Here is a 57,671-nt window from a genome sequence, read left to right on the forward strand (position 1 = left end):
CCTCAACGCTTTCGCCATCACCTTCGAAGGCCGGATCCACCCGACCGGGAACTAACCCACACCGAGGTCGGATCCGCCGTTAAACCGACAGTCCCTCCGATTGCGCGATAGGCGGCATGAGAGTGCGTTCATGGATGCTGAGCCGCGACGGCTGGCCACGATTGCCTGTGCGCCGCAACGAATTTTGGCATGCTGATGGATCATGGTCAGTGTTCTTGTCGCAGTCGTAGGAGTGTTGGGAACTGCGCTCGGAGCTTCGCTCACGGCCATCATTGCGGCCCGCACCGAGAACCGCCGGCAAGCCGCTTTGGAGCGGCAGCAGGCGCAGCAAGTTCTGACCCAACGGAACACTCAGGCACTCGAAGTACGGGTTGAACATCTCCGATGGCGACGTGAACGCCGTCAGTCCGCCTACCTCGACTTCCTTGATGCCGTCGACGCCGCAGACCGAGCCAATCAGCTGTACTTCCGCGACCGGGCCGCCGCGCCCGAACCTGTACCTCTTGAGCAAGCGCGGGTAGCGGAGGTCCGGCAACTGTTCAAAGACGCGGAACAGCGCGGAAACAGGGTCTTGCTCGAAGGTCCATCGAGTGTGGCCGAGGCAGCGCGCAAACTGATCGAAGTGCAGGCCGATTTGGTCCGAGAGGTTCGAGAATTTGGTCAGTCACACGCGGCTGCGGCAGAAGATGCTCATGAACGGGCCCGGGCGGCCGAAGCGACTGGACTGAGCTACATGGCCGCGCATCACGAGTTCATTGATGTGGCACGTGCGGCGCTGGACGAGGTAATCGACGGGAACTGACCAGGTCGACTCCGACTTGTAAACGGCGCCCTCTCTTCTCGATGCCAAGCAACTGACGATGGGGTGCGCTCACCGGCATGAGGGGGCGTCCCAGCGAGACGCCGAACCCGGTAGCGCGGCCGAGCGCTCAGCGGCATGAGAGTGTGTTGTGTCGGGGAGATCAGATACATTCCCGCGCATGGCATCCGTGTTGTCCCGAGCCGGGTTGTTCGTACCGGTCGTGTCGGTACGGGGCGCGACTAGTCCAGCTCTGAAGGAAGCATTCATTGCACGTCGACATCGAAGGCGCGGCTCGAACCGCGCGCATGGCCGCCGAGTTCGGCTGGACTTGGTACCTCGACAAGGATCTTCCCGGATTCTGTGATGTTGCGGGGTGGAGCCTTGGCGAATCCACCGAGTACCGCACGAACCTGCATACGGATCTGCGGCTGCAACGGCCTCATGCGTCGGTCACTCGACGGAAACGAATGTTCGACAAGATGTCAGTGCTCGTCAGCGACAAGATCGACTCTTCTGCTTCATGGGCACAAAGGCAGCGATCTCTGGTCGATGGCTTCGCAGCCCTTGGTAACGGACTGTTTCCGGTCATGGGCAGTCCCACCCGATTGGCGCCGGGCGAAGACGCGATGATGAGTTGGGAACATCCGCGCGTGTGGATCGAGCTGAAAGTTGTGTACGACACCGTCAACTTGAACCTCATCAGTCAGGAATGGCAAGCGACTGCGGATGCCGAAGCAAGATACGAGGCCGGTGACTGGTGAGCATTGGGAGTGCCGACATGAACGCGATGAGCCTCGATACCGCGTGGCGGGAGTTCTCCGCGGGGTTGGCGTTGGCCTTGTCGTGTATGCCCGCCGAGGCGTACTTGGTGCTCAACGCCTCTGATGGCCGGTATGCCCGCTTCTATGTGAGTACGCCCGTGTTGTGGTGCGAGATCGTTCACAATGAGCAACTCGCCGAAGAACGGCGGATGCCGGAGCGAGTCGAAGCACTTCTGCAGGAACAAGGTTGGGCCGGGCCGGTTGACGGGGAGTCGGTCAACTGGCATCGCTTGGTCGCCTGGCCCGTACCTTTCCGTGCCTACGAGATGGTCGCGGACCATGTATCGGTAGCGCTGTGTCAGGGTCTACGGGTGGCCGATTCGACCGAGTTCGACATCGATGCCTGGATCCAGGGCTCGAACGAGACCTTCAACATCGCGGCCTTGACGGCTGTCGTCGAGGACTGACCACGACAGCTGCAAGCAGACCGCGATTGCTGCGAAGGTTCAGCCGAAGCAACGAAAACGCACGCAACTCGGCAAGATGGTGCGTTCTGCCGACCCAGAGGAGTAGGTCGAGTTGATTTTCGATAGCTCAGCGCTGGCCGCTTCGGGCCGCGCGGAACGCGGCATTGCGGTGCGTTCGTGACGTCGCTCTGCGTCCGCTCACAACGCCTTGGCTCATCGAGACCACTCAGGTTGCTGCGCATGCCCATTGGCCTTCCACGTATTGTGCGCCAGTCTCTAGTGTCGATATTGCCGCCAAGGCGTTCTGCCGAGGAACGCTTGCTCCGGAAGTCAGAGACGTGGAATCAGGTGTGGGCCACAGCTCCTCGCACGGCCGACAGGTGCGCGCTTGTTGTTACTCAGTTCCCTTCGGCGGCGCGCCGATTCCATGTCTCGGTTTCATCAGCCCGTCCCACTCGATCAAGGTAATACCGAGGGCGCGCACCGCTTGTGGAAGTCCCGCATCGGCAGCGCGCTGTATTCAAGCTTCCACTTCGTCAGGTTAACTTCGCAGAATGGCAACTTCCGCGAGACTGAGCATTGCATTCGGTTCGCCCGCGTCAGCGGCGTGACGATACCAAGTTCAGCCTCGTCGGTTTCTCCGCGGGCGTGAAGAGAGCGGCCAAAGTTGCACGCCGCGGCGAGGTGGCCGGCTTCGGCCGCACGGCGGTACCAGGTTTCCGCCTCATCAACTTCACCTCGATCGGTAAGCATTTAATGAGTGGCGCTGGCTCCGTACTCCTTGCGACTGGCAGAATGCAGCCGATTGACAGTTGTGGGAGCACCCTGTCAAGCAATCGCTCCGCTATACAGCCTCGTGTAGGTTGCGTCAGTCGATCAGGTGGGCGTAGGACGCGCGGTCGAAACGCAGCTGAAGTACATCCGACTGATCTCGGCGGCGATGGTTGGCACCGTACCGTTGTGGGGCCAGCCGAGCCGCGCCTAGGACGCAGCCTCGGCGGACAGGCGATCCAGGAGTTGCTGCACCGCGACGTGTTGGATTTGAAGTCGAGCTGACCGAGGTTGCCATTCAGGTCGTGTCTGCCGCAACGCCCTGTCGATCGCTTTGCTTGCCAGTTTTAGTGACGTATGGAGGTACGACCATCCTCCGACAAGTTGCAGGATTCGGTCGATTGCCTGTTCGGCGTCCGAGAATCGGCCGAGATGAAGGTACGCAATGGCGTCGAAGTGGTCGTACATGACCTGCTCGTCGGCAGAAGGCTCCGAACCCCGCATCTGATGTACGAGTTCGAGAACCGCGGCGAACTCACCCCGGACGACAAGCTCTTGCAGTCTCGCAATCTGCGCGGCCTCCGGAACCGCCGAAACACGCTGACGGCGAGCGATTTCTCCGAACTTGTCAATGAGGTCCTGCTTGCGCTCGATATGTGACCGGCCGATGGACTGCGCGGCTTGGATCGCTAGCCGGACCACCAGATCACCGCGTTCCGGTCCGCCTACCGCATCGAATTTGATCAACTCCGCCAGCGCCCGATCGGCCCACATCGCGCAGCGCTGTTGGCTCAGGCTGCCCAGCACGGTGTCTGCGAGTGCCGCGCACGCCGCCGTAGCGGCAAGGTGCTGAGCACCACGGCTCAAGGTCAGATCGCTGACCTCGTCGAGCGCGAGCTCGATCTCGCTCACACTCTCGTCGTAGTGACCATGGGATGCGTGCGTGGTTGCGATCTCGTGTCGGAGAAACAACCTCGCACATCGAAATACATAGACCCTCCCGGGGTCAGCAGTGCTGGGAAGCGGAACTGTCGAAACAAGCTCCAAAATCCACCGTGCGTGCACCATAAGCTGTTCCAAGGCGAAGAACTGACGCTTGAGACGGAGTGCCCCGATCCATCCCATCGTGCAGGTCATCAGGAGCCCAAGCAGATCCACCACGTACTCGTTCGGCGCGCTTCGCCGGTGGATCTCCCGGAGGATCTCGTGAACGAGTGGGTGGATATTAATGGTGTCGCTGGCCGGATTGACGACCACAGATGAGTCCGCATAGTGGCGTCGCTTCGCGATCGATTGAGTCCGGAGATTGGTGAGCACCCCGTTGCGGCGTGCTTGATCGGCGATTTCCGGTATAGGGGGATCCAGCAGGTTGATCGTCGTCGTCTCGGACACGGTCTGCAGGAGTAGGTTCACCGGGATGAGCTCAGGTGCCATGAAAGCCGCGTGGTAGATCAACGCTCGTGTCTCACTCCTGCGCTCGGGGCTGGAGTCGACCCCCAACTGCGCGACAGCGAACCGGATCGCCGCGAACGCGGACTTGTCGTACCCCTCGGGCACCGCCGTCGCTTCGGACAGCGCGTCGAGTCGTGCGAAATATTGTCCCGACAGCTGGGAGACGTCCTCCTCCGCATTACGGAAGTACGACGCCGCCATCGCGATCGCCAAAGGCACCCGGCCGAGCCGCTCGACGATCTCGATAATCGCGGGCCTGTGGGTATCCGACTCGAGCTGAGCGAAGGCCTCGAAGCAGGCGACTGCTTCCTCTTGCGTAAATGCCTCGATCTGCAGTTGCGTTGCTGCGCTCCACCATCCGATGCTGTTGGTAGACGTGACGATGACGAACCCGCATCCACTCGACGGGATATACGGCTCTATTTCCTGCCGTGCGAGAGCACCGTCGAAGACCAGAACGAACGGACCACCGAGGCGGGCCATCTCGGATCGAAAGGTTGCCGCGACATCTTCGATCCCTTCCACGTCGACTCCCAGAGTGACAAGGATACTCTTAGCCTTGGCTTCCACCAGTCCCTGTGTGCGGCAGTCGATCCAGCAGACGTGCTCGTAGAAATGCCGATTCAGGTGACAGAAATCGGCGGCGATCGTGCTCTTACCGAACCCTGTCACACCGGTCAGCACAGCAGCGCGCGGACGCCGTGACGCGACGCTGTCGGTGAACAGGGCAGTGAGCTCCATTAACTCAGATGCCCGAGCCACAGGGGATACCAGGCGTGGAACCTCGAGCAACGGCACACCCCAGTCGAAGCGGCGCAGCGCGTGCGCAACCTGTGCGTCCGGGATGCATAGCAGATCGACGATGTCAGCGCCGCTGATCCGCCGTGCGGCTAGGTCCGCGGCTGAATCAAACACAGCGTCCATAAGCAGCGCGGCGAGCAACCCGGCACTACTCTCGCCTTGGCCAAGGGCGCTGTCGCGTCGAATCCCACGGATCAAAGCCAGAATCGATTCCTTGATTGCCGCAGTGCCGCGACCATCCCGCATGACCATCCTGCGCGGCGACGGCGCGCCCTGTGTGAGTTCTGAGGCTGTGACAGGGTAGATCAGTCTGCCCTCCGCCGAGATCGACGCTGCGCCGCAGGCGCCGACGAGTTTCGGCGCCAACGGCCTGTTCGTCAGGACGGCTGCCTCCTCCCCCTCGCTGCCCATTCTGGTGAAGATCTTTTCGACGTCGGCATATCCGAGTGTGTTCGACTCGGACGGCACCACGGACGATTTGACCTGCACATGGCGTTCGACTCGTCCATCGCGCTCGATCGCAAAGTCGATGACGTCGTCGTCGTTGCCAACACCGATGTCGTGTCGTGTCGGCTCTACGATCAGAACGAGAGCACCCGGGTCACCCGAGTTGTCGGTCACGGTGCGAAGGAACTCTTCGACCGTGACAAGATATTGGAATCGGAATCCAAACGCCGCGACAGCGCCACCGTCACTCGTCACTTTGCCTCCGTCTCCCCGGATATGTCCGCACCTTCGATTACGCCCCAACTCACCTATATGGTGCGACCGTGCGTTTGCCCCTCCGTCGCTGACAGGCACCAGGACGTTACGCGCCCACCACGCCTCGGTCGCAGCACACACCCACCGCAGATGGCCAAAAGTCTGCAAGTGGCCGTTCGCGAATTGCGAAGTGGCGCTTGTCCGAACCGCATGGTGTCCACTGCCGGTACCGAAGCGGTGCAGCCGTTAAGGACCGCGGGTACCTGACCGGTTTTCGGGGCCCCAGACCCGCACAGTCCCGTCGTGACCACCCGTGATCTCGACTGGTCAGCCGTCGACGCCAGACGCCACGCATGCGGACACATCAAGGAGTGCGTAACCAAGATGTCACCCCGAGGAGTGGTACCACCTCCACACTCCTATGGCCGTAGCTGGGACAATCCCTAAGGGGTGCCGGACATCACCCGTGATCGCAACACCCCGCTACCCACATCAGGCGAGCCGCTGTTTTCGGGCGGGCGGTTGTCGGCATAAGAGCTCACCGAGATGAGGTCATCGCGCGCAGACAGGTCATCCCAGGACAAGCCAAGGCAGTCTGCTGGCTGCGCCATCACCGCGGCTCGGTGGACGCCTTCCGGACGAAGAACTCCTCCGGCCAGAAGGTGTCTGCCAACGTCAGCTGATCGAACAGAACGCAGACGGTTCCAGGTTTGTCTTCGGAATCCCAGACAGCCGACACGTTCCGGCCCCGTTCGTTCCCATAGCGGCTCAGCCAGTAGATTCTGTCGCCCGGCCTGAGCTCGAATGCGCTGACCAACTGTCGGCTCGACGTCATGCGAGTACTCGGTTGTCCGACCCGCGCATCGAAACCGTATTCCCCGGTCGGCCGGGGGCATCGCCAGACGATCCGGAACTGCTCGTCGATCGGCAGGGCAGGTAAACCCACGTGCACTTCTTTGACCAGGTAGAACGTGACGAGACGGCGCGCCTTGTCCGACATCTCGTTCCACGGTTTCGAGAGCGCCTCGGCATTTGCGTCAGCATCCGACTCCAACTTCGTGGCGGTGGCAGCCAGATCGTGGTCGGTCGCGGTTTCGGTGCGGAGTGCCTGGATCGACCGATGCAACGCATCGGGTTCGACCCGAAGACGGTGTTCAATTCGCCTGGCCACGTAGTTGTCACGTGCGTCGATGTTGGTGTGAAGCGACGGTTTGTCGACGGCAGGTTTGCGAGCCCACTGAGCGGCGTCGAAACAGGCCGCCAGCCACTGCGCCTCGGCCTTGCTCAGCATCTTGTCCGCCACTACGGACATGCCGGGAAGAAGACCTGGTCGGCCGTTGGGATGGAAGTGCTCAGGGCCGATGTGCTGCGGATACCAGTCGAGGTCGCTGTGGAGCAAAGTCGCGAATCCCTCAACTCGGCGCTGCCAAAAGATCAAATCCTCGCCAAACACGTTCACGTGGTGCTGCACGATGTCCGATGGACCGAACTCGACGCCCGCCATCTCACCCAACTGGGCCTGGATGATCCGGTTGCCCCGATAGCGGCTCAGGTAGGCTCTGACCTCGGAAACGAAGTCAGCTATGGATTCGTCATCCAACACCTGGTCCGAGTTGATAGTGATCGTCTTGAGCATTTCACCTTCGCGCCTTGCCAATAGCAGTTGCTTGGTGGCATTGGCCCAGTAGAGACCGTCGGTGTCCGGATCATGCACAACGCAGAGCACTGGGATGTTGCCATCGGCCCAGGTGCCGCCGTGGTCGCCGATCGGCACGGCGTACCCGTCGGACCTGCGCCACGAACGGCCGCCCTTGACCTGAATCTTGACCAGGTCGCCGGTGACCTCACCATCCTCGGTGAGCGTGACGTGTTGGTCCTCGCCGAAGTCGTTCTGGCCATCGACCTCCTGAACGATGTGATTGTGTCGCTCCAGCAGCGTCCGCAGCGCGTTGACCGCCGCACGACTATGTTTGCGAGCATCAGGCACCTTCGGCAACGAACCCTCCGGATCATGGTGCGCGGTGACCACATGGTCCGCGACTGGTTGGGCGCGTTCGGAGGATAACGGCTAGGGGACCTATCGAGGAGTGTGCAGCGGACATCTCCCCCGTATTAGTACGCATGCCTCTGCACCCCCACGGGCGAAGTGGGCGTGCGATCCGATAGCGCCTGTGGACCGTTAGGACCATGGGCCACTGTCTTCGAACTTTACGTGTTCAGGTAGGCGTGGATACGTTCGCGGTCGTCGGCAGTCGCCGGAAGCTGAACGACAAGCAGCAGTTCCGGTTCTCGATCAGCCGCAGCTGGAATAGTTCCAAGTCGAGCGACCCTACCTCGGGGTGGTCGATGCCGATGGTGGTGGGCTGGAAGTCCTGTACCGGATATTCCGACCACCAGGTGCGGAATTCCGTGCTGGCGTCGCTCAATTCGGTCACTACCCGGGTCAGGCGTGGGTCGCCGGGACTGTTACCCAGCAGCACCCGGAACTGGCTGATGATCGCGCGTGCGGCGGCTTCCCAGCGTTGCATCATGGCACGGTTACGTTCGTCGGTGTACATCCACCACAACAGATTCCGGCGCTCGGGCGCCAGCGCGGCCGGGTCGGTCCTGATCCGGCTGAACGCACCGTTCCACACGACGTAATCCAACCGAGCATCGTGCACCACGGCCAGGGTCGGAAACATCGAGTCGACCAACCGTTGCAAACGCGCGATCTCATCCCCCCACCTGATATTCCACCACCGGATCGGCAAGACCCGCCAGCCTGCGCAACTGCCTGTGCTGGACCGGTTCCAGAAGCAACGCCCGCGCCAGCGCGTCCACCACCTGCGGGCTGGCCGCGATCTTGCGGCCTTGCTCCAGCCACGTATACCAAGTGAGACTTACCCCGGCCAACTCAGCAACTTCTTCACGACGCAGGCCCGGGGTTCGTCTGCGCCCCGGAATCAAATCCCCAGGCAGACCAACATCAAAAGGCTGCAAGCGACAGCGGTGTGCCCTGAGAAAGTCGCCGAGCTCGGCCGGATGCTCGTCGGTCATCGAGCCCCCTCGAAGGGTTCACTCAGTCGGACAGTAGGAGTGTGTAACCGATACCTCACCCCGGCCAGCTGGGCGACTTCCTCGCGACGCAGACCCTGCACCCGGCGTACCCCGGCTGTTCTGCCGATCTGCCCGCTCCCGTCGAGGAGCTGCCGGTCGATCAGTAGCAGCGGCAGATCGACCTGAACGTGACCGGCCTGATGAATGCCATCGGCGCGTTCCTACCGCAGTTGATCGCCGCGGCCGCGGACAAGGGCGTGGCCGACCTGGTCAACACGTCCTCGATCGCCGCGCAGAACCTGTTCCCGACTTTCGCGGTGTATTCGGGCACCAAGGCCTACGTGACGCACCTGTCGCGGACCCTGCACGCACGATCATGCCGACCCCCAGCCAGCGTAAGCGAATCATCCGCGAGGGCGGGTTCGCCCACCTCGCGCAACCGGGCCGCGGTGACGGGCGTCCCTCTGGTTTCACGCGACGCCTCGTCGTCGGCTAAAACGCTTGCTGGGAGTCAATTCCAGGTGTTCCTGGGCGGCTCGGCCGAGTTGCTGCGCGTCGAGGCGGTTTGGTGGACCGGGCCGTTCAGGAGCTGGCGTGCTTGCGGCGCTGCCGAAGAGCGCGCATAGACACCTGCGATCCGCATCCCGGACTGCAGTAGCGCGCCGCCCGGTTGCGGGTGCGATCGATGAAGCCGAAGTGGCACGGCGGATTGCAGCATGCCTTGAGCCGCATCCAGTCCCCGCGCTGCGCCATCTCGGTCACCGCGGCCAGAACGGCACCCAAAACGCCAGGGACACCGGTCGATCCGGCGACGAGCTGTGCCGTTTCCGCGGTGACGACCGTTGTGAGCGGATAGCGCACACCGGCCTGCAGCAGATACCGTTCCGCCTCGGCGACCTGGGCGTCACCGACATCTGGATCACCCGAGTGTGTCAGCAGCACCGTGACCAATGCGTCGCGAAGCTCCCGCGCAGCCGCCGCGTCGGAGTCGGTCACCACGATGGCGGCGTCGAGCAGGCCGTGCACGATCGCCCAGTCCGCGAATCCCGAAGCAGTGCCGAAGTTCTCGACACGCCCCGCGCCGTCGGCTCTGGTGTTGACGAACTGCAACACCAGAGCAGCGACATCCTCGTTCCACTTCGGTGCCTCACGCGTCGCCTCCACTCCCCCACGATACCAACGCGACAAGCGGCTAACCCAGTTGATCACAACAGTTGCACTGAAACTACTTGAAACGTTGCGGGCTAAGCCGTTACGCTCGCAACATGACAAATGCTGGAAAACACTCCCCGATCTGGTTCATCACCGGCGCCTCCTCGGGCATCGGACGCGAGCTCGCAGTTCAGGCGCTAACGGCCGGAGAAACTGTGGTCGCGGTGGCTCGACACACCGAAACCCTCGGTGACTTGGGAGAACCCGACAGACTGCTCACGATCGAGGCAGACGTGCGCGACGAAACAGCCGTGGCAAAGGCGGTCGAGCAGAGCGTGGCTCGCTTCGGCCGCATCGACATCGTCGCCAACCTTGCCGGCTACGGACTCTTCGGGGCGGTCGAGGAAGCAGCCGACACGCAGGCACGGGCGATCTTCGACACCAACGTCTTCGGCGTACTCAACGTGCTGCGCGCGACGCTGCCGGTGCTGCGGCGCCAGCGGTCCGGGCACATCCTGCAGGGCTCGTCCTACTACGGTCAGACCGCAGATCCAGGCGTCGGGCTGCTCGCAGCCACCAAGTACGCCGTCGAAGGGCTCTCCGACGCGCTCGCAATCGAAGTGGCGCCCCTCGGAATCCGCGTGACTCTCGTTCAGCCCGGCCTCACCGCAACACCTTTCCTGTCCAACCTCGACACCGCTACAGCAACCCACGCCGACTACGACCAGACAGTGCGCGCCCTACTGCAGGCGATCCAAGCGCTGCCTGCCTCGGCGTTCTCCGGCGTCGATCGCGTGGCCGCCGCCATCCGCACAGCCGTGGCCGGCGACAACCCGCCCCGCCGCCTCGCCCTGGGCATCGCCGGCGCCGACAGTATGCGCGCCGCGCTCACCGCACGCCTCGCCGAACTCGACGAATGGGCCACCCTCACTAACCTGGTCGACGCCGGGCCCGGCGTTCACGTCCACACCGGGTAGACAACCCCCGCGGGCTGTCGCAGGATGCCGATGTGGTCGGCGAAGTAGCCGGTCAGCCCCAGTCCCATAGGGCCGGCGGCATGAGCCGCTGCGCATAGAGCCCGGAGCGGCCTCCGCGTGGGGCGGGGTTGCGAACCCCGCCCCACTCGCGGCACCCCGCAGGGCGCGGGCAGTGAGCCTGCGCGGGCTCGGCACTGACATCACCATCTGGCACAGCCAGAGGCCAATGTCTCTCGACCACACACTGCGAAGGTATGTCGCACAACACCCACCACGCCCGGAATCCACTGACCGACTTCCTACATCGCCGCGAGGGCGATGATGACCAGGCGGTCTGGTCTCTCAACCTCAGCGCCGCGGGCGAGGTCCGTGCTCCTGCGCCAGGCCGAGAGTATCGGGGAATATCGCCCTGCAAGCCTCGGATCGGGACCGGAGCCGGTAGGCCTATTGCAGCGCAACGTATTTGGTCTCGAGGTATTCGTCGATGCCTTCGCTGCCGGCTTCCCGGCCGAGGCCGGATTGTTTGATTCCGCCGAACGGGGCAGCGACGTCGGAGATGATCCCGCGGTTCACGCCGACCATACCGGCTTCGATTGCCTCCGACACTCGCAGCGCCCGGTGCAGGTCACGGGTGTAAATGTAGGCAGCCAAGCCGTATTCGGTGTTGTTGGCGGCGGCGATGCCCTGGTCCTCGTCGTCGAAGCCGGTGATAGCGGCGACCGGTCCGAATACCTCTTCACGCAGAACGCGCGCATCGGCGCTGACGTCGGTCAGCACGGTCGGGAGGTAGAAGTAGCCGTCGCCGTCGGCGTAGGCGCCGCCGGTGGTGATCACCGCGCCCTTGGTGACGGCGTCGATCACCAGTTCGTCGACCGCGTGTCGCTGCTTTTCGGTGATCAACGGGCCGACTTGCACGCCGTCGAGGTGGCCAGGGCCGACGGTGAGCCCACGCATGCGTTCGGTGAGGCGGGCAGTGAATTCGTCGCGGACCGCGTTGTCGACATGGAAGCGGTTCGCGGCGGTACATGCCTGCCCGGTGTTTCGCATCTTGGCGGCCATCGCGCCCTCGACTGCGGCGTCGATATCGGCGTCGGCGAACACAACGAACGGCGCATTGCCGCCGAGTTCCATCGAGGTGCGCAGTACCGAGGTGGCCGCGCCGGCGAGCAGGTGTTTGCCCACTGCGGTGGATCCGGTGAAGGTGAGCTTGCGCAGCCGCGAGTCGGCCAGCATCGGGTCGGTCAGTTGCGCTGGTCGCGAGGTCGGCAGGATCGACAGGACACCGGGCGGCAGACCGGCCTCGGCGAGAATCTGGCCGAGCAGCAGCATGGTCAACGGCGTTTCGGAGGCGGGTTTGACCACCATCGCGCAGCCGGCAGCGAGCGCGGGGCCGATCTTGCGGGTGCCCATAGCCAAGGGGAAGTTCCACGGTGTGATCGCCAAGGTCGGGCCGACGGGCTGTTTGGTCACCAGGATTCGCCCGTTCCCCGATGGGGAGGGCGTGTAGCGGCCGTTGATCCGAACGGCTTCCTCTGCGAACCAGCGCAGGAAGTCACCGCCGTAGCCGACCTCGGCGTAGCTATCGGGTAGTGGCTTGCCCATTTCCAGGGTCATCAGCAGTGCGAAGTCGTGTCGGCGTGCTGTCACCAGTTCCCATGCTCGGTACAGGATTCCCGCGCGGCGGCGTGGCGGGGTCGCGGCCCACGCCGGTTGGGTGGTGGCCGCGATGGTCAGGGCCTGCGCGCCGTCGGCTGGGTCGGCGTCAGCTACCTCGACGAGAACCTTTCCGGTGGCCGGGTTGTGGACCGGGAACCTCGACCCGCTGGAGGCCGGAACTTGGTGCCCGCCGATCCACAGGTCGGTCGGCAGCGCGGCCAGGAGGGCGTCGATGTCGGTCATCGGCAGCCTGCCGCTGCGCGCAGGATATCGTCGAGCACGGTGATGGCCTCGTCGAGCAGGTCGTCGCTGATCACCAGGGGCGGCAGCAACCGGATCACGTTGGAGTGGGTGCCGCAGGTCAGCAGAACCACGCCCTGGGCGAGGGATTCGGCCGCGATCCATTTGGTGAGGTCGGGGTCTGGATCGGTGGTTCCGGGGTGGACGATCTCGATGGCCAGCATCGCGCCGCGGCCGCGAACGTCGCCGATAACTCCGGTCCGAACGGCCGATTCCTGCAAACGTGGCTTGATCGCGTGCTCGATCGCCCGCGCCCGGGCCGGCAGGTCGAGATCGTGCATCGTGTGCAAGGTGGCCAGCGCGGCCGCGCAGGACACCGGGTTGCCGCCGTAGGTGCCGCCGAGCCCGCCCGGGTGTACCGCATCCAGGAGTTCGGCGCGGCCGGTGATCGCGGCCAGGGGCATACCGCCTGCTATGCCCTTGGCCATCGTGATGATGTCGGGCTCGATCTGCTCATGCTCACTGGCGAACCAGGCGCCGGTGCGTGCGAAACCGGTTTGCACCTCGTCGGCGATGAACACCACACCGTGCTGCTTGGCCCAATCCGCCAGCGCGGGAAGAAAACCCGGGGCCGGTGTGATGAAGCCGCCTTCGCCCTGGATCGGTTCGATGATGATCGCTGCCAGCGATTCGGCGCCGATCTGCTTGTCGATCTGCTCGATGGCGCGGCGTGCGGCGAGGTCCCCGGTCAGCCCATCGCGGTAGGGATACGAGGCCGGCATCCGGTAGACCTCGGGCGCGAACGGCCCGAACTGGGCCTTGTAGGGCATCGACTTCGCGGTCAGTGCCATGGTCAGGTTGGTGCGGCCGTGGTAGGCGTGGTCAAAGGCGACGACCGCGGTCTTGCCGGTGGCCAGCCGCGCCACCTTGACGGCATTTTCCACGGCCTCGGCGCCGGAGTTGAACAGGACCGTGCGCTTGTCGTATGCGCCAGGGGTCAGGGCCGCGAGCTGTTCGGCGACCTCGATGTAACCCTCGTACGGGGTGACCATGAAGCAGGTGTGGGTGAAGCGGCGGGCCTGCTCGGCCACCGCGGCGGCTACCTCCGGGTTGGCGGCGCCGACGGTTGTCACCGCGATCCCCGAGCCGAGGTCGATGAAGGAGTTGCCGTCGACGTCGACGATCACCCCGCCATCGGCGTCGGCGGCATACACCGGCGCCGCGGAACCGACCCCGGCCGCGACGGCTTGGCCGCGCCGCCGTGCCAGTGCGGCAGAACGCGGCCCAGGCAACGCAGTGACAATAGAGCGCTGTTGCGCGAGACGATAGGCGATATCGGTCATCAGATAACTCCAGGTGAATGGATCGGAGGGCGCCGCGGCGCTGCGCGGCACTGGTCTGTCCTCGCCTCGGAACCTGCACATGGTTCGCGCGGGGACGGTCCGGCGCCGGATACCGGGGTGTCTCAGGTGCCGGGGTTCGAAAATTGCTCCACACCAATGTGATTCGAGTGGTTCGTGGAGTAAGCCCTGCCCTGGAGTTGCCTGCGCAGCGGACGCCACGGGGGCCGGGCTGTCCAGGTGTCAGTGGAGGGTGCTCATCACATGCTTGATCCGGGTGTACTCCTCGACGCTGTAGGCGGAGAGGTCTTTGCCGTATCCGGAGTATTTGAATCCCCCGTGGGGCATTTCGGCGACCAGCGGGATGTGGCAGTTCACCCATACCGCGCCGAAGTCCAGTGCCCGGGTGAGTCGTTCGACGGTGCCGTGGTCGCGAGTCCACACGCTCGACGCCAGGCCGTAGTGCACGTCGTTGGCGTAGTCGATGGCCTGGGACTCGGTGGCGAAGGACTGCACGGTCAGCACCGGCCCGAAGGTCTCCTGCTGCACGATCTCGTCGTGCTGATCGACACCGGTGATGATGGTGGGTTCGAGGAAGTAGCCCTGGTCTCCCACACGTTTGCCGCCGGTGACGATCCGGGCGTGCGACGGCAGCGCATCGAGTTTGTCGGTGACCGTGGTGAAGTGGTCAATGTTGTTCAACGGGCCGTAGAAGGCATTCGGGTCCTCGGGCAGTCCCGGCCGCAGGGTCTCCGCCTTCTTCACCAGCGTCTCGACGAGCTGATCGTGGACGCTGTGGTGGACCAGGACCCGGGCTGCGGCGGTGCAGTCCTGTCCGGCGTTGAAGAAGGCCGCTTCGGCGATGCCGGCTGCCGCCTTGTCGATGTCGGCGTCGGCGAACACCACCGCTGGTGCGTTGCCGCCGAGTTCGAGGTGTACGCGTTTGACCTGCTCTGCCGCCGCGGCCGCGACAGCGACCCCGGCCCGCACCGATCCGGTGATCGAGACCAGGCCGAGAGCGGGACACGACACCAGTGCCGCGCCTGTGCTGCGGTCACCGAGTACCACATTGAATACCCCGTCGGGCAGGATGTCTTTGCTCAGCCGGGCGAGGACCAGGGTGCTTTCGGGTGTGGTGTCGCTGGGTTTGAGGACGACGGTGTTGCCGGCGGCCAGGGCCGGTCCGATCTTCCAGATCGCCATCATGAACGGGTAGTTCCAGGGCGTCACCTGCCCGACCACCCCGATCGGTTCCCGCCGCACGTAGGAGGTGAATCCCTCCATGTACTCCCCGGCGGCTTTTCCCTCGAGCAATCTGGCAGCTCCGGCGAAGAAGCGCAGCTGGTCGGCGGCCACTGCCACCTCCTCGGTCGCGATGACCGCCCGCGGCTGACCGGTGTTGCGGCACTGCGCTTCGACGATGTCGTCGCTGTGCGCCTCGATCGCGTCGGCCAGTTTCAACAGCACCGCCTGCCGGAAGGCCGGGGTGGTTTTACCCCAGGTGAGAAACGCTCGTGACGCGGCGGCGACCGCTGCCTCGACATCCTCACGAGTCGAGATCGGTGCTCGGCCCACCACCCGCTCGTCCACCGGATCGACAAGGTCCATCGCCTCGGTGGACACCGAGGCCACGAACGAGCCATCGATGTAGTTGCGCAACAGCGCGATCGACATGATTCCCTCTCAGTGTTGTGCAGTGGTAGCCGGGATCGCGGGCGAGGTCGGCGTGTTCTGCGACAGTGCGCGGCCGACGTCTTCGGCCGCTCGCTGTCCCGCACTCACCGCGCCGTCGATGTAGCCCTGGTTCACGACGGCGGTCTCGGTGCCGGCCCAGTGGATGCGCCCGACCGGTCGGCGGTCGGCGTCTGTGTACTGGGTGATCACACCGGGCGGGCGGGAGCTGACACACCCACTGATCCACGGTTCGTGCGTCCAGTCCTTCTCCAGATAGGCCCTCGGGTGGGCCGCCTCGGGCCCGAACAGGGTCTGCAGGTCGGCCAGGAACATCGCGCGGCGCACCTCCGAGTTATCGAGGATCTCATCGCTCCAGTGCAGGCCGTATCCGGATCCGGCGGTGCCGATGAAAGTGAGCAGGATCCCGACGCTGCCGTCGGGCGGGGAGTTGTCGACGACGTAGTTGGCGACCCGCAGGTCGGTGATGGCCTGGCCGTTGAATCCTTGGTCCCGCCAGAACGGCCGATCGTAGATGGCGAACAGTTTGCTCTCGGTGCCGTTGCACCAGCGACGCTGCAGCATGGCCCGGCGCGTGGGCAGGTCCGGCGCGAACCGGATGCGGTTGGCGTCCGAGGGGGCCATCGCGACAATCACCTGGTCGGCTCGAACGTCGACACGTGCGGAGGACACCAGAACCCCGGTGCTGTCCTGGGTGATCTGCGAGACCGGCGAATCGAGTACGACCTTTCCGGGCAGGGCTTCGGCCATGCGCAGCGAGATCAGCTGGGTGCCGCCCACCACCCGGGATTCCTGAGCGCCGCCGGTGATGTTGACCAGGTGTTCGATCCCGCCACAGCCGGCGATGCGGGCCAGCTGCACCAGCAGGGAGGTGCTGTGCAGGTCTTCGCCGTCGGTGACGGTGAAGGCCAGCTTGAACAGCAGCCGGACTTCCTTGGTGAAGGAGTTCGCGTCGATCCACTGGCCGAAGGTGATGCTGTCCCAGTGGCGGGCCTCGGGGGCGTTCCATGGCGCTTCGAGTGGGACGGTTTTCGCCATCCGCTCGAGACGCAGCTGCATCTGGGCGTAGTCGGCCAGCACCATCGGGTTCAACGGCGGGATCGTGCCCTCGTACAGCTTCTTCTTGCCTTTACGCAGATAGATCGACTTGCCCTCGACGTAGGTCTTGAACGTGTCGAGGCCGAGTTCGTCCAGCAGCGCCAGCACGTGGTCCTGGCCGGGTCCGACCCACTGCCCGCCGCCCTCGGTGATCACCCCGGGGGCGACATCGAGGTTGAGGGTGCGGCCGCCGACCCGGTCACTGGCTTCGAGCACGACGACGGAATGTCCGGCTTGGTGGAGTCGGCGGGCTGCGGTGAGACCCGATACCCCGGCACCGACGATGACGACGTCGGCTGTCAGTTGCTCGCTCATGGTGTGACTCCTTTGTCTATCGGAAGCGTGGAGTGCGCCGGAGCCTGTGCGGCCGGCGGAATACTGTCAGCGCACGCGGCGGTCGAGGAGGTCGGAGAATCGATCGAGCCTCCACGCCGCACGAACTGCCGTTGGGCTGGAAGCAGGCGAGGGAGCGAACCGTGGCCGGGCGCGCCACACTGCCTGGAGGTCGTCGGAAACCTCGTCGCCGCAGAGCCGGTCGGCGAGCAGGCTTCCCAGGTAGGGGCCCTGTGCCAGCCCGTGACCGTTGCATGCGACGGCGTAGTAGATGTTCTTGTCGGCTTCGCCGGCGACCGGGAACCACGATGCCGTCATCGCGATCCACCCGCCCCAGGCACGCTGTGGCGCCACATCGTGCAACGTTGGGAAACGAGCACGGAATCCGCGTACCAGATCGGCAACCACGCCGGGGTCCGGAGTGCGGGCGCCGAGAACGCCACGGGCGGTTTCGGGTTGGCGGACACCAAAGATGATCGTGTTGCGCGGGGTGATACGAAAGCTCTCGAGGACGAGGTGGTGGGTTGAGATTCCGACCCTGCTCGTCCACCCGGTCTCGCGCAGCCGTTCGGGGTCGATCGGTTCGGTCTCGACGAGGGTGACCCACAGCGGCGCGGTCATGTTCCGGGGCGAGATGGCCAGGTCCCGGGAATGAGCGTTGTTGGCTATCACCAGGCGCTCGGCGTGGACACGCCCCCTCGCGGTGGTGACCGTAACGCCTGTGCTCGTGGGCTGGATCGATCCGACCGGGCTGTGTTCGAAGACTTTGGCCTGTGAGTTCAGGAGTGCGCTTCGGAGGCCTCGCGCGTATTTGCCGGGGTTGAGGAGTCCGCCCGGGCGCTCGTAGATGCCGCCGAGAAAGGCTGTTGGTAGACCGAACTCTTTGCCGTCGACGAATTCGGCGTCGGCTCCAGCGTTGGCGAGGATCTGGGCGTTCCATCGTGATCGCTTGAGCTGTCCCCGGGTGACGGCGGCGATCACGTTCCCGGTTCGTTCGTAGTCACAGTCGATGCCGAGCCGATCGATCAGCCCGTCGGAATAGTTGACGGAGCCGTCGGCGAACTGGATGACCCGGCGCAGGCGCCAGGGATGCATGGCAGCAAGCATCTGTGCGTCACCGGCCAGGGTATTGGTCAGGTATCCGGCATTGCGTGAGGCCGCTCCCCACCCGCAGAATTCCGATTCCAGCAGTGCGACGTCGACGCCGCGCTCGGCGAGGCGCAAGGCGGTAGCCATACCTAGATACCCGCCGCCGACGACCACGACGTCCGCGGTGATCCCGCCTTCCAACGGTGGGGCGAAGTCGGTAGGCCGTTCGATCCAGCCGCTGAACGAGGAGTACTCGATCCCGTTGTCGGCGCGGGTATCGGTGGTCTTGTTCATCGGTTTCCTCCAGATCGCCTTGTGGCAGTGGTGCGTCGACGACGCTGTGGTGGCTTCCGTGTGGCGCAGTGCTTGTCGATGTGCGCGGCGATGCGCTCGACGATCAAGTCGGCCAGCGAGTCCGGGATGTGGTGGCCCATTCCCGCGATGACGAGATGGCGGGAGTCGGGAATGGCGGCCGCGGTCGCCTCGCCCCCGGAGGGGTCGACGAGGGGGTCACGTTCGCCGTTGATGACGAGCGTGGGCACCTGGATCGTGCGCAGCTCGGCGGTGCGGTCGCCGGACGCCAGGATGGCCTGTAGCTGGCGTTGCATCCCGGCAGCGCCGTCACCGGCTGTTCTGTCCCATTGGGTAGCTGCATGCTCGGCCTCGGCGAACTCATCAATGGGATACCCCGCGCCCGCCAAGTTGGCGGTCAGGCGAAGGTGCGCCTTGATCGCCTGCGGTTTCGTCTTCGGCGACTGAGTGGCAAGGATGAAGGTCGTCTTCAGCGATGCTCGCCCGACCGCCGGGTTGCCCGTTGTCGAGTAGATCGAGGTCAATGACGCTGCGTGCGTGGGAAATGCGGCGGCGACCGTCTGCGCGATCATGCCTCCCATCGATCGCCCGACCAGATGAGCCGGACCGACACCGAGGTGCTCGATCAGGTATGCGCAGTCGGTGGCGCAATCGGTAAGGGTGTAGGCATCCGAGCGGGGGCGCGACGAGGCCAGCCGCAGGACCCCCGGGGCGGGATCGGAGACGAAGGTCGACCGACCGCTGTCCCGGTTGTCCGTCCGGATGACGAGGAAGCCGCGGGACACGAGCGCTGTCACGAACTGCTGGGACCACATGGTCAGGTCTTCACCGAGACCACCGAGGAGCAGGACCGCGGGTTGGCCTGGCTGACCGTCGACGCGATAGCAGACACGGATGCCGCTGGGCAGACGTGTGAACTGATCCGTGCTCACCTCGGACTGGTCAGACATTGCCGGATTCCTGTGCCGCGCCGGTCAGTTGCCCGAGAGTGGATGTGTCGCCAGCGAAGGGCTGGTCGGTGCTGGCGCTGAGGTGCAAGCTTTCGTCGAACAGCGCACCCCGCAGCAGTTTGGCGTCTTCGGGGTAGGACAGTCCCATCCGCCAGGGCAGCTCGGTTCCTTGACGGGGCACGGTGTGCTGGGACCGCAGTACGTAGCCGGCACTGATGTCGAGCACAGGCCGGGTCTGCATGCCGGGCTCGGCCACCGCGACCGCGGTGTCGTAACCGTGGCTGTCCATGTGCGCGAGCAGGTCGCAGAAGTAGCGGCACATGAGGCTGATCTTCAGCGTCCACGACGAGGTCGTGTACCCGACCGCGATCGCCCAGTTGGGGACGCCGGAGAGCAGCATGCCGCGGTAGGCGATCGATTCGGCGAGGTTGACCGGAGTGCCGTCGACCTGCAAGTCCATGCCCCCGAGTAGCTGCAGGTTCAGCCCCGTCGCGGTGACGATGACGTCGGCGGGCAGCTCACGACCGGATTCGAGCAGGATGCCGGTCTGGGTGAATCGCACGACCTTGTCGGTGACCACCGAGGCATCACCCTTGCGGATCGCGGCGAAGAAGTCGCCGTCAGGTGCCAGACACAGCCGCTGGTCCCACGGATCGTAGGGCGGGTTGAAATGGGTGTCGACGTCGAAACCCTTCGGCAGCAGGCGCATGTTGACGCGGCGGATCAGCGCACGCCCGGCCCGGGGGAACATGCGCAGGCCCTTCACAACCCCACGGTCGAGCCAGATGTTCTTGAACCGGGTCAGCGCGTAGCCGCGCTGCTCCCCGAACAGCTTGGTCAGTGTCAGCGCCAGCGAGTCCACCCGGGGCAGCGACATCACGTAGGTCGGGGTGCGCTGGAGCATGGTCACGTGCTCGGCCGCGCCCGGGCCCGCGGCCATCGACGGGACGAGCGTGATCGCGGTGGCGCCGCTACCGATCACTACCACTTTCTTGCCGGCGTAGTCGTAGCCCTCCGGCCAGTGCTGGGGATGGAGGATGTCGCCGCCGAAGTCGTCACGGCCCTCGAAATGCGGGGTGAAGCCTTCGTCGTAGCGGTAGTAGCCGGTCGCGGCAAAGACCCAGTTCGCCTTGATCTGCTGGTGGGTGATCGAGTGGTCGCCATTGTCGATCCGGACCCGCAGTGTCCAGGCCGCCTCGGTCGTGGACCAGTCGGCCGAGGTCACTCGGTGTCGGAAGCGGATCAGCTTCTGGAGATCGTTCTCCTGCACGGTTTCGCGCAGGTAGTCGCGGATGAGTGGGGCGTCCGCGATCGCGGCCCTGTCCTTCCACGGCTTGAATTCGTAGCCGAAGGTGTGCAGATCCGAATCAGATCGAATACCGGGGTAGCGGAACAGATCCCACGTGCCACCGATATTGTCGCGGCTTTCCAGCACGACGACGCGTTTGTTCGGGAATGCTTTCGTGACGTAGCGGGCGGCGCCGATTCCCGAGATTCCGGCACCGATGATCACGATGTCGAACTCTTCGTTGACGATCGTCGACGTGTTCATCACATTCACCCCATTTTCCGTTGGTTAGGCGTTAACCCACCTTCCCCGCGGCTCTGCGTCGCCAACTACAGCGCCGTGCCCCCACCTGAGACCTGGACAGGTGCACAGTGCACACCGTTGGTGGGTGCGTGGTGGGTCTCACCGGACGGAACTGGGAGCCGGGACCGTCATGACCGAGTCGTCGGCCGCCGCTCAGCGGAGTAGGCCGCGCGAGGGTGGTGCGGTGTCGCATCGGCGATGGATGAAGGTGCACCGCACCGCCGTTCCGCACCGCGAATGCACGTTCACCGGGAAAGGATTTGCAGGTGTCGGCGAAATCCGGCCGTTCGTGCGAATGGAGCCGGCAACCGACTCCTCGGGCACCGACCTCACCTACGTCACCTACGGGGTCATCGATCGAGCTTTCCTACGGCCGGTTCACCCCGATCGTCGCGAGGCTGCTGCGGCGCGTGCTCGCCACCGAATTCACGACCTCACTGGCTAACCTCGAAAGGCTTGCCGGCCGCCACGCGGCTCACAACGCTGGTCGTTTCTAGCTCCGGCAGCAACATGGTCAACGGTCGTCGCGCAGCTGCAGATACATCAGTGCGGCGACCACACTGGTGGCGTTGTCGACCAGTGGTTTCGGCAACAGCCGGTCGACGCGGGCCAGTCGGCGCTCGATGGTATTGCGGTGGGTGAACAGGCGCTCGGCCGTGCTGGTGGCGTTGAAGCGCTCTTGCACATAGGTCAGGGCTGTCTCCCGCAGCACGGTGTCGGCGGTCGCGAATTCGCCGAGGGTGTCGGTGACGAACTGTTCGCCTTGGGCCATGTCGGCAGACAGGGCCGCAATGAGCTGGATGTCTTCGTAGCGTACGACCTGGCGCGCCGAACCCAGCCGTGCCAGGACTCGCTGTGCGGTGGCCGCATCCAGGTGGGTGCGGCGAAAGCCCTCGATGTCACGTCCGGGTCGGCCCAACGCCACCCGTACACCGGACAGTGCTTTCAGCTTCGGTTGCAGCATCGACGTCGGTGGGACCTGATCGGTGGGAATCCACAACCAGAGCGCATTCGTGCTCGCCACCAACGTCAAACGCCGACTGGCGCCGCAGGCCCGCATCACGTGCTCGGCCGCCGCCTCGAGCACCTCGGAGCGTTCGGTGGAGTCCACCCAGACGATGGCGGCCACATGGGTGCCGGTGAGGGCATAGCCCAGGCGCGCCTCAGCGCGCGCACGACTGATCGGGGCGCCTTCGATCAACAGCTGCGCGGTGGCGTGCCGTTCGGCGTGGGCGCTGCGGGCGAGGTCGGTGCGTTCGGCTTCGACATATTCGGCCAGAGCGGCCATCGAGTCATCGACGAAGGTGATGATCGAATACCCCGATACCTTCAAGGTCTCACGCAGCAGTTCGTGATCACTGGTCGCGGCGAAACACTCGTCGGTCCACCGTTTCCACGAGATCCGCTGGCCGGCACGCCACGATCCCAGATCGCTGGTGTCCAGCCCTCGCCGCACGAGGTCACGGGCGAAATTCAGAGTCTCTGGATCCTCGCACGGCGGAACGCGCCGGCCAGGGTTCTGGATGGTCGCCGTGAGCCAGTGGATGAGATACGTCTTGTGCATGCGCCGGTCCCCTGCGGCGAGCACCGGGTCCTCGACGACGAACTGGTATTGGGTTCTGAGCTGGGAGGCGGAGAAGACTTCGTCGACGAGCTCCTCGGTGGTGGGCAGGATTCGTTCGGCAACGCCGCGCATCAGCGCACACACCCGCTCGCTCGGCGTGGGCCATAGTTCCTCCATGGGTGCACTGTTCACCATTGGTGGCTCGATTGCACCCGACTCTCCGAGAACCGCCACGACGGCCTCAACTCCCCCGCTGTGGCGATTGTCGGCAACGGCGGGCCTGTGCAATGCCCACGTTTCGGTCTCGGGTGGACGGGTCCCGGCTGGGAAGCTGTCTGCACGCCCGCCTGCCATGCTTCGCGCCATCGACGGCATCTACCGCTCGCCCCCAGAATTCAGGCGCGCCGTGACGCGTGCCGGGAGGCGTCTGTCGATGATCAGCGTGCGGATCTCGGCGAGGCTCAGGCACGGGCCGTCTGGACCGGGTTTGCCCATGACAGCGAGAAGGACCGGCAATTCGCTGTCCATCAACGTGGGTCGATGCGGCGGCAGCGACCGGCGGCTCGGCGAAGTTGGCGTCCATCATGATGCGGATCTGATCAGCACCCAGTCCTCGCTCGCTGGTATCGGTGTCGGGTCGACACAGTCGACGGCGAATTCCTCGAACCGCTCGAGTTCAGATCCGAGCCGCGGAATCGGCATATCCGGGATGTCACCTTGCCCACTCCGAAACAGGTTGTCGAACATGATGGCGCTCCTTCGCATTCCCCCGGTGGTTCGTGGTGGCGCAGCGTCTGCCAGTTTTCGGGCAGGTCGATACCACCGGCTACGAGGAGGTGCACCGTCTTCCTAGGCGAGGCGGTGCACGCTGCACACTCCACTCCCATAGGTGGGTGCTGTTGTAGTCCCTCAGCCTTCGACGGCGTCCTGGCCAGGGAGCAGGAGTTGGCGCAGGGCGTGGCCGGCGGACAGGTCGGCGAGGGCGTCGGCGGCTTCCGACAACGGCCGACGGGCGGAGATCATCGAGGCTAGATCGAGGCGGCCTGCCATCATCTCGTCCACCAGTTCCGGGATGTCTCGGTGCGGGATGGACGAGCCGTAATTGCAGCCGAGGATGCGCTGGTCGGCTTCGGCGAGCGCGAGTGGATCGAAGGTCGCGTATTCGCCTTGGGCGGGAAGGCCGACGATCACGGCCGCGCCGCCGAGCCCGAGTGCGGCGATGGCCTGCTCGGTGGTGCGGATCTTGCCGATCGCGTCGAACACGTAGTCGTAGCCGTCGGGTACGGCCGAACGGAGCGCGGCGACCACGTCGGGCACCGCGGCGGCATCGACGGTGTCGGTCGCTCCGAGCGTGACGGCCAGTTCGAGCTTGTCGGCCACGACGTCGACCGCGACGATGCGGGTTGCTCCCGCGAGTCGCGCACCCTGGATGCACGCCAGACCGACTCCGCCGCAGCCGATCACGGCGACGGTGGACTCCGGACGGACCGCCGCGGTGTTGCGGACCGCACCGACACCGGTAGCGATGGCGCAGCCGATGATCGCGACGTCATCGAGTGGGGCGTCGTCGCGAATCTTGATCGCGCCGGACGCCGGGACCACTACTTCCTCGGCGAACGAGGACACTCCGAGATAGTGGTGGATGGGGCCGGTCGCGTCCGACAAGCGGGTCGTGCCGTCGTAGAGCACCCCGCCGGGCGCGACGATAGTCGCCACCAGCGCGCACTGCGCGGGTCGTCCGGCGCGGCAGGTGCGGCAGTGCCCGCAGCCGGGCACCCACGACAGCACGACGTGGTCGCCGATCTCGAGGTCATCGACCCCATCACCGACCGCGGTCACGATCCCTGATCCTTCGTGCCCCAGGACAACCGGCTGTGGCACCTGCCATGCGCCAGCAGTGACGTGCAGGTCGGAGTGACAGACCCCGGCCGCGACGATCCGGACCTGCACTTCGCCGGGACCCGGGGGCGCCAGATCGACGTCCCTGAGCGTGATCTTGCCGTCGTCGTCGAGGACGACGGCGCGGATGAGAGTCGGCTGAAAGTTGGTGGTGTCGTGAGTAGGCATGTGGTGGTTCCTGATTCGTTGAGCTGTGGTGGGCCGCGCTGGCACTTTTGGCACTGCCATGGCGGCCCGTCGAGCGTGGTGTGTCAGAGGCCCAGGCGATCAGCGATCTCGTGGGCATCGGCTGTCCACAGGCCCGGTGATCCCACGGGGTACTGCGAGCGGAACCCGAGTAGTTTCTGCACCCGCACGGAGAGTCCGCGGACTGTGTCTCGGTCGATCAGCAGCGCGTGTGCCTCCTCTGGAGTCAGAAACGATGCCTGAACGGCGATGCTCACTGCCCGTCGGCACTGGTCGTGGGTCTGGTTCGCGCCGCCCCCGTGCAAGACCTTTCCGGAGAAGTACAACGCGTCACCGGCGCTCATCTCGGCCGCGACGGTTTCCTCAGGATCTCCGCGCATACCGAAGTCGTCGGCGAGATGAGTTCCCGGTAGCACTCGGGTCGCGCCATTGGCGTCGGTGAAATCGGTCAGCGCGACAAGGAGATTGGCGCTTACCTCGGGTGCGTACTTGCCCATGGCGGCGAAGGCGGGATAGTTCTCGTTGTCGCGATGCAGGAACTGGGCCCGGTTGCCGGGGCCGATCTGAATGACCTGCCCGGTCGAGAGCCACCAGTCCCCCAGATGATCGCGGAATGTTCCCTCGCCCAGGGCATGCAGGAGATCATCGTCGAGGATCTCGCTGCGAAATGTCGGGCTCTGCGCCACCAGGCCTGTCATGCGTTTGGTGTTGGCGCCGTGGAACTCCTGCATGATCGGATTCCAATGCTGCGATCCCGCCGAAACCTCTCCCAGTGCAGGGTCGAGTTCGGCGTTGAACCGGCGGACCTGATCGGTCGACAAGAATTCGCCGATGATCACCGCCCCGTCCTCGGCCACGATCTGCAGGATTTCCCGCACATCCGTCGACCGCGATACCTTACGCAAGAGCCGTGACTGACTGTCTGCCGTCGATGCCATGGTTTCACCTTCGTCTTGACTGAATGGACTCACCCAGAGCTATGAGGTCGGATGTTGTTGTTCACCACGGAGTTCCGTCTCCGACGCGGATTGCTGGGGTACCCGCGGTTCGCGGCCGCCGGCGTATTGCCACTCTGCTTGCAGCGGCGTGTGTCCACCACGGCGTAGTGCCCACGGATGCACCTGAGACTGGTGCACGTTGCACACCTCGGTCGCCGAGTGTCCGATCGCGCCCCGATGCCGGCCTGGCTGCTGCAGCGCGGCCGTCCTTCGGCTCGGATTCGGCGCAGCTGGTTCGAGGAGGGTTTCGCCTTCGATATCGACGTGGGGCATCAGGCGTTCGAGTGGAGCAGGTAGCCACCATGCGTGGCGGCCGAGCAGGGCCATGACTGCCGGGGTGAGTGTCATGCGGACGACGAGTGCGTCGAACAGCACGCCGATGCCCATGGCGAAGCCGATCGGCCCGATCATCGTGTCGTGGCTGAACAGGAATCCGGCGAAGACCGCGATCATGATCACCGCCGCGGCGGTGATGACGCGGGCGCTGCCCGCGTATCCGATGCGCACTGCTTCCAGCGCCGTGTTCTTGCCGCTGACGTAGGTCTCCCGCATGCGGGACAGGAGGAATATCTGGTAGTCCATCGCCAGGCCGAACAGCACGAGCAATAAGGGCACCAACGCATCGGAGAGCTTGCGGGCCACGTCGATACCGATCACGGTCTCACCTGTCAGGTGCAGGGCGGCTCCCTGCTCGGTGTGTAGGGCCCCCGCGGTTTCCCGGATGGCGCGCACCAGCTCAGCGGTGTGTTCGGAAGCGGGTGCGGTCGTGGGGAGTGTTGGGCTTAAAAGTTGTCGGGTCGCAGATGAAGGCTCCGCCGTTCGGTCCGCAAGTGTGTCGATCAGCACTTATCAGCATCGCTGCTGCCGACCTGCTCGTCGCCGCTCATAGGCCAATTCGATGCCACATGGATTCGTGGTGCAATGTGTTGCAGCCGCCGCGACATGTGGTTGCACGTCGCCGTTGTGGGCGTCCCTGCAAGCCCGCCACTGTGGAAGCCGCACGAGATCACGGTCACATTCAAGGAGGCGCGACGAATGCGCGAGGTACTCTTCGCGGCGGCAGACATCTGGATGCTCGCCATCGGACTCATCTGCGGCGTGAAATTCATTCGAGGACATCACAACTATTTGATCGGCCTTGAATGGATCATCATGGGCATGTCGGGAATCAATTTCCTGATCTATGGGTTGACGATGGCCGGTCCCGATTCCCCGATGTTCCACATCGCCTTCTTCCTGGACGCGTTCTCGCGCTCGATCGGGTTCACGCTGATCCTGGTCCTCGGATTGCTGGTCGTCACCCATGGGTACAAGCCGACGGCCAGGCTCGAAGTGGGCGTTTTCGCCCTCGCCGCCATTCTCGGGTTCTTTCTCTCGGAATGTGCGCAGGAGATCGGCACGCCTGGGAAGGTGTTCTTCCTGATCACCGCGCTCGCGACCTCCGGCTTCCTGTGCTACTTCGCCTGGAGGCTCTGGGAGATCGGCGAGCGCGCCCACGCCGGGGCTGTGGCCGCCGCTACCGCTTTGAACGTGGCCATCGCCTCGATCTACGACTTTTGGCAGATCCCCGGCGACGACACCAACCACACCCTCTTCTACACCCTCGCACTATTCACCTGGGGACTGGCGATGCTCGTCGTCTACCGGTCCTACACCGCGTTCGCTGCCCACAACACGCGGGTCGGCGCAGGCATCGACCCCTTCGCCGCGTCACCTGTCCGAGGAGCTGAAGTCGCATGAGCACCACGGCCTGGGCGGCGGTGAAACCACCCAGACCTTGGGCGCATCAAGCCGCTCTGACACACACGACGCGAATCCGCCTCAACTAAGCGCGAAATCCGCCTCTATAACCAGCTGGACAGAGCAGATCCCCAGGTCACCCGCGTTCCCATCTTCGATGTGCCCCGCCGAGGGCACGAACCTGCGACGGACGACCGCCAGGCCGTTCAACTGATTGGACGTCTGGCCCGGAAACTTTGGTGTATTCCTGGTTACATACCGAGAAAAGAAGCAGGTCAAGCCTAACTATCCCCTTCGGATTGCCAACGCACCGAACTGTAGGACTCGGGCGCCACCGCGCGCCACCGAATAATCGCCGTCCACACGGCCCAGCGTTAGCGGGCGTCGACGCGCCCCTGACGGGACCACGAAAAACCCTTTGCGCTCGACCGGGCGCGGGCGATGAAATGTGAGTTCACCCGTCGTCTGCACAGACATGACGGCTATCGACCTCGGCACGCCGGAAGGAACCCGCACCGTGGACATCGTCGACGAGAGCGTGCACAGCGAGGCACCCGCGTTCGCCGGACGGACCGAGTGGGTGGGCCTTCTGGTGCTCGCGCTCGCCTGCCTCGTCTACGCGATGGACCTGACGGTGCTGCACCTCGCGGTGCCGATGATCAGCGCCGACCTGCATCCGACCAGCTCGCAGCTGCTCTGGATCATCGACGTCTACGGCTTCATGGTGGCCGGTCTGCTGATCACCATGGGCACCCTCGGCGACCGGATCGGCCGGCGCCGCATGTTGATGATCGGCGCGGCGTCGTTCGCGGTGGTCTCCGTGGTCGCGGCGTTCGCGCCCACCGCCGAGGCGCTGATCGTCTGCCGGGCGCTGCTCGGCATCGCGGGAGCCACGCTCGCGCCGTCCACGCTGTCGTTGATCTTCAACATGTTTCGCGATCCGCGGCAGCGTTCGGTGGCGGTGGGCGTGTGGGTCGGCGCGTTCTCGGCGGGCGGCGCGGTCGGGCCGATCTTCGGTGGCGTGCTGCTGGAGAACTTCTGGTGGGGATCGGTGTTCCTGCTCGCGGTGCCGGTGATGGTGCTGCTGCTTGCGCTCGGCCCGAAGGTGCTTCCCGAGTTCCGCGACCCCGAGGCGGGGCGGCTCGATCCGATCAGCGCCGCGCTGTGCGTGGGCACCATGATCGCGGTGGTGTTCGGCATGAAGAAGATCGCCCAGGACGGCGTCGGCGCGGCGGCGCTCGCGGGCCTGATCGGTGGCGCGGCGCTCGGCGTGCTGTTCGCGCGGCGTCAGCTCACCCGCGCCGACCCGATGTTGGATCTGCGTCTGTTCCGGTTGAGCCGGTTCCGCGTCGCGCTACTGATCAACATCGTCGGCATCTTCGTCGCGTTCGGTTACTTCCTGTTCGTCGCGCAGTACTTCCAACTGGTGCTCGCGATGTCACCGCTGGCGGCCGGTCTGGCGATGGCGCCCTCGGGTATCGGGTTCATCGTCGGATCGCAGCTGGCACCACGGCTGGTTCAACTGGTGCGGCCCGCCTACCTGATCGGCGGCGGACTGGCCGTGGCCGGTGTCGGGCTGCTGATGATGACGCAGCTCAGCGCGTCCGGCGGCTACGGTCTGGCGCTCTCGGCTTCGGTGATCTCCGCGCTGGGATTGGCGCCGGTCTTCGGCATCACCACCGAACTCGTCGTCGGCGCCGCACCGCCCGAGCAGGCGGGCGCCGCCTCGGGCGTCTCCGAAACCGGCGCGGAATTCGGCGGTGCGCTGGGCATTTCGATCCTGGGCAGCATCAGCATCGCGATCTACCGCGGCGACCTGTCGTCCTCGCTACCCGCCGGGCTCTCCGAGGCGGACTCCGGATCCGTCCGCGATACCTTGGGCGCGGCGGTGCACGTGTCGACCCAGGTGCCGACGGCCCTCGGCGAATCCGTGCTCGCGGCGGCGCGCGAAGCATTCCTGCACGGAGTGCACATCACCGCGGGCATCGCCGGTGTCGCCGCACTGGCCATCGCGGTGGTGTCGGTCCGCAAGCTGCGCGAGATCCCGGCGGGTCCGTTGACTCACGAGGAGTGACGGCCCCGGCGGCAAGAATTACCCCACGAATGCGGCGCCCGTGGCATCCTTGCGCGGCGTGCAACCACCCAGCTCCGCGTCGAATTCATTTCTCGATCGAGCGGGTTCACATGGCGGTTTCGGGCGCGTCGGCCAGCGCCGCGAGGGCGGTCGACAGGGTGGCGCCGTTCGGTAGCGCGCCGTCGGGGCTGATCAACCAGAGCACCGAAAGACCCTGGGTGAGCGCGAAGTAGAGTTCGCCGATCGCTTCGGCCTGCCGTTCGGTCAAGTGCGGGTGGGTTTCGCGCAGGGTGGTGGCGAGGTCGGCGGTCGCCTGCGGGAGGCTCTCGGACATGAACCGCCGCGATTCCGGCGAGCGGGCCATGCGCAGCAGATTCTCCATGCTGGCCAGCATGCCTTCGCGATTGGCGGCGAACACCGCGGGCAGTCCATCGATCATCGAGGCGAACGCTTCGGACATCGGACGCCCCTCGGTCGCCGCGATCAGCTCACCCATGCTGTCGCCGATGCCGGTGCCGAGGGCTTCGGCCAGCGCCTCGGTGATCAACCGGTCCTTGGAACCGAAGTGGTAGCCGATGGCGGCCAGGCTGACCCCGGCCGCGTTCGCGATGTCGCGGGCGGTGGTCTTGGCGACGCCGCGCTCCATGATCGCCTTGCGGGCTCCGGCCAAGAGGTCTTCACGGTTTCCCATACGGACCAGGCTACCGCACGTCTCAGACGGATGTTCTAGACGTACGTACAATCAGTACGTTTGCCCGAGCGTCGCGGCGGCCCTCCGGCCATGCGTCAGGCACTGGACGAACCGCACCCGGCGGCGTCGATTACTGTCGAATCGTGCGGCAGAAGATGATCGTGGACGTCGATACCGGAATCGACGATTCGCTGGCCCTGCTGTACCTGCTGGCCTCCCCCGAGGCCCAGATCCTCGGTATCGCGGCGACCGCGGGCAATGTGTCCGCCGCCCAGGTCGCCGCGAACAATCTCGCGTGGCTGGATGTATGCCGGGCGCCGGAGATGGAGGTCGCCCTCGGCGCGGCCGAACCGCTCGCCATCCCCTTGCGCACCACCGAGGACACCCACGGCCCGCAGGGCGTCGGCTACGCCGAGCTGCCTGCGACCCGACGCGCGTGTTCCGACCGCACGGCCGCGCAGATGTGGGTGGCGCTGGCCCGCGAACATCCCGGCGAGATCGTCGGCCTGTGCACCGGTCCGCTCACCAATCTCGCGCTGGCGCTGCGCATCGAACCCGAACTGCCGCGGCTGCTGCGCCGGTTGGTCATCATGGGCGGCGCGTTCAACCATCCGGGCAACACCACGCCGACCAACGAGTGGAACGTGCACGTCGATCCCGAGTCGGCCAAGGAGGTGTTCGACGCCTTCTCCGCCGCCCCGCCGGACCGCCGACCGGTGGTGTGCGCCCTCGACATCACCGAGACCGTCGAGATGTATCCGAAGCACCTGGCGCTGCTCGCCGAGCGCGCGCTCAGCCACCCGGCGGAGACGGTGTCGGAGGACGACGTGCCTGGCACCCGCTCGGCGGCGTCGAATCCCGTTGTGCGCCATGTGTCCGACGCCGTGCGGTTCTATTTCGAGTTCCATCGCGCCTACGACCAGGGCTATCTCGCGCACATGCACGACCCGTTCGCCGCGGCGGTGGCCCTCGACCCGTCCCTGGCCCGCACCAGGCCGGCGACCGTCGACGTCGAGCTGACCGGCACCTTGACGCGGGCGACGACGGTGGCCGACTGGGCGGGCATGTGGGGGCGCGAACCCAACGCGGACATCGTCGTCGGCACCGATCCCGAGCTGTTCTTCGAGCGGCTCATCGCGCGCGTCGGCGATTTCGCGAAGAACCTCTATCCCCCTCGGGAGAGCCGCGCATGACGCGAGCACTGCCCGCTTCACCCCGCCCGACGAAGGACCTCCGGTGATCGACGACGACAACGCTTACCTCGCGGACTTCCGCGCGCGACTCGACCTGCCCGGAATCATCGACGTGCACACCCATTTCATGCCGGAACGGGTGCTGAGCAAGGTCTGGTCGTACTTCGATTCGGTGGGTCCGCTGACCGGCCGCAGCTGGCCGATCGCCTATCGCGAAGACGAGCAGGTGCGACTGAAGACGCTGCGCGACTTCGGTGTTCGTGCGTTCACCGCCCTGGTGTACCCGCACAAGCCGGAGATGGCCGCGTGGTTGAACGACTGGACCGCCGAATTCGCCGCCCGCACCCCCGAGTGCCTGCACACCGCCACCTTCTATCCCGAGCCCGGCGCGGCGGACTACGTCGGCACCGCGATCGAACGCGGTGCGCGAGTCTTCAAGGTGCACATTCAGGTCGGCGATTTCCCACCCGGCGACCCGCTGCTGTCGCCGGTCTGGGGACTGCTCGAGGACGCCGGGGTCCCCGCGCTGATCCACTGCGGTTCCGGTCCCGCTCCCGGCCGGTTCACCGGCCCAGAGCCGATCGCCGAACTGCTGCGACGCTTTCCGCGCCTGCGGCTGATCGTCGCCCACATGGGCACCCCCGAGTACGCGCAGTTCCTCGACTTGGCGGAACGGCACGACGGCGTCTACCTCGACACCACGATGGTGTGGACGGATTTCAGCGAGGCGGACGCGCCGTTCCCCGTCGCCGAGTACGGCCGTGTGCGTGAGTACGGTGAGCGCATTCTGTTCGGCAGCGATTTCCCCAACATCCCCTACGGCTACGGCCACGCCATCGAAGCCCTGGAGCGTCTCGACCTCGGTGACGATTGGTTGAGGCAGGTCTGCTATCACAACGCGGCCGATCTCTTCTCGCTGAGCTGATTCGACGTCACTGCGCAACCTGCTCTGAGGCGTACCATTCAGCGGATCTCGCGCCGGGAGAGGCCGCTGGCGCGTAGCACCCTGCGGTCCACGGCGGCGCGGATCGCCTCGTCGGTGCCGATGATGCGCACGTGCTTGCGCGCCCTGGTGATCGCGGTGTAGAGCAATTCCCTGGTGAGCAGCGTGGATTCGGGTTCGGGCAGCACGACGGAGACGGTGTCGTACTGACTGCCCTGGCTGCGGTGGATGGTCATGGCGAAAACCGTGACCACCGCGGGGAATTGGGTGGGGTGCACCAGATATGGCTCGCTGCCTCGCTGGAGGGCAGCGCGCAGGGATCCATCGGGCATGCGGACGATGACGCCGGTGTCGCCGTTGTAGATGCGCGCCTCGTGGTCGTTGGCGGTGACCAGCAGCGGCTGCCCCGGATACCCGGCCGCGTAATGTGTGTCGGGTCCCGCGCCGGAGGCCGCCGCCCAGTCCGCGGCCATCCGGTCCCAGCGCTCCACGCCGAACGGGCCCTGCCGGTGCGCGCACAGCAGCCGGTGCGATTCCAGCGCGAGCAGCGCACCGGCGGCGTCGCCGTCGACCGCGGCGTCGGTGACCGCCCGCGCCGCCCGCACCACGTCCCCGCGCACGGGCGCGGTGTCCTCCGGCGCGCACAACGACAGCTCGGGACCACCCGCGCGCAGCAGCTCCAGCGCCGCGTCGGCGTCGCCCGCGCGCACCGCGACGGCCAGATCGGCGATCCGCCCGCCGAAGCGCCGCCCCCTGGTGAGTCGGACGATGCCACCGCGCAGCCGCGTTCGCTCCAACGGCGTCAGCGCCTCCGCGTCGTGGCCCGGCTCGTGCCCGCCCGCACCGATGATCTCATCGAGCACCGGATTCGGTTCGCCGGCAACGGGTCCGGCGACCAGATCGGCCAGCACCGCGCCCGCGTCCACCGAGGCGAGCTGGTCGGGGTCGCCCACCAGGACCAGCCGGGTGTCGGGGCGCAACGCGGCGAGCAGGCTGCTCATCATGGTGAGCGACACCATGGAGGTCTCGTCGACCACGATGACGTCGTAGGGCAGGCGGTTGAACTCGTGGTACTTGAACCGGGTGCGGCGTCCGCGCTGCCAGCCGAGCAGGCGGTGCAGCGTGGCGGCCGTCAGCTCGGGCAGGCCCAGGTCGCCCGCCTGTTCGCGGACCGCCTCCTGTAGCCGCGCGGCCGCCTTGCCGGTCGGCGCGGCGAGCGCGATACGCAGCGCGGCCGCCTTGGGATCGGCCCTGCGGTGCGACTCGAGCAGTGCGAGAACGCGGGCGATGGTGTGAGTTTTCCCGGTGCCCGGCCCGCCCGCCACCACGGTGGTCCAGTGCGTGGCGGCCAGCGCGGCGGCGAGGCGCTGGCGGTCGGGTCCTTCGCCCAGCGGACTGTCGAACAGCCGGTCCAGTTCCCGGCGTACGACGGGAACGTCGATCTTGGGATGGGTCCCCGCGCGTTCGGTGAGCACCCGCCGAATGGTCTGTTCCTGCTGGTAATAACGATCGAGGTAGAGCAGCGGGCCGGTGTCGTCGCCACGTTGCGGCGGCACCAGTCGCAGCGGGCACAGCGGACCCGCGGGTCCTCCGCAGACCAGCGGACTGACCTTCAGCGCGGCCGTCACCGCCGCGATGTCCGGCCACGGCAGCGTCGCCGGGTCGACGCCCGCCCCCGCGTCCCAGTCCTCGTCCGCGTCGACGCCGATCTCCCGCATCCGGTTCAGCTCCAGGCACACCGAGCCCGAGCGCACCGCCCGCACGGCCAAGGCCGCCGCGAACAGCACCTCCTCGGACTCCTCCCGCCCCAACCGCCCGAGCCGCAGCGCCACGTGCACGTCCGCAGCCGACAAGACCCCGGCCTCGTTGAAGACCCGCAGCAGCCCGGTCCCGCGCTGCGCCAACTGAATCGACGTCATCGGACCTCCCCCGCGAGCAGATCCGACAGCGCCGTGATCAGCACGACCGGCGGCGTCCAGTCGAAAACACCTCGGCCGGGCGGTGTCTCGGGTCCGACCATGCCGCGGACGAACAGGTAGCGGCAGCCGCCGAGGTGGCGGGACGGGTCGTAGCCGGGCAGCCGCCAGCGCAAGTACCGGTGCAGCGCGACCGAATACAGCAGCGCTTGCAGCGGATAGTGCGAGCGCAGCATCTCGGCGGCCATGCGCTCCCTGGTGTAGTGGTCGACGGTCAGGTCGCCGGTGCCGAGGCGGTTGGTCTTGTAGTCGACGACGACGAAACGCGGTGTGCCGTCGGGATCGGCGACGCGGAGCACGGCGTCGATGCTGCCGGTGAGGTAGCCGCGCAGCTGGATGTCGTCCAGGCCCGCCAGCAGGTCGGCGTAGGACGTCAGGTCGTCGTCCGGCGGCAGGTGCTCGCGCAGCAGATCCGCGATGCCGCGCAGCGTCGCCGCCCGCGCGGACGGGGTGTCGCCACCGGCGAGCGGGAGCTCGAACTCCAGCTCGGCGAGCTGGTCGCGGCGGGAAAGGTCGGCGAGACAACCGAATCCGAGCGGCGTGCGCAACACGGCGAGCAGCGCCGCGCCGAGCACGGCGGGATCGATGTCGGCCATCAATTCCTCGACCGCGGCGCGGCAGCGCGTGTGCACCTCGGTGTCGAGATCCGCCGCGCCGGTGTCGATCTGCTCGAGCACGCCGTGCACCAGGGTGCCGAACTCCGCGCCGTAGGGCAGCGCGTTCATCAGGGAAGGGGCGGCCACGGTGGCCGGTTCGGCGGCGTCCAGGGGCGGCGCGGACGGCTCGTCCTCCGGTCCGCGTTCGTCCTCCGGCTCGGTGTCCGTGCCGATCTCGTGCGCGCCCGCGGTAAGCGCGGAGTACGAGGTGCGCCGCCAGTGCTGGTCCATGACGCGGTCGAAGCGCGCGGCGGCCAGGTCACCACTGGAGTGTTCGGTGCGCACCCGCCGCGGCTCGACGTCCTCGGCCGGTTCGACCGCGGTCACCGAGATCGCCTCCGGCGCGGCGGCCGCCCATGCCGCCAGCATCGGCACCGCCTGCTGATCGGCGGGCACCGCGGCCCGGCCGGGGACCGCCTCACCGCCGTCGGGACGGCCGAGGGTCATCCGATGCAGCGGCGCCGCGGCAGTGGTGATGGCGGGCGCCCACCAGGCGACGATCTGGCACATGGCGCGGGTCAGCGCGACGTAGAGCAGCCGCAGTTCCTCGCCCGCCTCCTCGGCTTCGCTGCGCAGCTTGCGCTCGGCGTAGCCCACGGCCTCCTGGCCGCCCACATCGAGGACGCGCGCGCCGTCGTCATCGTGGAACAGGAGCGTGGCCGGGTACGGGTTCTTGGCGCTGTCCCACGCGAAAGGCAGGTAGACGATGGGGAATTCGAGGCCCTTGCTGGCGTGCACCGTGGCGATCTGCACGGCCGCCGCGTCGCGGTCGAGCCTGCGGGAGCGGTCGGCGACGGCGCTCGCGGCGGGGTCGCGCACCTGGTCGGCCAGCCAGCGGGTCAGCGCGGTCAAACCGAGACCCTCGGTGAGCGCGACCTGATCCAGCAGCTGAGCGATGTGCCTGAGGTCGGTGAGCTGGCGTTCGCCGTTCTCGATCGCGAGCAGCCGCGGCGCGAGACCGGTTTCGGCGGAAAGTTTTTCGAAGACTGCGGCGAATCCGGCGCGGGCGAACAGCCGGGCCGCCTCGCGCAGCTGCGCGCTCACCCGTCCGACGAGATCGGCTCCGCCGCTGTCGATGTCGGCGGCCGTGCAGCCCAGGATCGGCGTGCACGCGGCCAAACGGACGCGGTCGGAACGGTGCGGCTGTTCCAGCGCGCGCAGCACCCACAGCCACTCGGTGGCGCTCGGCGTGCCGAACACGCTGGTGCCGCCCGCCAGCACCGAGGCGACGCCGACGCGGTCCAGCGCTGCCCGCACCACATCGATCTGGGAGCGCGTGCGCACCAGAACGGCGATGTCGCCCGGCCCGACCGGACGGCGGACGACGCCGTCGATGTCGGTGTCCGGCACCGATTCTCGCACCTGTGCGGCCGAGTCCGCGTTCGCCTTAGGCGCGGGCACGGTCACTCGCACATCGGATTCCAGCAGGCGCACGATGTCGGCGGCGAGGTCGTCGGCGACCTTGGCGCGCTGACGGCCGACGGACGGGAAGCCGGACTTGTTCAGCGGGCCCGCCCCGGTGCGCGGCAGGCACCGCACCCGCATCGGTGTGACGAGTTCGGCGGGCCCGGACAGGCGCGACCACGGGCGCGTCGCGGCGACCGGGTAGACGGTGATCTCGGGGTGGCCGAGCGCGGCGTCGCCCTGCAGGCGTTCCAGCGCGGCGAGCAGTCCGGCGTCGCTGCGCCAGTTGGTGGTGAGCTCGCTGCGCCGGTCGGCGTGCGCGACCGCGTCCAGGTAGCTGAGCACCTCCGCGCCGCGGAACGCGTAGATGGCCTGCTTGGGATCCCCGACCAGCACGAGAGTCGTCTCGCCGTGGAAGGAGCGGCGCAGAATGTCCCACTGGAGCGGATCGGTGTCCTGGAACTCGTCGACCAGCGCCACGCGGTAGCGATCCCGGATACGGGCGCAGGCGCGCGGACCGTGGTCGGGATCGGCGAGCACGTCGTGCAGTAGCACCAGCAGATCGTCGAAATCGCGCAGTCCCGCAAGGCGTTTGCGGCGTTCGGTCTCGGCGCGCACCGCCTCGGCGAAGGCCACCCGCTCCCCCGCGGTCCCGTCGCCGCGCGGCACGAGGCGGGCGTGCCGGTCGCGCACCGCCGCCAGCGCGAGGCTGTGCGCCTCCTTCAGCGAGAACGGCGGCGTGGCGCGGGCGTAGCGGTGCAGGTAAAGGTCGTCGGCAACGGTGCAGGTCAGCTCGTCGACCGATTCGACGAGGCGCGAACCCGGGTCGTGTTCGCCCGCGAGCCCCAGCTCGTCGAGCATGCGCTGGCAGAAGCTGTGGGTGGTGGCGATGGTGCCCGCGTCGAAATCCGAGAGCGCGGTGAGCAGCCTGGCTCGCCTGCGCCGCACTTCCGCGGCGTCGGTGTCTGCCAAGTGCCGGACCAGGTCGTCGGCGTGTGCCGGCGCCGTCTGCGCGTCGGCGAGCGCGGCCGCCACCGCCACGAACCGGTCGCGGGCGCGTTCGCGCAACTCCTGGGTCGCGGCCCGGCTGAAGGTCACCAGCAGCAGCTGTCCGATCTCGACCCCCGCCTCGGCCACGTAACGCACCGCGAGTCCGACGATGGCGTGCGTCTTGCCGGTGCCCGCGCTGGCCTCGAGCACCGTGGTGCCGGTCGGCAGCGGGCCGTACGGGTCGAACGACGCGATCGCCTCCACCGACGGGGCGCGGACCGTGTCCTGAACGGTCATGCGACACACCGCCTTTCGCCCCGCACAGGGATTTCGTCGAACCGGGCGCCGAACAATCGCCCGGAGGAATCGCACCACGTTCGCTCGGGAACGCGCGCAGACACGCCGGGACGGCGTCGGGACCTGCGCGGGGGCGGCGTCGGGATCACGGCTGCCCCTGGCTTTCCGCGCCGAGCAGCGGCGCCCACAGGCGGCGGCCCAGCGCACCGAACCGGGTGCTCTCCCCCGGCTCGCCCGCCGGAGCGGGGGCTTCCATCAACTGCTCCAGCCGCGGCGCCGAGCCCCACACGTAGCGCAGGTGGCGGTCGGTGTGGTCGCCGAAAGCACCGGGACCGTTGGGGCCGCCGTTGAATTCGCGTTCGGCCGCGGCGAAGGCCTCCTCGGCGGTCGCGCCGCGGAAGCGACGTTCGGCGTAGGCCGCGGTCGCGGCCGGGGCGACGGGCAGCGGCTCGGTCAGACCCGCGTCGCGCAGCTTCACCAGCTCACGCAGGATCGCCACCGCGGCGGGCGCGTCCGGCGCGGTGAGTACGGAACGCCATGCCGGGCGGCCGAATTGGCCGCGCCCGGTGGTGACGGCGCGCCAGGAGCGGTCCTCGGTCGCGGCGAGCGCGAGCAGCGCGACCCACGCGGCGATGCGATGTTTCGGGGCCAAGCGCGAGAAGGTGGTGCGCACCAACGTTTTTCCGCGCACCTCGGGCACGGTGCCGGTGAGCCTACGGCCGTTGCCGAGATCGATGGCGACGTCGACGGCCCTCGCCTGTCCCTCGTAGTCCGGCAGCGAGGCGCGCACCAGCTTGTCCACGGTGTGCTCGATCTCGTCCAGCACCGCGCCGCCGAGCCCGAACGGCGGCAGGGTGCCGCGCCGCCACTCCGCGGCGCGCAGCCCGTTCGGATCGGCGCCGGTGAGCCGCGCGGTCAGCATGCGTTCGCCCAGTTCCCATTTCGCGAGGCCGTCCAGTTCGATGGGCAGGCGGTCGGCGATGTCCTCTTCGTGTTCGGGCACCCGCAGGCCGAGCCGCTGCCACAGGAAGGCGCGCACCGGATGTTCGGCGAAGGAAATCAAGTCGGCGAGCGCTACATCCGACGGTTCCGGCAAGGGCAGCGGTTCCGGCAGGAAGACGGGCCGAGGCTGGGGCGTGCGGCCCGCGGCCAGCGCACCCGCCAGCGCGACCGTGTCGAAGCTGAACGGCCGGTCGCCGTGAAAGTTGCGGCGGTCGAAGCCTTGCAGCGGGTGCCGGGCGAGCACGGCGTCCATGCCCGCCGCGCCGACGTGGGCGCGCAGCGCGTCCAGCAGTTCGGCGACCGGGATCGCCGGCGGGCGGTGCGCGCCGCTGACCGGGTCGGCGCCGGTGTGGAACAGCAACAGCTTCTCCCGCGCCGCGAGCACGGCGTCCAGCAGCAGCTGCCGATCCTCGCTGCGCGGATCGCGTTCGCCGAGAAGGGGATCGCGCGCGAGCACGTCGTCACCGTCCACGCCGCCCGCGCGGGGGAACACCTCGTCGTCGAGCCCGAGCAGCACCACCACGCGGTGCGGCACCGACCGCATCGGGACCATGGTGCACACGGTGAGCTCGCCGGTGCGGAAGTTCGCGCGGGTGGGCTGGGCGGCCAGCCTGCTCGACAGCAGCACGGCCACGTCGGCCAGTCGCAGCGGCACCGCGCCCGCGTGTTCGGTGGCCGCGGCGATCTCCCTGCGCGCCTCGGTGCGCACCCAGGCTTGACTGTCGGGGACGTCGGTGAGCAGGTCCAGCGCCCGGCCGAGCACAGCGGCCCACTCATGCGCCGGACGCGGACCGCGCAGATCGCGCAGGCATACCGCGAGGCGATCGACGAACTCCGCGAACCGACCGGCGAGATCGACGTCGTTGCTGTCCACGTCGTCCAGCGGAAGCGCGAGATCCAGCCAGTCGTCGGCGGATTCGTCGGCGGTGACGCCGAGCAGGATCCGATCGACCGCGCCGTTCAGCGTGTTCTGGGCGAAATCGGCCAGCCCGAACGCCTGGCGCTGGCGCTGCCCGATCCCCCAGCGAGCACCGGATTCGGCGGCCCAGCCGCGCAGCCGCTCGATCGCGTCGTCGTCGAATCCGCAACGGCGGCGGACGGTTTCGGACGCGGCGAGATCGAGCACCTGGGTGACAGTGACGCGCCCGTCGGCCAGCTCCAGCAGCACGCCGATCACCGCGAGCAGCGGATTGGTCACGCCGCGGCCGCGGTCGGCCAGCCGCACCCGCAGCGAGTGCGCGGGATGGGCTGCGTCGGTGCTGGTTTCGCCGGAACCCGCGCGCGAGCCGAACGCGGCGCGCACCAGCGGTGCGTACGCCTCCACCTCCGGGCACATGATCAGCACGTCGCGCGGTTCCAGCGTGGGATCGGCCGCGAACAGGCCGAGCAGGCATTCGCGCAGGACCTCGACCTGCCTGGACGGCCCGTGGCAAGCGTGCACCCGCACGCTGTCGTCGGCGGGGACGAGTTCGGTCGGCGGCCACACGTCGTCGCGGATGCCGGCCTGCAACGCGGCGAGCAGCGAGGTCGGCGACTGCCGGACACCACGCTCCCCCGGTGCCGAGATCGCAGCCCGCACCACGTCGTTCGTGCGATCGGCCGCGATCCGCGATTCCGCTCCGGCGACATTCGCGTCATACAGCGAAAGGTGCGTATCCGACCCGGCCGCCGCGGGTCCGGACAATCGCTGCTGCAACTCGCGCACATCCCGCGCCAGCCCGGCGAGCAGCGGATGACGCACCGACCGCCCGGACGCGTCGGCCGCGCGGGACGCCGCGGGCGACAGCCGCGCGATCGCCGACCACATGACCGGGCTCGGATGCGCCAGCCACAAGTGCACGTCCCTGGTGTGCCCGAGCGCCGCGAGAACCGCCAGCTGATCGGCGGGCAACCGGGTCACTCCGAACAGCGAAAGTCGTTGCGGCAGTGCGACGAGTTCGGGTTCGGCGCGCAGCCTGGCGCAGGCCGCGCCCAATCGCTCGGCGGGACTCGGCAGGCCGATCTCGGCGCGCAACCGCCGCCACAGCGTGGGCTGCCACAGCAGATCGTCGGGGACCGGACGGCCCGCGCCATCGGTGTCGGCGCCCGCCGCCCACTCGGCGATCAGCGCCGGTCGCTGGGCGCCGTAACTGTCGAACAGCGCGGCCAGATGCGCCGCGGTGGCGTAACGCCTGCCGATCCGGTGGTCGCGACCGGACGGGTCGGCGCCGCCGAGGTGGCGGGCGAGCACCGCGCACCACGGTTCGCCGAGCGCGGCGTCGATCACCCGCAGCAGCGTCCATACGGTGCGCTGCGGCGACCACGGATCGTCGTCATGGGCCACACCAGCACTCGCCGCGAGCGCCTCGGCGACCAGCGCCGCCGGGGTCGGGAACCGGATATTCGCCGCGACACCGTCGCTGCCGCCCGCCGAGACGCCGAGCACCGCGGACAGCCGCTGAGTGAGCCAGCGCTCCACACCCTTGGCGGGCACCGCGACGACTTCCGCCGCGAACGGATCCGGCTGCGGCGTCGCCAACAGTTCGGCCAGCGCGTCCGCCAGGGCGTCGGCGCGCTCGGCCCGGTGGATGTGCAGCGGCATTGCACGTTTATACGCCAGCGACCGTCGCGCAACCGCGCCGCCCCGTCCGTCGACGAGTGAATTGAGCCACACGCGAACGGAATCCTCGGCCGTGTCACGCCGGACCCGTCGGACCCGTGTGCCAGAGTGCTGGTCCGGGGAGGAACGGGAGAGCTGCATCGAAAGGCTGGTTCGCGTTCATGGATGCGATGGTGATTCCCCTATTGCCGAGAGGCGGCTTCACGGTCCGCCGGATCGGTGACCGATGGGAACTCGTCAACTCACGCCACTACGGCCGCACCGTCGTCCTACACACCTGGCCGCGCGACCGCCACACCGAGGCGTTCGAGCACTGCTATCGGCTCAACGGACGCACCGTCGAGGAACTGCGCGCCGCCTTCACCTGAATCGCGGCGCGACGAAACTCGCTGCGGTACAAGCGCGCAACGGTCGCCTTAACACACCTTCCTGCCGAGCTCAAGACGTGCGTCAGCGGCGCGGATGTGCGATCGTGGTCCCTCGTGCGTTACCCCATGGCCGCCACCCGGACAGTTCCCCGCGTGGCCGCATCCGCCTGTGTCCTGGCCGCCGCGGCGATCTTGATCCCGAGTGCGCCCGCCCTGCTCCCCGGTACCGCCGCGCCGCGCGCCTCCGCCGCGTGCCTGGCCGGCTTCGATTGCGACATGAGCAGTCGCATCGCCGCGGTCGACGCCTACCTGAAGACGCGCCCCGGCGTCACGGGCTACGTCGTGCGCGACCGGGTGACCGGCGGGGTGTACGCGAACGAGCACGCCGAGAATTCCGTGTGGACGGCCTCCACCATCAAGCTCGCGATCGCCGCTGATCTGCTGAATCGCGCCCGCGTCGGCGCCATCGCGCTCTCGCCGGAAGACCGCAATCTGCTGGAGGCCATGCTCGCCACCTCCAATGACGCCGCCGCCGACCTGCTCTGGAACAAGTACGCCGGCTTCGACCGGATGGCGTACAACAACGCCTTCCGCGCCAACGGCATGGTCTCGCTCGTCCCGCAGCCCACCAGCACCGCGCTCTTCCCCGACTGGTCGTTCCAGAAGTGCACCGCCGCCGACCTGGACCGGCTGATGGATCACGTGCTCACCGGGATGCACCCCGACGACCGCAACTACCTGCTCGACCGGATGCGCTCGGTCGACTACAACCAGCACTGGGGCGTCTGGGGCGCGGGCGCCCGCATGCGGCCGGGACTCAAGAACGGCTGGTCGGCCGAGCAGGGCGGCTGGGTGGTCAACTCGGTCGGCTTCGCCGGCCCCGACGAGCGGTACACGCTGGCGATCATGAGCTCGCTCGGCGACGCGGGCGGTTACACCGAGGGAGCCGAGACCGACACCAAGGTCGCGGAAATGCTGCTCGCCGGTCGCTGACCAGCGGTCACGCGCGGCGGCGCAGCACCATGGGGGCGCCGTCGCGCGGGAACGGAATCGTGGTGAACCCCCACGGCATTCGATAGTCGCCGGGGATCTCCCACTCGTATTCGCGCACCATCGCCGAGATCAGGGTCTTCACCTCGAAGGTGCCGAAGTGCATGCCGATGCACTTGTGCGCGCCCGCGCCGAAGGGCAGCCACGCCAGCCGGTGCGAGTGGTCCTCGCGGCGCGGTTCGGCGAAGCGCAGCGGATCGAACACCTCGGGCCTTGTCCACAGCTCGGGCAGCAGGTGGTTGACCTGATAGGCCAGGTCGACCGCGGTGCCCGCGGGAATGTAGTGGCCGAGAATCTCGGTGTCGCGCACGGCGCGGCGCACCAGACCCGGCACCGGCGGCATCAACCGCAGCGACTCCTTGACCACGAGGTCCAGATCGTGCAGGCGGTCCAGGTCCGCGATGGTCGTTGCGGCGTCGCCGGTTTCGGCATCCACCGCGAGCACCTCCGCGCGTACCCTGCGCTGCCATTCCGGATGTTTGCCCAGGTAATAGGCGACCGCGGTGGCGGTGGTCGTCGTGGTGTCGTGGGCGGCCATGATCAGGAAGATCATGTGGTTCACCACGTCGGCGTCGGAGAACACCGCGCCGTCCTCGCTGCGGGCGTGGCACAGGCCGGAGAAGAAGTCCGCGTCCTGCGAGCGCCGTTTGGCGGGCAGCATCTCGGTGAAGTACTGCTCGAGCACGCGCCTGCCACGCAGGCCCGCGCGCCAGTGCCCGCCGGGAACCGGGTGGCGCACGATCGACAGACCGGCGTGCGTGCAGTCGACGAAGGCGTCGATGAGGTCGCGCCGCCGCGCGCCGACGTCGACCGCCATGAAGGTCTCCCCCGCGATCTCGAGCGTCAACTCTTTGACGGTCGGGTAGAGCCGCACGGTGGTCCGGTCGCGGCCGGGCGGCACCCAGCGCGCCACCGCCGCCCGCGCTATCGGTGTCAGGGTCGCCAGATGCGCGGCGAGGCGTTCCCTGGTGAAGGCCTGCTGCATGATCCTGCGGTGGTACATGTGCTCGTCGAATTCGAGCAGCAGCAGCCCGCGCCGGAAGAACGGGCCGATGAAGTAGTCCCAGCCCTGGCCGAAATCGCGGCGGCGGCTGCCGAGGACCTCGTCGATCGCCTCCGGACCGGACACCAGCACCCGGTCGATGCCGAGCGAGGTGTTCAACGCCACCGGTCCGTAGCGGCGGTGGCGGTCCACCATCTCGGCGGGCCCCCACCGCATGTAGTGCAACGCGCGGCCGAGATAAGGCAGCCCGATATCGCCGTGCACCGGAACGGTCGTGCTGCCGCGCGGCGGGGCGGCCAGCACCCGGTGGCGTTCGGGCAGCCTGCGCAGCACGCGATCGATGACGCTCGCCTGGGGAATGTCGATGAGATCCGCGTTCTCCGATGCGGCGCGCACGCTGCGCTTTCGGACGGCGACCCGGTCTTCTGCGACCATCGCACACCTCCCTGAACGACAGCATTCATCGTATTCTCTTCTTCGCAGTCGTTCAGGCGGATCGGGCGCCGTGACCTTCACTTCCGCGGCCCGCCGACGGTGAGGCTTCACCGCACCACACGCCCGGATCGGGGATCTCGTCGTGACGGTCCAGGGCGGGCCGACTACGGTTGAACGTTGTCGGTAACCGTTCGCGGGGGAACGAGCCCCCCGATTGTCGAGGAGCAGGACGATGAGCACTCAGTCTGTCGAGAACCGTCGTCACAAGGTCGTGGTGATCGGCTCGGGCTTCGGCGGCCTGTTCGGCACCAAGCACCTCAAGCGCGCCGACGTGGACATCACCCTGATCTCCAAGACCTCCACGCACCTGTTCCAGCCGCTGCTCTACCAGGTCGCCACCGGCATCCTCTCGGTCGGCGAGATCGCGCCAGCGACCCGGCTCGTGCTCAGAAAGCAGCGCAACGCCCAGGTGCTGCTCGGCGATGTGATCGACATCGACCTAGCGGAGAAGACGGTCACCTCACGGTTGCTGAACCAGAACACGGTCACGCCGTTCGACAGCCTGATCGTCGCCACCGGCGCGCAGCAGTCGTACTTCGGCAACGACCAGTTCGCCACCTACGCCCCCGGCATGAAGACCATCGACGACGCGCTGGAACTGCGCGGCCGCATCCTCGGCGCGTTCGAGGGCGCGGAACTGGCGACCACCCAGGAACTGCGCGACCGGCTGCTGACCTTCGTCGTCATCGGCGCCGGACCGACGGGCGTCGAATTGGCCGGGCAGATCGCCGAACTCGCCGACCGCACGCTCGAGGGCACCTTCCACAACATCGATCCGCGCGACGCGCGGGTCATCCTGATCGAGGGCGCGGGCGCGGTGCTCGGCCCGATGGGCCCGAAGCTGGGCGGCAAGGCCAAGCGCAGGCTCGAGAACATGGGTGTGGAGATCCAGCTCAACGCCATGGTCACCGACATCGACGCGCACGGCGTCACGGTGAAAGACGCCGACGGCACGATCCGCCGGATCGAATCCGCGTGCAAGGTCTGGTCGGCGGGCGTGCAGGCGAGCCCGCTGGGCAAGATGCTCGCCGAGCGCTCCGAGGGCACCGAGGTGGACCGGGCCGGGCGCGTCGTCGTCGAACCCGATCTCACCATCAAGGGCCACCCCAACGTTTTCGTGGTCGGCGACCTGATGGCCGTGCCCGGCGTGCCGGGTCAGGCGCAGGGCGCGATCCAGGGCGCGACCTACGCCGCCAAGCAGATCAAGGCCGGGCTCAAGGGCCAGGCGCCCGCGGAACGCAAGCCGTTCAAGTACTTCAACAAAGGCAGCATGGCCACCGTGTCGCGGTTCAGCGCCGTCTGCCAGGTCGGCAAGCTGGAGTTCGGCGGCTTCATCGCGTGGCTGGCCTGGCTCGCGCTGCACCTGTACTACCTGGTCGGCTACCGCAGCCGGATCATCACGGTGATCCAGTGGTTCGTCACCTTCCTCGGACGCACCCGCGGCCAGATGGCCGCCACCGAGCAGTGGGTGTTCGCGCGGCTCGCCTTGGAACAGGTCAACGAGGATCAGGAAGAGGCCGACGAACTCGCGGCCGCGCTCGGCGCGCCGCCCGCGAGCAACGGTCGCGCGCCGGGCAAAGCGGCGACAGACCGCGCGGTCTCCTAACTTTCCCGGAGTTCCTGTCCAGCGGGGATGACATCACCCCGCCATTCGATCAGCGGTCGAATGGCGGGGTTTTCGCGTGTCCAGCAATCATCAAGCAACGCCAACTCGCCTGTCGTGTGCGCGTTTCCACCAATCCGTGCGGCCCGCGGGTCCGAATGTGGAACGTCGAGCATGTCAGCTACGAAGAAAGGTGAGTATGGCCACAGGCAAGCACAGAGCTCCCAACCCGCAGCGGCAGAAGGTGGGCTCGATGGTCGCGGCGGGTGCTGTCCCCCTGGTGTTGGCGCTCGTCGGCACCGGAACCGCCAATGCCGCGCCCGCGGAGACGAATCCGGTCACCCAGCCCGATCAGCCGGCGCAGTGGCCCGCGGCCGACGCGCCCAACACCATTCCGTACGAGGGTCTCGATATTCCCGACAACACCCTCAGTTCGCTGCAGTGGTCGCGGCCCGCGCCGGATCGAAGCTACCTCGCGCCGGTCGGTGTGCTGCACGCGCCGGTCCCGGTGGCACCGGTTCCGCCGATCGCACCGCCGCCGGGTCAGTTCCGCTTCGGTGACGTCACGGTTCCCACACCCGACTGGATCAACACCGAACAGGCGATCCAGATCAACGACAACTCCGCCATGGTCGAGGCGAATCTCGCGACGTTCCTCGACTCGATCGGCATGGAGCGCAGCCGGTCCGACCGCATCGCCAGTCAGACCGTCGGCACCGCGGCCATGGGCGCGGTGGCGGGTGCCGGCGCGGCGGTGCCGTTGGCGCTCACCTCGGCGATGACCGGCGCAGCGGTCGGTCTGGTGGCCGGTCTGGCGTTGATGCCGGTCGGCCTCGTCGCGGGTCCGGCGCTCGGTGCGGCGGTCGGCGCCGCGGCGATCACCATTCCGGCAGCCGCCCTCGGCGCGGCCGCCGGTGCCGCTGTCGGCGCGGTCTCCGCCTTCAACGCCCCTTCGCGGGTAGTCGGCGACTGAACGCGCGGAAGGCGCTTCCGGCCACCACGAAAGGTTTGCCGGAAGTCAGAGCACAGGGCGGGGTTTCGACATCAGGTCGGAGCCCCGCCCTTTCGATTTCGCGAGCGACCGGGTTCCTCAGGCACTGAAGAGCACTGCGGCTTCTCGCGTTACGCGAGAGGGTCACGCGGTGGCGGGCGCCGAAACCGCCGCGTCGCTCAGGGTTCGCGGGCTCGTCGTGGCGCTCAGCCGCGCGCCCACCGCCGTGAACAGGCTTCCGCCCGCCGCGAGCGGCAGGCGCGTCGCATGGAGTCCGAAGGTTTCGACCGGCCGATCATCGGGGTAGACGAGTTCGCTGTCCAGGGCGCGCGACGCCGAGAGGGCATCGTCTGTGGCGGCGGCGCAGCCGAGTCCGAGACGGTGGCGCAGCAGCGGAAGGCCGTCCAGGTCGGCGATCAGGTCGCCGCGCCAGGCACCTCGGTCCTCCCCGGCACGTCCGATCTGCACCCGTTCGCGTAACCGGAGACGGGCGTCGGCCGCGAGCCGAACGGTGGTGACCGCCCGGTGGTCCGCGCCGCCCGCCACGATGAGCGGTTCCGTCTCGACGTCCAGCTCGCCGCCTTCGGCGACTTCGAAAAGCCAGCGCGCGCACGAGATTCGGGTCGCGGCGGCGGGCAGCGCGATGGTCGCCGCGACCGAGCGCACGGCGAGCCGGGCTCCCTGGCCCACCGTGACCGAGATGTGCAGTTCGTCGCCGCCCAGCGGGGTGGCGGCGGTGCCGACCAGGTGCACGGTATGCGGACCGGTTCGGCGCGCGGCGAGTCCGCCGGACGCGTGGATTTCCGGGAGCGCGTCCGCCGTCGCGACGATCCTGAGGTCAGTGCGCAACGGTCGCCGCGTCTCCCGCGCCGCGGTCCGGTTCCCTCGGCGCGGCATCGTGTCGCGCGGCTGCGGCGAGTTGTTCGCGCACCCAGGCCAGCACCGGGGTCGCGGCCGGGTCCTCCGTCAGCGAGAGCAGTGCGGTCGGCCTGCCCTCGCGCACCTTCGCCGCGTCGCGCTCCATCACGCCGAGGTCGGCGCCGACCAGCGGGGCGAGGTCGGTCTTGTTGACCACCAACAGATCCGAGAAGGTGACGCCGGGGCCGCCCTTGCGCGGCACCTTGTCGCCGCCCGCCACGTCGACGACGAAGATCTGCACGTCGATCAGGCCGGAGGAGAACGTCGCCGTGAGGTTGTCGCCGCCGGATTCCACCAGGATCAGATCCAGCGGCGGGTTGGCCGCGATCAGGTCGTCGATGGCGTCCAGGTTGGCGGTGATGTCGTCGCGGATGGCGGTGTGCGGGCAGCCGCCGGTCTGCACGGCGGTGATGCGCTCGTCCGGCAGCACCGCGTGGCGGCGCAGGAAGTCCGCGTCCTCGGTGGTGTAGATGTCGTTGGTCAGCACGGCGAGCGACAGTTCCCCGCGCAGCTGCCTGCACAGCGCCGCGACCAGCGCCGTCTTGCCCGAGCCGACCGGGCCGCCGATCCCGATGCGCAGCGGCTCCCCCGCCGTCCGCGCCCGCTTCGGCCGGTCGTGCGAATGATGGTGCGGTTCACCGTCGATCAGGTGCGGTGGCATGCGGCATCTCCTTGTCTCGGGAACGTCGGTCAGCTGGCGAACAGCGGCATGGCGCGGTGCCGGTGCAGTTCGGCGAGCGCGTCCTGCAGTGGATCCGACAGGGCGGCGAGACCTTCGGCCGCCTCGGCGGCGGTGCGGTCGCAGAGCTCGGCCAGCCGGACGGTGCAGGCGGCCACGGCCGCGGGATCGAGCGCGAGCAATCGCTGGGCGGCGGTGGCGGCGCCGGTGAGCGTGGTGTAGACGACGACATCGGCCGTCTCGCGCGGGGTCACCGCGCAGGCGCGACCGACCGCGCCGAATACCGTGGACAGGTGCGGGCGTGCCGCGAGATCGTTCCAATCATGTTGTGGCCACACCTGTTTGGCCAGCCGCAACAGCCCGCGACCCTGTGCGCGGGAGGCGGACCGCGCCGCGGGCGAGGGCGTGCGGGCGTCGGCCTCCGCGTCCGCGCGGCGCGGATCGAGATCGCCCGCGCAGACCGCCGCGGCCAGCGACGCGGCGACCAGGCCGGAGGTCCGCACGCGGCGGCGCAGATACGCCTCGACCGTCGCGACGTCGCGCACCAGTCCGGCGGCGACGGCTTCTTCGACGCCGCCCGAGTGCACGTGCCCGCCGATCGGCAGCCGCGAGTCGGCCAAGGCGAACAGCGTCGCCGGGCTCGTCGCACCTGTCTGCCGCATCGCTCGACCCTATGCGCACCTTCGCCTCCGCTCCAGCCGTACGCGATTTTGCCGACCGACTACGTTCAACCGCGCATTCTCCGAATACCTTCGCCTTCGCTCTACGCGGGATGCCGGGCTCACGCGTCGCCGCGACGGTAGGCGCGGGCCCAGAAACGCCTGGCCTGGCCCCTGGTGAGGTCGGTCCAGGCCTGAACGGGCGCCGACCACCACGGCGCGATGTCGGACGGTTTGGCGGTGACGGCGTGGCAGACGAGGTCCGACGCCTCGTCGACGGTGAGCCCGGGCACCCGGCTGAAGTCGGTGGGCGCGCTCATCCTGGTGTGCACGAGCGGCATGTAGATCGACGTGGTGGTCAGTCCGTCGATGGCGATCTCGGCGGCGACGCTGCGCAACCACACGTCGAAGGCCGCTTTCGACGCGCCATAGGCGGCCCACCGCGGGGCGGGCGGCATCAGGACACCCCAGGTGGACATGTTGACGATGTGCCCGCTGCCCCGAGATCGCATGGCGGGCAACAGGGACAGCAGCAGGCGGACCGGACCGAGATAGTTCACGTCGATGGTCCGGGTGAAATCGTGGAAACGGTCGTAGGATTGGTCGATCGGACGGCGAATCGACTTGCCCGCGTTGTTGATCAGCACGTCGATGTGGTCGTGCGCGGCGAGCAGCTCTGCGGCGAGGCGGTCCACCGCCTCCATGTCGGTCATGTCGGTCGGATAGACGTGCGCGACGCCGCCCGCGGCGGCGATCTCGGCGGCCAGCCGTTCGAGTTCGGCGGCGGACCGGGCGACCAGCAGCACGGTCGCGCCCGCCGCGGCGAGCTTGCGCGTGCTGGCTTTGCCGATCCCGTGCGAGGCGCCGGTGATCAGCACGTTGCGTCCGGCGACCGCGGCGCGCAGGTCTTCGCCGGACGGACGCGAGTGCGGGTAGAGCAGCTTGGCGGCCACCCGTTCGGCGAGCGGTCGCCCGCGGGTGGGCTCGGTCTCGGACACTCCACCAATGTATGGCGCGCTGGGGGTTTCTACCCGGTACTAGGCGTAGAAACCCGGCGGCGCCGGGCGCTGCCGGTGCGGGAAGATTCGACGATGTCGTCACAACCTTCCCGTCCGGCGGGAATCGGCGCCTGGATCGCCAGGGTGATCGCCATCGTGCTGCTCGTTCCCATTCGCCTGCTCTGGGAAGGCGTGCGCCTGCTCGGGCGACTGCTCGCCGCGGCCTGCTACTACTTCGTCACCCGCCTGCTCGCGCCCGTGGCCCGATTCGTCTGGTACTGGGTGATCCGTCCGATCTGGCTGTTCGTCAAGGACTTTCTCTGGGGCTGGGTGCTGCAGCACGTGCTGTGGGGTCTATTGCTGACGCCATTGGTCGCGCTGCTGCTCGACTATTTCCTGCGTCCACTGCGCCAGGCCATCGAGCGCTGGCTGTGGCGCGCGCTGTTGCGGCCCGCACTGGCGTGGCTGTGGCGGGCGGTGCTGGAACCGCTGATCGGCCTGCTGCTCGCGACGGTGTACTGGCTCGGCAAGTGGTGCGTGGTCTGGCCGCTGGCGCAACTGTGGCGCTGGGTGCTGCGTCCGCTGTGGATGCTGACGCGCGCGGTGCTGAGCTACGCGTGGCGGGTGGCGACCGTCATCGTCGGGGTGCTGGTCGTGGCGCCGTGCCGTTTCGTGTACCGCACCGTGCTGCGTCCGCTGCTGCTCGCCCTGGCCGCGGTCTGGGTCGTCGTGGTCGTGCGTCCGTTGCGCTGGGTGCACGGCAGTGTGATCACGCCGGTCAACCGGTGGGCCGCGGAGATACTGACCGGAGTGTTCGGCCGCTGACACCGGCCGAGACAGCCGACGACAGCGCCGCCGGACGCAATCCGTCGACAGCCGCGCACGGCGGAGGTGCGCCGAAACAGCACCGCCGGACCGAGTCCGTGACGAGCCCGCGCATGGCCGGAGCGAAGGCGGGAGTCCACCGAAACAGCACCGACGGACGCAGTCCGTCCTCAGCCCGCGCACGGCCGGAGCGGAGGTATGCCCTACCCGGCGCGCGTCGGCCGCCGGGTCGCCACCCACGCCACGATCGCCATCAGCACCAGCAGAACCGCGCCCGCGGTCGTCGCGACGTGCATGCCGTCGACGAACGAGGCGGCCGCGCTGTGCACCAGTTCCTCGTCGGCGCCCGCGTGCTGGATTGTCTCGCCCAGCGTCGAGTCGTAGTCGCCGCCGGAACGGAAGACCAGCGCCGCGAGCGAGCCGAGCAGCGCGAGGCCGAGCGCGTTGCCGAGTTCGAAGCTCGTCTCCGAGATGCCGACCGCCGAGCCCGCCCGCTCCGGCGGCACCGACGACACGGCGACATCGGAGACCAGGGTGAACGCCAGGCCGTAACCGACACCCGCGATGGTCGAGCCCACCAGGTACCAGCCGACACCGCCGTCCACACCGACACCAAGCAACATCAGGTTGCCCAGCGCGGAGGCGAGCAGTGCGAGCACGAAGGTGGCTCGGACGCCGATCCGCTGTCCGACGCGCGCGCCGCCCATCGAGCAGATGAACACCGCGACCGCCATCGGGATGCCGAGCATGGCGGCGGCGAGCGGGTCGCGGCCGGTGACCGACTGCAGGTAGACGCTGGTCAGATAGCTCAGCGCCGCCAGCGACATCATGCCCACCAGACTGGAGCCGATGGCGACGGAGAACTGCGCACGCCGGAAGAGCCGCAGGTCGAGCAGCGGTTCGGCGAGTATGCGCTGTCTGCGCACGAAGACGATCAGCACCGCGACGCCGACCAATCCGATGACGATGCCCGCCGCGTCGATGCCTTCCGAGGCAGCGTGCTTGACGGCGTAGACCACCGGCAGGATGCCGCCGATGGACAGCGCGACGCTCGGCAGATCCAGCGGGCCGAGCGCTCCCGAGCGGTGCTCGGGCAACAGGAACGGCCCGAACGCCAGCAGGACCAGCAGCACCGGAAGGTTGATGAGAAAGACCGCGCCCCACCAGAAGTGGTGTAGCAGCAGTCCGCCGATGATCGGGCCGACCGCGGAGCCGCCCGCGAAGAACGCCGTCCACACGCCGATCGCGGCGGCCCGCTCGCGCGCGTCGGGGAAGAGACTCGAGATCAGTGCGAGGCTGGACGGCAGCAGCGTCGCGCCGCCGATGCCCATCAGCGCCCTCGCCGCGATCAGCACGCCCGCGGTGGGCGCGAAAGCCGCGAGCACCGAGGCGATGCCGAACACGGTGGCGCCGATCAGCAGGATGTTGCGCCGTCCGATCCGGTCGCCGAGATTGCCCATGGTGATCAGCAGGCCTGCGATGAGGAAGCCGTAGATGTCGAGAATCCACAACTGCTGCGCCGCGGACGGGTCGAGGTCGACGGTGAGCGTGGGCATGGCCAGGAACAGCACCGAGATGTCCATCGACACCAGCAGCACCGGCAGCAGCAGCACCGCGAGCCCGAGCCAGGCGCGCCGTGAGCCGACAGCGACGGACGACCCGTGCGCAGGCCGCACTGTCTCCAGGTCTGTCATCCCGATTTCCTCTCCCGTGTCGCGTACGCCGTACGCATGAGTCCGGGTACAGTGTACGCATCCTGGCCCGGAGCCGAAAGCGAGTCATGGGATGACCGAGCCGAAGCTGAACCGCGTCGCCATCGTCGACACCGCGATCGCCCTCGCGGACGACGAGGGACTCGACGCGGTGTCCATGCGCCGCATCGCCGATCGAATGGGCGTCGGCGCGATGTCGCTGTACCGCCACGTCGCCAACAAGGACGAACTCATCGCGGCGATGACCGACGAAGTCACCCGCCGCCACCCTTATCCGTCGACCGAAGGGCAGGGTTGGACTTGGCGCGACCGCGTCCACATCGCAGCCGAGATCGACTGGGAGCTCTACCAGCGCCACCCCTGGGTCATCCTGACCTTCGCGATGCCCCGCTACAGCTTCGGCCCGCACAGCATGGCCTGCCTCGCCTGGCTGGTCGAGGGCTTCCGTGAGCTGGACGTCACTCCGCGCGAGGCCATGCAGATGGCGTTCTCGGTGTGGAACTACATCTCGGGCGCGACCCTGCCGCAGGTCAGTTCGGCGCTGATGACTCGAAAGGGCATCGAGACCGACGGCGACAACGGGCTGCGCGCGCTGCTGGAGGGCACGCCGAACGGACCGGTCCCCGCCGCCCTCGCCGAGCTGCAAGGCGCGGGTGTCAGCGATCTCACCTCCGAGGACCTGTTGTTCTCCGGTCTCGACGCGCTGTGCGACGGATTCGCCGCGCGGGTCCGGCACCGCACGGCTTGACCCCAACCTCGCTCGAGGTTGCAGGGTGAGCACCATGCACGCGATCCGACTGCACGCCTTCGGGCCCGCCGAGAATCTCCGCTACGACACCCTCCCCGATCCCGAACCGGGGCCCGGCCAGGTCCGCATCGCGGTCGCCGCGGCCGGGGTACACGTCGTCGACACCGCGCTGCGCCGCGGTATGCCGGGACCCTATCCGGCACCGGAGTTGCCGACCGTGCCCGGCCGGGAGGTCGCGGGCACGGTCGATCGGGTCGGCGCGGGCGTCGACCCGGACTGGCTCGGGAAGCCGGTGGTCGCGCATCTCGGTTCGGCGCCCGGCGGGTATGCCGAGCTCACGGTCGTGGACGTGGCTCGCCTGCACCGGATTCCGGAGAATCTTGGCCCCGCCGAGGCGGTCGCGATGATCGGCACCGGGCGGACCACGATGGGCATCCTGCAGTTCGCCGACGTCGGTCCGGACAGCGTCGCGGTGGTGACCGCGGCCGCGGGCGGCATCGGAACCCTGCTGGTGCAATATCTGAAAGCGGTGGGCGCCACCGTGGTCGGGCTCGCGGGCGGTCCGCAGAAGGCAACTCGGGTGACCGGCAACGGCGCCGACATCGCCGTCGACTACCTGCTACCGGACTGGCCCGAACGGGTGCGCACCCAGCTCGGCGACCGTGCCGCGGCCCTCGTCTTCGACGCCGTCGGCGGCGAAACCGCAAGGGCCGCCGTCGATCTCCTCGCCAAGGGCGGCAGCCACCTGGTCTACGGTTTCGCCGGAAAAGGACCGAACGACGGCACGGCACTGACCTTCACCGAAGACGAGCTGGCCGAGCGGGGCATCACCTCGCAGGTCGTGCTCGGGCCGCCGATGCTGCGGCGAGTCGGCGGCGACATCCGCGTCCTCGAGGACCGTGCCATGGCGGAGGCGGCCGCCGGGCGCCTGCGCCCCGCGCTGCACCGCTTCGACCTCGCAGACGCGGCGGGCGCACACCGCGCCATCGAAACCCGCGCCACCATGGGCAAAGTCGTGCTCATCCCCTGACCAGTGGCTGGCCTCAGCGGGCCAATCCGACCACGTTCGACAGTGGCCCGCCTCGGTGATCACCGGCCCGCCGCAGACCGCTGATTTCAGGGTTCGAACAGGAGGTACCACGCGCGTGGTACCGGCACGGTAGGATCGAGGGGTGGCCTACGAGTGGTGGTACGGCATTGTCACGGTTCTGGCGTTGGCCGGGATCGAGCGCCACGAGGTGATCGAGGTGCTCTATGCCGATCGTCGTTGGCCGCGACGTGGCGTCGATCCGGTTACCGGGTTGACGGCGCTGACGATCTGGGGGCGCACCGACGACGGGCGACCGCTGATCGTCACCCTGCGGGCGTCGGACGGCTTCGATCATCAGATCGTCGCCGCCCAGCCGATGACCTCGAATCAACTCCAGGAATTCAGCAAGTGGGAGAAGACGCGATGAGCAGCACCGAATGGCCCGACACCCCCGAGGAGATGGCCGCTCTCGCCGCACGTCTGGAGTACACCGACGAACCGGTCGAGCTGCCCCCGACGCCCGGCCCCGAAGGCATCATGGTGTCGCGGTCCCTGAAGATGCCGATCGACCTCGACGCCCGGATCAAGGCCGCGGCCGCCGATCGCGGCATCACCCAATCCATGCTGATGCGCCAACTCCTGGAGACCGGGCTGGCCGCCATCGAACACGACCACCCGATCTCGCTCACGGACGCGATCCGCGCCCTGGCCGGGCTGCCGAAATCCGCCTGAATCCTCGGCCAGCACCGGCGGCGCTGCCTGTTGTCCCGTGCCTTCCAGGTTGCCGATCGACAGGCAGTCAGCTGCTCAGGCGCCGGAAGCGGTGGACGGACAACGGCAGGAAGATCGCGATCAGCACCAGCGGCCACACGACGGCCATGAGGATCGCGTGCTCGGCGATCCAGGTGTGGTCGTTTCCGGTGGGATTGCCGAACAGTTCGCGCGCGGCGGTCGTAGTGGAAGACAGTGGATTCCATGCGGCGATGGCGCCGAGCCACGCGGGCATGGTGGCGATCGCGACGAACGGGTTGGCGAGGAAGCCGATCGGGAATTCGAGGGTGCGCACGGCGGTGACGGCTTCCGGATTGCCGTAGCACAGCAATCCGAGATAGACGCCGATCCACAGGAACGCGAACCGCAGCAGCAACAGCAGTCCGACGGCCGCGGCGGCGTCGGCGAGCCCGTTGCGCGGATGCCACCCGATGGCCAGCCCGCAGCCGAGCAGCACGGCAAGCGCGACCGTGGACTCGAGCATGTCGGCACACGCGCGGCCGAGCACCACGGCCGACGACGACACGGGCATGGAACGGAATCGGTCGGTGATGCCGCGTGCGGCGTCCGACCCGACCGCGACCATGGTGGCGCCGATGCCGAAAACCATGGTCATGGCGAACATGCCCGGTAGCAGGAATTCGCGGTAGCTGCCGCCGCCGGGGACGGTCATGGCGCCGCCGAGCAGATACCCGAACATGAGCACGATCATGATCGGGAACACCAGGGCGTTGGTCACGACAGCGCCCGGCTTGCGCCGCCAGTGCGCGAGGTCGCGGCGGGCGATCGTGCCGGCGTCGGCCAGCACCCACCCCAGTGCGCGGAGCCGGGAAGGCTTGACAGACGGGGTGATTCGCGCGGTGGAGATGGTCATGCTCGGGACTCCTCGGTGGTCAGGTGCAGGAAGACTTCGTCGAGGGTGGGACGGCGAACGGCGAGGTCCTCGACCGGAATGCGCGCGTCCCGGAGGGCTTGGGCGATATCGGTGAGCCCGGCGACGGCGTCGTCGACCGGGGCGCTGACGCGGCGGGCGTCGGGGTCGACCGTCGGCGCGGTGCGCAACCGCGTCCGCAGCAAATCGACCGCCGCGCCCAGATCGCTGGTGTCCCGTGTGACGACATCGATCCGGTCGCCACCCAGCTGGGACTTCAGCTCTCGCGGACTTCCGGTCGCGATGACGCGCCCGCGGTTCACCACCGAGATCCGCGCCGCGAGTTGGTCGGCCTCTTCCAGATATTGCGTCGTCAGCAAGACGGTCGTCCCGGCGGCGACCAGACCGCGGACCGCTTCCCACACCTGGTTGCGGTTGTGCGGGTCCAGACCGGTGGTCGGCTCGTCCAGGAAGAGCACCGTGGGCGCGACGAGGAACCCCACGGCCAGATCGAGTCGCCGCCGCATTCCGCCGGAGTACCGCTCGACCGGCTTGTCACCGGCGTCGGCCAAGCCGAACCACTCCAGCAACTCCGCGGCGCGATCGCGGGCGCGGGCGGCGCCGAGATGATAGAGGCGGCCGAACATTTCGAGGTTCTGCCGCCCCGACAACACCTCCTCCACCGCCGCCTGTTGACCGACCAGCCCGATACGGTGTCGCGCTCGCGCCGCGTCCCCCACGACGTCGAGCCCGGCCACCCGCACCGCCCCGGAGTCCGGCCGCGTGAGGGTGGTCATGATCCGCACCGCGGTCGTCTTGCCCGCACCGTTCGGCCCGAGCAGCCCGTAGACCATCCCTTGCGGCACCGCCAGATCGAACCTGTCCAACGCCGCGGTGCCGCCGTAACGCTTGCGCACCTGGTCGCAGACGATCGCGTCGCCCATCTTCGACTCCAAACTCTCTACGCAGTAAGTAATTAGAGATTAGGATACGTTGTAGAGAATTCGCAAGGGTCGAAGTGTCGGGTCGCGGACCGTCGGAGATGATGTGGGCATGGACTACAGCGGAAGTGGCGATCCCCAGCGCACGATCGAGCTGCTGTGGGGACTGCCGCCGCGGCCGAAGCGTGGCCCGAAACCCAAGCTGACCGTCGACGACATCGCGGAGACGGCGATCCGGCTCGCCGACTCGGACGGGCTCGCCGCGGTCACCCTGCGCCGCGTGGCCGAGGAGCTCGGTGTCACCGCGATGTCGCTGTACGGATACGTCCCGAGCAAGGCCGAACTGCTGGATCTGATCGCGGACCGTGTCTACCGCGACTATCCGATGCCCGACGACGCGCCGTCCGGTTGGCGAGCGCGGCTCGAGGGGATCGCTCGCGCGAATCGGACTATGTACCTGACGCATTCGTGGCTGCTGCAGATCGCCGCGAGCAGGCCCATCCCCGGACCCAACTTGACCGCCAAGTACGACTACGAACTGCGCGCGGTCGACGATCTCGGCCTGTCCGACA

49 protein-coding genes (1 of these 49 running past the window's edge) are annotated in these 57,671 nt (G+C 67.7%); 19 read left to right on the forward strand and 30 right to left on the reverse strand.

The genetic code is table 11. The features are described from left to right. Positions 1 to 202: 202 nt before the first annotated feature. The 3 genes from AB0H49_RS09065 (at position 203) to AB0H49_RS09075 (ending at position 2,030) form a co-directional block, all read left to right on the forward strand. Positions 203 to 802, forward strand: coding sequence for a hypothetical protein (locus AB0H49_RS09065; RefSeq protein WP_357249073.1), 600 nt, complete (start codon positions 203 to 205; stop codon positions 800 to 802). Positions 803 to 1,068: 266 nt separating this feature from the next. Then, positions 1,069 to 1,563: a DUF6301 family protein gene (locus AB0H49_RS09070; RefSeq protein ID WP_357249076.1), complete on the forward strand. Its 495-nt coding sequence runs from the start codon at positions 1,069 to 1,071 to the stop codon at positions 1,561 to 1,563. A gap of 17 nt (positions 1,564 to 1,580) precedes the next feature. Next, the gene (locus tag AB0H49_RS09075) at positions 1,581 to 2,030 is read left to right on the forward strand and encodes a hypothetical protein (protein ID WP_357249080.1); all 450 of its coding nucleotides are present in this window, start codon (positions 1,581 to 1,583) and stop codon (positions 2,028 to 2,030) included. A gap of 459 nt (positions 2,031 to 2,489) precedes the next feature. Here AB0H49_RS09075 and AB0H49_RS09080 read toward each other — a convergent pair whose 3' ends face one another. The 5 genes from AB0H49_RS09080 to AB0H49_RS09100 form a co-directional block, all read right to left on the reverse strand. Beyond that, on the reverse strand, positions 2,490 to 2,783 hold the full coding sequence (locus AB0H49_RS09080) for a hypothetical protein (RefSeq protein ID WP_357249083.1): 294 nt from the start codon (positions 2,781 to 2,783) through the stop codon (positions 2,490 to 2,492). Positions 2,784 to 3,011: 228 nt separating this feature from the next. Beyond that, positions 3,012 to 5,756, reverse strand: a complete 2,745-nt coding sequence (locus tag AB0H49_RS09085; protein ID WP_357249085.1) for an ATP-binding protein — start codon at positions 5,754 to 5,756, stop codon at positions 3,012 to 3,014. 610 nt (positions 5,757 to 6,366) lie between these two features. Then, positions 6,367 to 7,785, reverse strand: a complete 1,419-nt coding sequence (locus tag AB0H49_RS09090) for a DUF4365 domain-containing protein (protein ID WP_357249088.1) — start codon at positions 7,783 to 7,785, stop codon at positions 6,367 to 6,369. A 187-nt stretch (positions 7,786 to 7,972) separates the two neighbouring features. Continuing rightward, complete coding sequence (locus tag AB0H49_RS09095; protein WP_357249091.1) at positions 7,973 to 8,509, reverse strand: hypothetical protein; 537 nt, start codon at positions 8,507 to 8,509, stop codon at positions 7,973 to 7,975. After that, complete coding sequence (locus AB0H49_RS09100) at positions 8,472 to 8,795, reverse strand: helix-turn-helix transcriptional regulator (RefSeq protein ID WP_357249093.1); 324 nt, start codon at positions 8,793 to 8,795, stop codon at positions 8,472 to 8,474. Before AB0H49_RS09100 ends, AB0H49_RS09095 begins: the two co-directional genes overlap by 38 nt. Positions 8,796 to 8,977: 182 nt before the next feature. Here AB0H49_RS09100 and AB0H49_RS09105 point away from each other — a divergent pair, with 182 nt between their 5' ends. Continuing rightward, entirely contained in the window at positions 8,978 to 9,421 is a 444-nt protein-coding gene (locus AB0H49_RS09105) for an SDR family NAD(P)-dependent oxidoreductase (protein ID WP_357250049.1), read from the forward strand. On the opposite strand, the gene AB0H49_RS09110 is transcribed toward AB0H49_RS09105, so the two are convergent. After that, positions 9,378 to 9,959, reverse strand: coding sequence for a CGNR zinc finger domain-containing protein (locus tag AB0H49_RS09110; protein WP_357249096.1), 582 nt, complete (start codon positions 9,957 to 9,959; stop codon positions 9,378 to 9,380). The genes AB0H49_RS09105 and AB0H49_RS09110 overlap by 44 nt on opposite strands. Positions 9,960 to 10,060: 101 nt before the next feature. Here AB0H49_RS09110 and AB0H49_RS09115 point away from each other — a divergent pair, with 101 nt between their 5' ends. Continuing rightward, on the forward strand, positions 10,061 to 10,924 hold the full coding sequence (locus AB0H49_RS09115; RefSeq protein ID WP_357249099.1) for an SDR family NAD(P)-dependent oxidoreductase: 864 nt from the start codon (positions 10,061 to 10,063) through the stop codon (positions 10,922 to 10,924). A 444-nt stretch (positions 10,925 to 11,368) separates the two neighbouring features. On the opposite strand, the gene AB0H49_RS09120 is transcribed toward AB0H49_RS09115, so the two are convergent. The 12 genes from AB0H49_RS09120 to AB0H49_RS09175 all read right to left on the reverse strand — a co-directional run bounded on the left by AB0H49_RS09120 (position 11,369) and on the right by AB0H49_RS09175 (position 26,529). Then, positions 11,369 to 12,823 (reverse strand): NAD-dependent succinate-semialdehyde dehydrogenase, encoded by a 1,455-nt coding sequence (locus tag AB0H49_RS09120; RefSeq protein ID WP_357249102.1) that lies wholly within the window; start codon positions 12,821 to 12,823, stop codon positions 11,369 to 11,371. After that, positions 12,820 to 14,163: a 4-aminobutyrate--2-oxoglutarate transaminase gene (gene gabT / locus AB0H49_RS09125; RefSeq protein ID WP_357249105.1), complete on the reverse strand. Its 1,344-nt coding sequence runs from the start codon at positions 14,161 to 14,163 to the stop codon at positions 12,820 to 12,822. The genes AB0H49_RS09120 and gabT overlap by 4 nt, the downstream gene beginning before the upstream one ends. 240 nt (positions 14,164 to 14,403) lie before the next feature. Further along, positions 14,404 to 15,834 carry an aminobutyraldehyde dehydrogenase gene (locus AB0H49_RS09130; protein WP_357249108.1) on the reverse strand — a complete coding sequence of 477 codons (1,431 nt, stop codon included), beginning with the start codon at positions 15,832 to 15,834 and terminating at the stop codon, positions 14,404 to 14,406. A 9-nt stretch (positions 15,835 to 15,843) separates the two neighbouring features. After that, on the reverse strand, positions 15,844 to 17,265 hold the full coding sequence (locus AB0H49_RS09135) for an FAD-dependent oxidoreductase (protein WP_357249111.1): 1,422 nt from the start codon (positions 17,263 to 17,265) through the stop codon (positions 15,844 to 15,846). Positions 17,266 to 17,331: 66 nt separating this feature from the next. After that, positions 17,332 to 18,666, reverse strand: a complete 1,335-nt coding sequence (locus tag AB0H49_RS09140; RefSeq protein WP_357249114.1) for an FAD-binding oxidoreductase — start codon at positions 18,664 to 18,666, stop codon at positions 17,332 to 17,334. After that, positions 18,663 to 19,634: an alpha/beta hydrolase gene (locus tag AB0H49_RS09145; protein WP_357249117.1), complete on the reverse strand. Its 972-nt coding sequence runs from the start codon at positions 19,632 to 19,634 to the stop codon at positions 18,663 to 18,665. Before AB0H49_RS09145 ends, AB0H49_RS09140 begins: the two co-directional genes overlap by 4 nt. Continuing rightward, positions 19,627 to 21,186, reverse strand: coding sequence for an NAD(P)/FAD-dependent oxidoreductase (locus AB0H49_RS09150; protein ID WP_357249120.1), 1,560 nt, complete (start codon positions 21,184 to 21,186; stop codon positions 19,627 to 19,629). Before AB0H49_RS09150 ends, AB0H49_RS09145 begins: the two co-directional genes overlap by 8 nt. A gap of 553 nt (positions 21,187 to 21,739) precedes the next feature. Further along, a complete protein-coding gene (locus AB0H49_RS09155; RefSeq protein ID WP_357249123.1) occupies positions 21,740 to 22,921 on the reverse strand; it encodes a helix-turn-helix domain-containing protein in 1,182 nt (393 codons plus the stop codon). Between the two features lie 450 nt (positions 22,922 to 23,371). Beyond that, on the reverse strand, positions 23,372 to 23,536 hold the full coding sequence (locus tag AB0H49_RS09160) for a hypothetical protein (RefSeq protein WP_357249126.1): 165 nt from the start codon (positions 23,534 to 23,536) through the stop codon (positions 23,372 to 23,374). Positions 23,537 to 23,698: 162 nt separating this feature from the next. Beyond that, the gene (locus tag AB0H49_RS09165) at positions 23,699 to 24,856 is read right to left on the reverse strand and encodes a Zn-dependent alcohol dehydrogenase (RefSeq protein ID WP_357249129.1); all 1,158 of its coding nucleotides are present in this window, start codon (positions 24,854 to 24,856) and stop codon (positions 23,699 to 23,701) included. Positions 24,857 to 24,939: 83 nt separating this feature from the next. Next, the gene (locus AB0H49_RS09170) at positions 24,940 to 25,812 is read right to left on the reverse strand and encodes a phytanoyl-CoA dioxygenase family protein (protein WP_357249132.1); all 873 of its coding nucleotides are present in this window, start codon (positions 25,810 to 25,812) and stop codon (positions 24,940 to 24,942) included. Between the two features lie 39 nt (positions 25,813 to 25,851). Then, complete coding sequence (locus AB0H49_RS09175) at positions 25,852 to 26,529, reverse strand: MMPL family transporter (RefSeq protein WP_357249135.1); 678 nt, start codon at positions 26,527 to 26,529, stop codon at positions 25,852 to 25,854. Positions 26,530 to 26,907: 378 nt separating this feature from the next. On the opposite strand from AB0H49_RS09175, the gene AB0H49_RS09180 reads away from it, so the two are divergent. After that, positions 26,908 to 27,612: a transporter gene (locus tag AB0H49_RS09180; protein WP_357249138.1), complete on the forward strand. Its 705-nt coding sequence runs from the start codon at positions 26,908 to 26,910 to the stop codon at positions 27,610 to 27,612. A 475-nt stretch (positions 27,613 to 28,087) separates the two neighbouring features. After that, complete coding sequence (locus tag AB0H49_RS09185; protein WP_357249141.1) at positions 28,088 to 29,686, forward strand: MFS transporter; 1,599 nt, start codon at positions 28,088 to 28,090, stop codon at positions 29,684 to 29,686. Positions 29,687 to 29,792: 106 nt separating this feature from the next. Here AB0H49_RS09185 and AB0H49_RS09190 read toward each other — a convergent pair whose 3' ends face one another. Beyond that, entirely contained in the window at positions 29,793 to 30,377 is a 585-nt protein-coding gene (locus AB0H49_RS09190; protein ID WP_357249144.1) for a helix-turn-helix domain-containing protein, read from the reverse strand. A 143-nt stretch (positions 30,378 to 30,520) separates the two neighbouring features. Here AB0H49_RS09190 and AB0H49_RS09195 point away from each other — a divergent pair, with 143 nt between their 5' ends. Further along, positions 30,521 to 31,570, forward strand: a complete 1,050-nt coding sequence (locus AB0H49_RS09195) for a nucleoside hydrolase (protein ID WP_357249147.1) — start codon at positions 30,521 to 30,523, stop codon at positions 31,568 to 31,570. Between the two features lie 43 nt (positions 31,571 to 31,613). Further along, entirely contained in the window at positions 31,614 to 32,495 is an 882-nt protein-coding gene (locus AB0H49_RS09200) for an amidohydrolase family protein (RefSeq protein WP_357249150.1), read from the forward strand. 38 nt (positions 32,496 to 32,533) lie between these two features. Here AB0H49_RS09200 and recD read toward each other — a convergent pair whose 3' ends face one another. From recD to recC, 3 genes are all read right to left on the reverse strand, one after another. Further along, positions 32,534 to 34,432, reverse strand: coding sequence for an exodeoxyribonuclease V subunit alpha (recD, locus tag AB0H49_RS09205; RefSeq protein WP_357249153.1), 1,899 nt, complete (start codon positions 34,430 to 34,432; stop codon positions 32,534 to 32,536). Then, the gene (locus AB0H49_RS09210) at positions 34,429 to 37,836 is read right to left on the reverse strand and encodes a UvrD-helicase domain-containing protein (RefSeq protein WP_357249155.1); all 3,408 of its coding nucleotides are present in this window, start codon (positions 37,834 to 37,836) and stop codon (positions 34,429 to 34,431) included. Before AB0H49_RS09210 ends, recD begins: the two co-directional genes overlap by 4 nt. Positions 37,837 to 37,981: 145 nt before the next feature. Beyond that, positions 37,982 to 41,419, reverse strand: coding sequence for an exodeoxyribonuclease V subunit gamma (gene recC / locus AB0H49_RS09215; protein ID WP_357249158.1), 3,438 nt, complete (start codon positions 41,417 to 41,419; stop codon positions 37,982 to 37,984). Between the two features lie 188 nt (positions 41,420 to 41,607). Between recC and AB0H49_RS09220 the strand changes: the two genes are divergently transcribed. Further along, positions 41,608 to 41,805: a hypothetical protein gene (locus tag AB0H49_RS09220; RefSeq protein WP_355003634.1), complete on the forward strand. Its 198-nt coding sequence runs from the start codon at positions 41,608 to 41,610 to the stop codon at positions 41,803 to 41,805. 126 nt (positions 41,806 to 41,931) lie between these two features. Continuing rightward, positions 41,932 to 42,798 carry a tat pathway signal sequence gene (locus AB0H49_RS09225; protein ID WP_355003732.1) on the forward strand — a complete coding sequence of 289 codons (867 nt, stop codon included), beginning with the start codon at positions 41,932 to 41,934 and terminating at the stop codon, positions 42,796 to 42,798. Positions 42,799 to 42,805: 7 nt separating this feature from the next. Here the strand turns inward: AB0H49_RS09225 and AB0H49_RS09230 are convergent, their stop codons facing one another. Continuing rightward, on the reverse strand, positions 42,806 to 44,293 hold the full coding sequence (locus AB0H49_RS09230) for a cytochrome P450 (RefSeq protein WP_357249161.1): 1,488 nt from the start codon (positions 44,291 to 44,293) through the stop codon (positions 42,806 to 42,808). 232 nt (positions 44,294 to 44,525) lie between these two features. Here AB0H49_RS09230 and AB0H49_RS09235 point away from each other — a divergent pair, with 232 nt between their 5' ends. Together AB0H49_RS09235 and AB0H49_RS09240 are read left to right on the forward strand one after the other, a co-directional pair. After that, positions 44,526 to 45,959, forward strand: coding sequence for an NAD(P)/FAD-dependent oxidoreductase (locus AB0H49_RS09235; RefSeq protein WP_355003636.1), 1,434 nt, complete (start codon positions 44,526 to 44,528; stop codon positions 45,957 to 45,959). A 196-nt stretch (positions 45,960 to 46,155) separates the two neighbouring features. After that, positions 46,156 to 46,929: a hypothetical protein gene (locus tag AB0H49_RS09240; protein ID WP_357249164.1), complete on the forward strand. Its 774-nt coding sequence runs from the start codon at positions 46,156 to 46,158 to the stop codon at positions 46,927 to 46,929. 162 nt (positions 46,930 to 47,091) lie between these two features. On the opposite strand, the gene AB0H49_RS09245 is transcribed toward AB0H49_RS09240, so the two are convergent. The 4 genes from AB0H49_RS09245 to AB0H49_RS09260 all read right to left on the reverse strand — a co-directional run bounded on the left by AB0H49_RS09245 (position 47,092) and on the right by AB0H49_RS09260 (position 50,201). Continuing rightward, positions 47,092 to 47,796, reverse strand: a complete 705-nt coding sequence (locus AB0H49_RS09245; RefSeq protein WP_357249167.1) for an urease accessory protein UreD — start codon at positions 47,794 to 47,796, stop codon at positions 47,092 to 47,094. Next, positions 47,786 to 48,526 carry an urease accessory protein UreG gene (gene ureG / locus AB0H49_RS09250; protein WP_355003638.1) on the reverse strand — a complete coding sequence of 247 codons (741 nt, stop codon included), beginning with the start codon at positions 48,524 to 48,526 and terminating at the stop codon, positions 47,786 to 47,788. The genes AB0H49_RS09245 and ureG overlap by 11 nt, the downstream gene beginning before the upstream one ends. A 29-nt stretch (positions 48,527 to 48,555) precedes the next feature. Then, the gene (locus tag AB0H49_RS09255; protein ID WP_357249170.1) at positions 48,556 to 49,206 is read right to left on the reverse strand and encodes an urease accessory UreF family protein; all 651 of its coding nucleotides are present in this window, start codon (positions 49,204 to 49,206) and stop codon (positions 48,556 to 48,558) included. A gap of 119 nt (positions 49,207 to 49,325) precedes the next feature. Continuing rightward, entirely contained in the window at positions 49,326 to 50,201 is an 876-nt protein-coding gene (locus tag AB0H49_RS09260) for an SDR family NAD(P)-dependent oxidoreductase (RefSeq protein WP_357249173.1), read from the reverse strand. Positions 50,202 to 50,294: 93 nt separating this feature from the next. Here AB0H49_RS09260 and AB0H49_RS09265 point away from each other — a divergent pair, with 93 nt between their 5' ends. Then, on the forward strand, positions 50,295 to 51,026 hold the full coding sequence (locus tag AB0H49_RS09265) for a hypothetical protein (RefSeq protein ID WP_357249176.1): 732 nt from the start codon (positions 50,295 to 50,297) through the stop codon (positions 51,024 to 51,026). Positions 51,027 to 51,229: 203 nt separating this feature from the next. Here the strand turns inward: AB0H49_RS09265 and AB0H49_RS09270 are convergent, their stop codons facing one another. Continuing rightward, positions 51,230 to 52,720, reverse strand: coding sequence for an MFS transporter (locus tag AB0H49_RS09270; RefSeq protein WP_357249178.1), 1,491 nt, complete (start codon positions 52,718 to 52,720; stop codon positions 51,230 to 51,232). A 91-nt stretch (positions 52,721 to 52,811) separates the two neighbouring features. Here AB0H49_RS09270 and AB0H49_RS09275 point away from each other — a divergent pair, with 91 nt between their 5' ends. The 4 genes from AB0H49_RS09275 (at position 52,812) to AB0H49_RS09290 (ending at position 55,248) form a co-directional block, all read left to right on the forward strand. After that, positions 52,812 to 53,486 (forward strand): helix-turn-helix domain-containing protein, encoded by a 675-nt coding sequence (locus AB0H49_RS09275; protein WP_355003643.1) that lies wholly within the window; start codon positions 52,812 to 52,814, stop codon positions 53,484 to 53,486. Positions 53,487 to 53,520: 34 nt separating this feature from the next. After that, the gene (locus AB0H49_RS09280; protein ID WP_357250052.1) at positions 53,521 to 54,516 is read left to right on the forward strand and encodes a zinc-binding dehydrogenase; all 996 of its coding nucleotides are present in this window, start codon (positions 53,521 to 53,523) and stop codon (positions 54,514 to 54,516) included. 142 nt (positions 54,517 to 54,658) lie between these two features. Next, positions 54,659 to 54,943, forward strand: a complete 285-nt coding sequence (locus tag AB0H49_RS09285) for a hypothetical protein (protein ID WP_357249181.1) — start codon at positions 54,659 to 54,661, stop codon at positions 54,941 to 54,943. Further along, complete coding sequence (locus tag AB0H49_RS09290) at positions 54,940 to 55,248, forward strand: CopG family transcriptional regulator (RefSeq protein ID WP_355003645.1); 309 nt, start codon at positions 54,940 to 54,942, stop codon at positions 55,246 to 55,248. The genes AB0H49_RS09285 and AB0H49_RS09290 overlap by 4 nt, the downstream gene beginning before the upstream one ends. 67 nt (positions 55,249 to 55,315) lie before the next feature. Here AB0H49_RS09290 and AB0H49_RS09295 read toward each other — a convergent pair whose 3' ends face one another. Beyond that, entirely contained in the window at positions 55,316 to 56,161 is an 846-nt protein-coding gene (locus AB0H49_RS09295) for an ABC transporter permease (protein ID WP_357249184.1), read from the reverse strand. After that, positions 56,158 to 57,102, reverse strand: coding sequence for an ATP-binding cassette domain-containing protein (locus AB0H49_RS09300; protein WP_357249187.1), 945 nt, complete (start codon positions 57,100 to 57,102; stop codon positions 56,158 to 56,160). Before AB0H49_RS09300 ends, AB0H49_RS09295 begins: the two co-directional genes overlap by 4 nt. Positions 57,103 to 57,211: 109 nt before the next feature. Here AB0H49_RS09300 and AB0H49_RS09305 point away from each other — a divergent pair, with 109 nt between their 5' ends. Continuing rightward, a protein-coding gene (locus tag AB0H49_RS09305; RefSeq protein WP_357249190.1) for a TetR/AcrR family transcriptional regulator crosses the window boundary here: on the forward strand, positions 57,212 to 57,671 show its 5' portion. The gene runs 293 nt beyond the window's last position; the window shows 460 of its 753 coding nt (coding positions 1-460); it begins with the start codon at positions 57,212 to 57,214; its stop codon lies off the right edge, out of view.

It is taken from the genome of Nocardia sp. NPDC050713 (assembly GCF_040654315.1).
In the GTDB taxonomy this organism is placed as follows: domain Bacteria; phylum Actinomycetota; class Actinomycetes; order Mycobacteriales; family Mycobacteriaceae; genus Nocardia.

Coding starts and splice junctions, on each gene's coding strand:
- AB0H49_RS09135 (WP_357249111.1), bottom strand. CDS start 17,265: ATGAGCGAGCAACTGACAGCCGACGTCGTCATCGTCGGTGCCGGGGTA.
- recC (WP_357249158.1), bottom strand. CDS start 41,419: ATGCCGCTGCACATCCACCGGGCCGAGCGCGCCGACGCCCTGGCGGAC.
- AB0H49_RS09170 (WP_357249132.1), bottom strand. CDS start 25,812: ATGGCATCGACGGCAGACAGTCAGTCACGGCTCTTGCGTAAGGTATCG.
- AB0H49_RS09165 (WP_357249129.1), bottom strand. CDS start 24,856: ATGCCTACTCACGACACCACCAACTTTCAGCCGACTCTCATCCGCGCC.
- AB0H49_RS09140 (WP_357249114.1), bottom strand. CDS start 18,666: ATGAACAAGACCACCGATACCCGCGCCGACAACGGGATCGAGTACTCC.
- AB0H49_RS09255 (WP_357249170.1), bottom strand. CDS start 49,206: ATGCGGCAGACAGGTGCGACGAGCCCGGCGACGCTGTTCGCCTTGGCC.
- AB0H49_RS09220 (WP_355003634.1), top strand. CDS start 41,608: ATGGTGATTCCCCTATTGCCGAGAGGCGGCTTCACGGTCCGCCGGATC.
- AB0H49_RS09065 (WP_357249073.1), top strand. CDS start 203: ATGGTCAGTGTTCTTGTCGCAGTCGTAGGAGTGTTGGGAACTGCGCTC.
- AB0H49_RS09115 (WP_357249099.1), top strand. CDS start 10,061: ATGACAAATGCTGGAAAACACTCCCCGATCTGGTTCATCACCGGCGCC.
- AB0H49_RS09080 (WP_357249083.1), bottom strand. CDS start 2,783: ATGCTTACCGATCGAGGTGAAGTTGATGAGGCGGAAACCTGGTACCGC.
- AB0H49_RS09280 (WP_357250052.1), top strand. CDS start 53,521: ATGCACGCGATCCGACTGCACGCCTTCGGGCCCGCCGAGAATCTCCGC.
- AB0H49_RS09120 (WP_357249102.1), bottom strand. CDS start 12,823: ATGACCGACATCGACGCCCTCCTGGCCGCGCTGCCGACCGACCTGTGG.
- AB0H49_RS09160 (WP_357249126.1), bottom strand. CDS start 23,536: ATGTTCGACAACCTGTTTCGGAGTGGGCAAGGTGACATCCCGGATATG.
- AB0H49_RS09300 (WP_357249187.1), bottom strand. CDS start 57,102: ATGGGCGACGCGATCGTCTGCGACCAGGTGCGCAAGCGTTACGGCGGC.
- AB0H49_RS09290 (WP_355003645.1), top strand. CDS start 54,940: ATGAGCAGCACCGAATGGCCCGACACCCCCGAGGAGATGGCCGCTCTC.
- gabT (WP_357249105.1), bottom strand. CDS start 14,163: ATGACCGATATCGCCTATCGTCTCGCGCAACAGCGCTCTATTGTCACT.
- AB0H49_RS09145 (WP_357249117.1), bottom strand. CDS start 19,634: ATGTCTGACCAGTCCGAGGTGAGCACGGATCAGTTCACACGTCTGCCC.
- AB0H49_RS09180 (WP_357249138.1), top strand. CDS start 26,908: ATGCGCGAGGTACTCTTCGCGGCGGCAGACATCTGGATGCTCGCCATC.
- AB0H49_RS09185 (WP_357249141.1), top strand. CDS start 28,088: ATGACGGCTATCGACCTCGGCACGCCGGAAGGAACCCGCACCGTGGAC.
- AB0H49_RS09075 (WP_357249080.1), top strand. CDS start 1,581: ATGAACGCGATGAGCCTCGATACCGCGTGGCGGGAGTTCTCCGCGGGG.
- AB0H49_RS09270 (WP_357249178.1), bottom strand. CDS start 52,720: ATGACAGACCTGGAGACAGTGCGGCCTGCGCACGGGTCGTCCGTCGCT.
- recD (WP_357249153.1), bottom strand. CDS start 34,432: ATGACGTCGATTCAGTTGGCGCAGCGCGGGACCGGGCTGCTGCGGGTC.
- AB0H49_RS09275 (WP_355003643.1), top strand. CDS start 52,812: ATGACCGAGCCGAAGCTGAACCGCGTCGCCATCGTCGACACCGCGATC.
- AB0H49_RS09225 (WP_355003732.1), top strand. CDS start 41,932: ATGGCCGCCACCCGGACAGTTCCCCGCGTGGCCGCATCCGCCTGTGTC.
- AB0H49_RS09210 (WP_357249155.1), bottom strand. CDS start 37,836: ATGACCGTTCAGGACACGGTCCGCGCCCCGTCGGTGGAGGCGATCGCG.
- AB0H49_RS09235 (WP_355003636.1), top strand. CDS start 44,526: ATGAGCACTCAGTCTGTCGAGAACCGTCGTCACAAGGTCGTGGTGATC.
- AB0H49_RS09150 (WP_357249120.1), bottom strand. CDS start 21,186: ATGAACACGTCGACGATCGTCAACGAAGAGTTCGACATCGTGATCATC.
- AB0H49_RS09265 (WP_357249176.1), top strand. CDS start 50,295: ATGTCGTCACAACCTTCCCGTCCGGCGGGAATCGGCGCCTGGATCGCC.
- AB0H49_RS09155 (WP_357249123.1), bottom strand. CDS start 22,921: ATGCGCGGCGTTGCCGAACGAATCCTGCCCACCACCGAGGAGCTCGTC.
- ureG (WP_355003638.1), bottom strand. CDS start 48,526: ATGCCACCGCACCTGATCGACGGTGAACCGCACCATCATTCGCACGAC.
- AB0H49_RS09190 (WP_357249144.1), bottom strand. CDS start 30,377: ATGGGAAACCGTGAAGACCTCTTGGCCGGAGCCCGCAAGGCGATCATG.
- AB0H49_RS09240 (WP_357249164.1), top strand. CDS start 46,156: ATGGCCACAGGCAAGCACAGAGCTCCCAACCCGCAGCGGCAGAAGGTG.
- AB0H49_RS09130 (WP_357249108.1), bottom strand. CDS start 15,834: ATGTCGATCGCGCTGTTGCGCAACTACATCGATGGCTCGTTCGTGGCC.
- AB0H49_RS09100 (WP_357249093.1), bottom strand. CDS start 8,795: ATGACCGACGAGCATCCGGCCGAGCTCGGCGACTTTCTCAGGGCACAC.
- AB0H49_RS09295 (WP_357249184.1), bottom strand. CDS start 56,161: ATGACCATCTCCACCGCGCGAATCACCCCGTCTGTCAAGCCTTCCCGG.
- AB0H49_RS09230 (WP_357249161.1), bottom strand. CDS start 44,293: ATGGTCGCAGAAGACCGGGTCGCCGTCCGAAAGCGCAGCGTGCGCGCC.